We start from the raw sequence: 57671 nt of genomic DNA, 5'->3' as shown, positions 1-57671 counted from the left end.
GGTTTGGTAACGCCTGTAAATGCAGTGGATTCCTCGGCTATGGTCTGTATTCCTTTAAAACTGGCATAAACTTCTTGGTTCATTTCCCGTAAAAAGGACATGGCCTCCAAATTTTCGTTGTTGCCATACATGTTCGGCTCCCATTCGCCATCTTCCCGTGAATAATCCAGATAAAGCATAGATGCAACGGCATCTACCCGTAAGCCATCCACATGGTATTGATCTAGCCAAAAAATAGCATTGCTGATCAAAAATGCCCGTACTTCATTTCTTCCGTAGTTAAAAATGAGACTTTTCCAATCAGGATGGTAACCTCTTCTTCTATCGGGATGTTCATATAAATTCGATCCATCAAAAAACCCAAGTCCATGGGCATCTTCGGGAAAGTGGGAAGGCACCCAATCCAAAATGACCCCGATACCACGCTGGTGCAAGGCATCCACCAGAACTTTAAAGTCTTCCGGTTTTCCAAAGCGTGAGGTAGGAGCAAAATATCCCGTAATTTGATATCCCCAAGAGGGATCGTAAGGATATTCCATAACCGGCATAAACTCTACATGTGTAAAGCCCATCTCCTCGACATAGTCCGCCAACTGTTCCGCCAGCTCGAGGTAACTTAAGGACTCCCAGCCATTTTTTTTCTTCCAAGAACCTAAATGGACCTCGTACACCGAATAAGGCCTATCCAGACCATTTTTCTCCTCTCGGGTATCCATCCAAGTATCGTCTTTCCATTTATGATCATCCTCCCAAACCAAAGAGGCGGTTTGTGGGGGCTGCTCACAAAAACGAGCAAATGGGTCTGCTTTTTCGGTCCAGACATCGTTGTTGTTGGAGTGTATCTTATACTTGTATTTGGTTCCTTTGTCCACTCCGGGAATAAATCCTTCCCAAATTCCGCTGCTGTCCCAACGAACGTTCAATTCATGTTCACCGGCGGTCCAATAATTAAAATCACCAATAACACTGACCGACTTTGCACTTGGGGCCCAAACGGCAAAGTAGGTTCCCTTAACACCGTCTACCTCGGTAAGGTGCGACCCCAATTTGTTGTAAAGGCGAAAGTGCTTACCCCCTTTAAAAAGATTGATATCGAACTCCGTAAAAAAACTGTGTGGAACTACCTTGGACATATTTGTTGGTTTAGTCATATACAATAATAAGCATCTTTGAGCAAGAATACGATTATAACAACAGGTTTGGTGTTTTAAACAACATTTTTTTAAAAAATGGAACGCTTTTTGATTTTATTGCATCAACAGATGAAATGAACACAAATCAAAATCCAAAAATCATGAATAAATTTAGTACAATTTTAGGAGCAGTTATCGTTTTTGTATTCGCGGCATGCGAAGGGCCCCAAGGACCTCCGGGGTTTGATGGACTCGATGGACTGGACGGACTGGATGGTGCAGATGGCATTCAAGGCCAGGTTGTTGAAGTCGAAGGCGTAAACTTTGGCTACGATGCCGAGGCCAATCTTTTTAGTACCCTGATTACATTTTCCGATGTCACCGACTTCGAAGTATTTGAATCGGACGCTGTTTTGGTATACAGGCACGACGGTATAATTGACCTCAATGATGGGACCACTGCAGATGCTTGGACACAAATACCCCAAAATTATTTTTTGAACGAAGGTACCATCCAATATGTTTTTGCCCACACCTTTGTGGATGTGGAACTGTTTATTGACGGTAACTTCGACCTTTCTACATTGAGCACCGATTTCACCGATAATCAGCTGTTCAGGATTGTATTTGTGCCAAGTGAATATGCCGAATCTCCCGACTTTGATGCTTCAAACATTGAAAGTGTAATGTCCCATCTTAATATTGATGAAGAGCACATTACAACTTTGGATATCAACTAAATCTATTGAAATAGCGTATTTTAAGTCCCATTGGTCATCAATGGGACTTTTTTTATTACATTATAGTGAAAGGATTTCAATAGAAATACGTCCAAACAGATAAAAGACAAAAGAATGGGAAAAAGATTGTTATTGCTTGCCTTGGTAATATTTGCCGGATGCAAGGGAACTTCGCAAGAAGAGAAAAAAGAAACTGCAAAGGAAACTTTTAAAGTAAACAAAACAGATGCCGAGTGGAAAGCGGAACTGACCGATATGGAGTATTATGTACTTCGAAAAGCCGCAACTGAAAATGCATTTTCCAGCGATTTGTTGGATAATAAGGAAAAAGGAACCTACGTGTGCGCAGGTTGTGGAACCCCTCTTTTTAAAAGTGAGCACAAATTTAAATCCGGAACAGGATGGCCCAGTTTTGACAGGGAAATCGAAGGAAATGTTGCTTTTGACACAGACTACAAAATAGGCGTGGCACGAACCGAGGAACATTGTGCCGTTTGCGGAGGTCATTTAGGACATGTTTTTAATGATGGACCGAGCAATACCACGGGGAAAAGACATTGTATTAATGGCGCCGCCCTTGATTTTATCCCTGGCAACAAATAAATTACCATAAAACTTACATGGACAAAAAATACAGCGTAAACAAATCCGAAGAAGAGTGGAAAAAAGAACTTTCCACTGAAGAATACTATGTTTTACGACAAAAAGGGACCGAACGACCCTACACAGGCAAATTCGACCTTCATTTTGAAGATGGGGACTACCATTGCAAGGCTTGTAATGCAAAATTGTTCGAAAGTGAGCACAAATTTGAAAGTGGTTGTGGTTGGCCTTCGTTCGATCAAGCAGTTGAGGGAGCCATTGAATATATACGCGATACCAGCCATGGTATGATTCGTACCGAGACAGTCTGTGCAAATTGTGGTAGTCATTTAGGGCATGTTTTTAACGATGGCCCCAAAGAGACTACGGGACAACGTTATTGCATTAATTCTGTGAGCATTGATTTTGACCCTGAAACATAACCCTTACCCCATATTTTTTTATTGCTAGTACCCGTTTTTACCTATTTCACAAACTAATCCACATTTGAATTTTTTCAACTTGGGAAATGGAGATTGATTTACGTACTTTTGCACCTGCCAATCAATGGCGGATTTTCAATTTAACAACTAAAATCAAAATCTAATGAGCAAGTTCGATATAATTGTTTTGGGAAGTGGTCCAGGTGGATATGTTACTGCCATAAGGGCATCACAATTAGGTTTCAAAACAGCCATTATAGAAAAAGAAAGTTTGGGAGGTGTATGTCTTAACTGGGGATGTATCCCAACAAAGGCCCTTCTTAAATCTGCTCAAGTTTTCGAATATTTGAAGCATGCTGAGGATTACGGTTTGAGTGCCAAAGACGTGGACCATGATTTTGATGCTGTTGTTAAAAGAAGCCGTGGTGTTGCAGAGGGGATGAGCAAAGGTGTTCAATTCTTGATGAAGAAGAACAAAATCGAGGTCATCAATGGATATGGAAAGGTAAAACCAGGCAAAAAAGTTGAAGTAAAAGCGGAAAACGGAGAAACCACCGAGTATTCGGCCGATAATATCATCATCGCAACTGGAGCGCGTAGCCGAGAGCTGCCCAGCCTTCCTCAAGATGGAGAAAAGGTGATTGGGTACCGCGAGGCCATGTCCTTGAAAAAACAACCCAAGAAAATGATCGTGGTAGGTAGTGGCGCCATTGGAATGGAGTTTGCTTATTTCTACCATTCCATGGGAACCGAGGTAACAGTTGTTGAGTACATGCCCAATATAGTTCCTGTGGAGGACGAGGATATTTCAAAACAATTGGAGCGTAGCTTTAAAAAGTCTGGCGTAAAAATCAAGACTTCTGCCGAGGTCACCAAAGTTGACACTTCGGGTGATGGGGTAAAAGCTACGGTAAAGACCAAAAAAGGCGAAGAGGTATTGGAAGCCGATATCGTACTATCCGCCGTGGGCATCAAAACCAACATTGAAAATATTGGTTTGGAAGATGTTGGAATCGCAACGGACAGGGACAAAATATTGGTGAACGATTACTATCAGACCAACATTCCAGGGTACTTTGCCATTGGTGACGTAACCCCCGGACAGGCATTGGCGCACGTAGCTTCTGCCGAGGGAATACTTTGTGTCGAAAAATTGGCAGGCATGCATGTTGAGGCACTAGACTACGGCAACATTCCAGGATGTACGTACTGTATCCCCGAGGTAGCCTCTGTTGGTTTGACCGAAAAGCAAGCTAAAGAACAAGGGTACGACCTTAAAATTGGTAAGTTTCCTTTCTCCGCGAGTGGTAAGGCAAAAGCTGCTGGAACTCCCGATGGTTTTGTAAAAGTAATTTTTGATGCCAAGTACGGTGAGTGGTTAGGCTGCCATATGATCGGTGTTGGTGTGACCGATATGATCGCCGAAGCTGTTGTTGCCAGAAAGTTGGAGACCACAGGTCACGAAGTACTAAAAGCGGTACACCCTCACCCAACCATGAGCGAAGCGGTTATGGAAGCCGTTGCCGATGCTTATGATGAAGTAATCCACCTATAAGGTATGTTGAAACTTTTTAGGGCCACTGCTATTTTAGAAGGTATTTCCTATCTACTCCTTTTCGGGATGACCATGCCGTTAAAGCATTGGGCAGATATTCCCGAACCTAACCAGACCGTGGGTATGGCACATGGAATATTGTTTATTCTGTATGTAGTGGTGGCCGTAATTTTTTGTTGGGAAAGAAAATGGAAGCTCAAAAGATTTATTGTTCTTTTTATAGCATCACTTCTTCCCTTTGGAACGTTCTACGCCGATAAAAAATACTTGAGGAATTTAGCCTAAAAAACTCTGGATGGCGAGATCATAGCTTTGGAGGCCAAACCCTAGGATAACTCCTTTGGCCCCGGGAGATATGTAAGAAACATGTCGGTAATCCTCTCTTTGGTGCGTATTGGAAATGTGCACTTCAATAACCGGGGTTTCCACAGCTTTTACGGCATCACCAATACCAACAGAAGTATGGGTATAGGCCGCTGCATTTAGAATGATGCCATCATAATCAAAACCTACTTCTTGTATTTTTCCAATAAGTTCACCCTCGATATTGGATTGATAATATTCCAGTTCCGTGTCGGGAAACTTTTTTTGAAGTTGTTCAAAATAGTGTTCAAAAGTGGTACTCCCGTATACTTCGGGCTCACGCTTTCCCAAAAGGTTCAAATTGGGTCCGTTAATGATCATTAGTTTCATACAATCAAAAATACAATAAAAAGAAAAGGGCGGGAAAACCCGCCCTCATTTCATATTTTATACATATCAATTATTGATAGCGAACTGCAGACCAAAGCCAAAAGCGGCGACTTGGTTGTCCCCAACATCGCTGAGTACCACAGAAGGTCTCCAATCAAAATTAAGCACCAGTGGAACTCCGTCTATCTTAAAGTCGAGTCCCAAATGCGGACGCAGCGCAAAAATGTTGTCTGTATTTTTAATAAAAATAATACTCGGCCCCACCCCAGCGTACCATCGTAATCCCGGCGCTCTAAAAAAACCTTTGTGAAAAGAATATAGAAAAGTGGCAATTGTTGCATTATCTTCAAATCCTAAATCGGCTTGACCAACATGGTTGTCGGAAAAGAAGTATTTTCCCGTAGCACCAAAAAAGGTCGCTTCATCATAAAGGTCAATGCCCAACCCCAGGGCTGCCCTATAATTGGTTTGTGCTTTAACAGCCAAATTGCCTAGCATAATAAATGCAAAAACTAAAAGTAATTTTTTCATTTTCTTAAAAAGTGTAATTAATGGTTAATATTCATGATTTTAACTGTAAGATTTGGGGTTAAAACAGTTACTTCTTCTTTTTTAAAATAAAAATAAGATTCCCAAAGCTGCCATTGAGAAATCGTAATCATCACTTACTTTCACATACGAAATATTTATTTCAGTGTTAGTACTAACATTGGCTCCAACCATAGGTCTAACATAAAAACCTCCAGAATTTCCATCATTTATTCCAACAGCGTAACCTATATCCGCTCCCAATTTAAAATCGTAGGTCGGATAAAGTCGGAATGCTCCAGCTACGGGGACATATTGGATGTTGGGAAAATCGCCTTGCACTTCCACAGGACCAAAATCCACTGTGTCGTTATTTATGAAGGCATTCATAAATCCAGTTGCGATACCTGCATCTATGAGTTCCGAAACCCCCCAATGATATCCTAAGTCGAGACCTAATTCAAAATTTGAAAAATCTGAAATATCACCAAATGGTACACCAAAATGAACTCCCGCCTTAAAATTTGTTCGGTCCACTCGTTGGGCCATTGACGAAAAACTAACGGCAACCATCGCTATGATCACCAACACAAATGTCTTTTTTTTCATTGTTAAAATTTTATTAACAACAGAACGACCGCATCGTAAAAAAAGTACCCAAAGTCTTGAATTTCCGACCAAAGACACGAATCCATCTCATTTAAAGACATCTATGGTTTCGGAAAATTATACAAACCATTAATTTCCATACCATCTCGTTTGATAAAAGGCTGTTCTGAGTTGACCAATGCACACTTATGGTGAATTTTAAAAATGTTATCTCACTATATTTGAACATATGAACTGGCAACAAGCAATAAAAGATTATCAAGATTATTTGAAAATAGAGCGTGGGCTTTCCCAAAATTCTATTTTAAATTATTCCATGGATATCCAAAAACTTGTGAGTTATCTCGATGAGCAATCCCTTGATGAAAAGCCCATTGAAATCGATCGGGAAACGGTTCAACAGTTCATATATGACATAGCCAAAATCGTTAACCCAAGGACACAGGCACGTATTATTTCCGGTTTAAAGGGATTTTTCAATTATTTGGTGTTTGAGGATTATAGGGAGAACAACCCCATGGACCTGATAGAAACCCCAAAAATTGGAAGAAAGCTCCCGGATACACTTTCTGAAAAAGAAATCAACCGATTAATCGCTGCGATTGACCTATCCAAACCCGAAGGCGAACGTAACAGAGCGATTTTGGAAACCTTGTACGGTTGTGGCCTTCGTGTATCCGAACTCATTAATCTAAAACTATCGGACCTATATTTTGACGAGGATTTTATAAAAGTGACCGGTAAAGGAAACAAACAGCGCTTTGTTCCCATCAGTAACGTCAACCAGAAATACATTACTATTTATTGGAAAGAGGTACGGGTACATTTGCCCATAAAAAAGGAGCACGAGGATTTTGTTTTTCTGAATCGCAGGGGCAAACAATTGACACGTGCCATGATTTTTACCATTGTTAAAGGTTTGGCCGAAGCAATTGGGCTGGACAAAAATATTAGTCCGCATACCTTTCGGCATTCCTTTGCCACTCATCTTCTGGAGAATGGTGCCGACCTTAGGGCCATACAACAAATGTTGGGGCACGAAAGTATTACCACTACCGAGGTGTATATGCACGTGGACCGCAAGCATTTAACCCAGGTGCTTCAAGAATTTCACCCTAGAAAACAACAAGAACGCTAATCTTGCATCAAAGTGTCCCGCTCTACCCTATTTTGCTTTTTGAACGGACGAATAATTAATCGGGCCTCGCGATCAAATCTAATATAGTTATAAACCCAATTGATAAATACTACGACCCTGTCCCTAAAACCAATAAGGAAATATAAATGCACAAACATCCACACAAACCAAGCAAACACCCCTTGGAACTTAAACTTTGGCAAATCCACAACGGCTTTGTTCCTTCCCACGGTGGCCATGCTACCCTTATCTTTATAAACAAAAGGCTTCATGGACTTTCCTTCCATCAAGCGCACCAGATTATCCCCTAAATTTTTACCTTGTTGAATGGCTGGCTGTGCCATCATAGGGTGGCCGTGTGGGAACTCCTCAGTTTCCATTTGGGCCACATCACCTATGGCAAAAACATCTTCCAGTCCGGCTACTTGATGAAACTCATTTACTCTTAACCTTTTTCCCCTACAAAGAAACTCCTCCGAGTCCAACCCCTTTATTTCTACCGCTTTTACCCCTGCGGCCCATACCAAGGTCTCTGCTTGGAACATGGTATTCGTATTGGTCGACACCTTTTTACCATCATAATCGGTTACTCGGATGTTTTTCCAAACGTTCACACCGAGTTCCTCCAAGAAACTTTCTGCTTTCTCTGATGCCTTTTCGCTCATTGCAGGTAATATTCTGTCCCCGCTCTGCACCAAATTTATCTGTGCTCTACGTGTATCCAGATCTGGATAGTCCTTGGGAAGTATTCCTTTTTTCATTTCCGCCAATGCTCCTGCAAGTTCAACCCCCGTTGGTCCCCCGCCAACAATCACAAAATTCATTAAGGCATCTCGCTCATGTAGATCGTCCGTTAAAAGTGCTTGTTCAAAGTTTTCCAGAATCAAGCTTCGTAAATTCAAGGATTGCGGAATGGTTTTCATGGCCATACCTTTGGTCGCAATCCCTTTGTTGCCAAAAAAATTGGTCTCGGAACCAGCAGCAATTACCAGATAATCGTAAAAAATCTCACCTATATTGGTTTTGATTCTTTTGGTATCGGTCTTGACTTCCTGTACCTGTGCAAGTCTAAAATAGAAATTGGGGTATCCCTGCAGTACTTTTCTAATAGGGTATGCTATAGAATCGGGTTCGAGTCCCCCAGTGGATACTTGATAAAGCAATGGCTGAAAGTTGTGGTAGTTGTGCTTATCCAACAAAACCACTTGAGCTTCCTTTTTACCTAATTTCTTTGCTAACGCAATACCTCCAAAACCACCGCCCACGATAACGATTCTTGGATAACTGGACTGGGGAATATTCATTTTAGACATATCAACAAATTTAAGTATTCCCATGTAGTAAGGGCCAACTCAGGCTTGGTTTTTTTGTATCTTTAGCGCCTAACTCAAAAAAACTTCAACCAATGAAAAAATTTCTCCCGTTAGGTGTACTTTTCCTTTTGTGCACCATGGGTGTTCATGCCCAAAAAAAGAAAAATGATGTCATCAAGGATTTAGATTCCAAATCTGAAAAATACAGTGAAATTGCCCACGAAATCTGGGATCTTGCTGAAATGGGCTATTTGGAAGAACAAAGCTCTGCGCTATTGCAAGAAACCCTATCAGATGCCGGTTTCAGCATTGACAAGGGTATTGCTGGTATCCCAACGGCTTTTAAAGCAGAATACGGTTCCGGTTACCCGGTAATTGCAATTTTGGGGGAATACGATGCCCTACCAGGCCTGTCTCAAGAAGCTGTTCCAGAGAAAAAATCAGCTGGAGGAGCTGCTGGCCATGCCTGTGGCCACCATTTGTTCGGGACCGCATCCACAGCAGCGGCAATTTCTGTAAAAAACTGGATGGAAACCAATAACATTAAAGGAACCATTCGTTTTTATGGATGTCCAGCAGAAGAAGGTGGTTCAGGAAAAGTCTACATGGTTCGAGAAGGGGTCTTTGACGATGTGGATGTTGCGCTACACTGGCACCCTGGTTCCGCAAATGCTGCCAGCGCGGGTGCCGCACTCGCCAATAAATCTGCTAAATTCCGATTTTACGGAGTTTCTGCCCACGCTGCAGGAGCACCGGAAAAAGGACGTTCCGCGCTTGACGGTGTAGAGGCCATGAACGTTATGGTAAATATGATGCGGGAACATGTCCCAGAAGACGCAAGAATTCACTACGTGATTACCAATGGTGGCAAAGCTCCCAATGTAGTACCCGACTTTGCAGAGGTCTACTATTATGCCCGACACAATACACGTGACGTAGTTGTAGATATGTTCGACCGCATGGTAAAGGCCGCCGAAGGCGCTGCCATGGGTACCGGAACTACCATGGAATACGAAATGATAGGGGGAACACACGAATTACTGCCCAACCTCACCGTTCAAAAAATCATGTACGACAATTTGGTTAAAGTTGGAGGTGTTACCTACAATGATGAGGAAAAGGCTTTTGCCGAAAAAATATCCGAAACCTTGGGCAAAGGTGCTCCGGATATCGCTACTGCTGAAACCATTCAACCATACAAAGAGACTGCCCAAGCTTATGGATCTACCGATGTGGGCGATGTGAGCTATACGGTTCCAACCGCTGGTTTGGGAACTGCAACCTGGGTTCCTGGAACACCTGCACACAGCTGGCAAGCCGTAGCTGCCGGTGGAATGACTATTGGTTCCAAGGGAATGATGGTCGCGGCCAAAACCCTTGCTCTTACCGCAATGGATATTTTTGAAAGCCCCAAAACGGTAGAGGCAGCGAAAAAGGAATTGGAAGAAAGAAGAGGCAAAGACTTCAAGTATGTTCCCATGTTGGGCAACAGACCACCTGCCTTGGACTATCGCAATTAGTTTTTTACCTAACACTGTAACAAAAGTTGTTTTATATACACTGATATATAAAGCAAATTACCAACCGTTTAGTGAACAAAGAACTGGAACATCGTTTTGTGACGGAACTTGAGGACAATCAAAACATTGTCCATAAGGTGTGTAGTCTATATACCAATGACAAGGACTCCCATAACGATCTGTTCCAAGAAATCACTATACAGTTGTGGAAAGCTTACCCAAAGTTTCGGGGAGATGCCAAGTTTAGTACATGGATGTACCGTGTTGCTTTGAATACGGCCATAACGCTGTACAGAAAATCTAAGAAAAGGGTGAAAACCCAGGATTTTGATTCGGTCCTCTATAAAATCAAGGCCACAGATTATGATGATACCGAGGAGCGCCAATTAAAATTAATGTACGATGCCATAAAACAACTTGGTGATATTGAAAAAGCCTTGGTCTTTCTATACCTGGAAGACAAGGATTATTCCGAAATAGCCGAAACTTTGGGTATTTCCGAAGTAAATGCGAGAGTGAAGATGAGCAGGGTAAAAACTAAATTAAGAACCATATTAAATCCGTGATTATGTTGGATGAACTGGAGCTCTTGAAAAAAGATTGGCAGAAGCGGGAAGCAGACCTTCCCAAGCTGTCCTATGAGCAAATCTATCCGATGACCAAGAAAAAGTCATCGTCCATAGTAAAATGGATTTTTTATATCAGTATTATAGAATTTGTTTTCTGGGCAGGTATCAATGTTATTTTTAGTGGCCCCGAAACCATGGAGGAGCTTAAGGCCATGCACATCCATAAAGTGATCATGGTTCTCAATGTCATCAATTACGCCATTATCCTTTACTTTATTTACAAGTTTTACACCAACTACAAAAAAATATCCTTCACAGATTCCTCCAGGAATTTGATGAAAACCATTTTAAAGGTAAAACGTACCGTTACACAGTACGTATGGTTCAATCTCATCATCTTCACCACCTACCTGATCATTAACATGTACGGGGTATTGCTCTACGGCCCTGAAGGTCAGAAAATCGTAGAAGCTGCTTCTCAAGATGGGAACAGTATGGCTTTTTGGGCCATGGTAATCGGGATATCCATAGTTTTCACAGCGGTGATCTTATTTTTGATCTGGCTGTTCTACAAACTACTTTATGGTATCCTTCTGAAAAGACTTAGAAAAAACTACAACGAGCTCAAAAGGTTAGAAGTTTAATCATCTAATTTGCCCTTGTAACTGTACCGCCTTTTCTGATTCTCCTCTTCGTAGGCAAGAAGTTCTTTCTGAGGAATTACTTTTAAGAAAGATGGATGTTGCTCGATGGCGTACTCCAATTTTTCCAATATGGCCTCAATGGATTCATTGCCATAATCGATTTCCAAAGGCTCCTTTATTTGCATGGATTGAAGAATTCCTTTCTTTTTCACCCTTAATCCCTTCTTATCAAAAGAACGGCGGAACCCATCAATAACAACAGGCACTACCACCGGCTTATACTTTTTTATAATGTGTGCCGTCCCCTTTCGTAACGGTTTCCAAGGTGTAGTGGTTCCCTGTGGAAACGTTATTACCCAACCGTCGTCCAGTGCCTTTCCAATATTGGAGATATCACTGAATTTAACTTGTCGGTTCACATTTTTACCATCGGCCCTCCACGTCCTTTCGATACTAATGGACCCGGCATAAGCCAAAATTTTGGTCAACAGGCTCTTCTTCATGGTCTCCTTCGCCGCCACATAATAAATGTTCAATTTAGGATTCCACAGATAGCCCAAATTTTTAATACTATCCTCTCTTCCGCTTAAACTGGCATTAAAAACATGGAACATCGCAACCACATCGGCAAAGTAAGTTTGATGATTACTAACAAAAAGTACATTGTTTTCGGGAAGATCACGGATAATTTGCGAACCTTCGATCTCTAAAGTATTAAATCCTTTATACCGTTGGTGCGTCATCATACCAGCTATACGAATCAGCCATCGTTTTAAAAATAAAATATGACCAAAAGGATTTTTCTTAAAAAGGCCCATATATAGTGTTGGTTGTTAACTGCAAATTTACAAAATAGCCATTAAAGCACTTGCCGTAAAAGCTCCTTGATCTCGCTCAACATCATGGCTGTGGCACCCCAAACAGTGTAACCATTTAATTTAAAGGCGGGTACATTAATGTTTTTCGCATAAGAAGTACTCAAAATTTCTTCAATATGGTTGGAATCATCCAAAAAATCCCTCAGATACACCTCTACCAAACTTTCAACCTCGCCGTCTTCCTTTATAAAAGGTTTCGGATTTGGATAAATTCCAATGTATGGGCGAACTAAAAAATTGCTCGGGGGTATATAAACCTCACTCAATTCTTTGATTACCTCTACCGCTTTGGGCGGCACACCGACTTCTTCATGGGTTTCCCTTAAAGCTGTTTCCATCAAGTCCCTGTCCTCATTTTCCACTTTACCCCCGGGAAATCCAATTTGGTTGGAGTGGACACCTTGATACACTTTTCTTAGGATCAAAAGTAATCGGGTTTCCTGCTCAACATCCGGATAAAAAAGTGCCATTACCCCTGCCCTTCTTGGATTTGCATCTTGTACCCTATTGTTCTTCAACCATTGAATACGAAGTTGCGGAGACATTTTATGATGGGAATCCTCTCCAGGTAGTGGGAGATTTTTTAATTTTAAAGCTAGTTCACAAAATTCATTAAAATTCATGCTGTTGAGACAATCGGCTTTAACTACAAGTATATTATTTCTTTTATTCGTTTCCTGTGGAGAATCCCCTAAAAAGGATAAAGACAAAGTTCAGGAAAATATTGCAAACACCGACACCATACCGGAAATCGAAGTGGATTCAACCGCCATAGCAGAAGAGGAGGAAGAGGAAGAACCTTTTCAACTTACGGAAGAAAATGCCATCGACTTCTTTTTTGATTATTCCAAAAAACTTAAAAAGGACAAGGTTAAAATTACCACGACGATGGGAAGTTTTACCGTTCAGTTATATGATGATGTTCCATATCACAAGGCAAATTTCATTTATTTGGCGCGACAAAAATATTTTGACAGCACCCAATTTCACCGTGTCGTTAAAGATTTTATAATTCAAGGTGGAAACTCCGACGACCGAAAAACCGCACGAAAAAGGGGTAAAATAGGACGATACCTGCTCCCCCCAGATGCTAAAAAAGGACATAAACACCACAGGGGAACCATTTCCATGCCCAGTAGTGAAAGGGACAATCCGCACAAGTTGGCCTCTCCTTACGAGTTTTTCATCGTAGTAACGAATCCTGGCTCATATCACCTTGATGGCTCCTATACTCCTTTTGGTCGAGTTGTGGAAGGGATGGACGTTGTGGATGCCATAAACAATGTTCCCGTGGGCGACGGCGATTGGCCTTGGCAAAATATTTACATCCTTAAGACTGAAGTTTTATAAACTTAGTTCTTGGACTTTTATCCCTTTTGAAAAATTAAAAAAGCCATCATTCTTAAAGGACATTAAGCCTTTTTAAAGAGATTTTTCCCGATGATGAACCGGTAAGGAAAGCTCTCCTTTTTATTTTCAGACGGCACCTCTTGCCCTGTTGGAGCAGTTTTGCTTTCATAAATAGAAATTAGAACGGCTATGATTATGAGGTTTTTCATGATATATTGCCCAACTAAAGTCAATGATAGTGGTTCTTCTCCAAAAACATCGTTAGGGAAAAACAAAAGTGGTGTAAATGTACATACCATATGTATTAGTGCAAGAATCACTGCTTGCCTGCGGAAAAGCCCTAGAACGAATAAAAATCCCAATCCTACTTCCCAAATGGCAAGTAGGATAATGGAAACCTCATCGGGAATAAGCCCAAAAGTGAGATGATGAATGGTATTTTTTGCCAAATCTTCGGCCGGACTTAGGTTAGGGACAAATTTCAGTGCTCCAAACCAAAAATAAACTACGCCCATGGAAATGGACAACATTCGCTCTTTTATAGACTTTCCCATTTTATAACTATTTAATTATTGAATTCGTTCATGAGTTCTGGATCAACTTTTACCTTACTTCTTGCAAATCGATAGGATACCCCAACATTGATCAAATAGTCGGCGAATGCCGCATCTCCCATTCTTGGCTCCCCCGTCATCTGTTGTGTTTCCAAATCGGTAACACTTTGCGGACGTTCCCTTCTTACCGCAAACGGCACGTTCAGGTTCAACGAAAAGTTATCTTTCATAAAAGCGATTCCCGGGTCAATGGAAAGCACATTTCCAGGTCGTCTAAAACCTTGGTTCCCCCCTATCAAATCTTTAACGGGAACTCCCTCGTAGCGTGCGCCCAAAGAAGCGGAAATGGTATTGCTCAAACTATGGCTAAATCCAGCCCTGACCGAGAACTGATCAGGAACGGCCATAATAGCCTCATTTTGTAGAATCGGGCTTAAGGTCTCCCTAAAGGTGCGCGTACCGTTGGTCTCTCTCGGATTGATCAAATAAAATCCACCACCATAGGCAAAGAAGCGTTCAGCGATTTTTTGGTAAAACTGGAAATCCAAAGTAATTCCAAAACCACCATCGCCAGGTTGGATGCTTTGATCTACAGGTCTAACTTGTGGCCCACCTTCCGGTCCAACATTGTAAAAAATGTCAGAGGCATTGTAACTGCCCGTTGGCAACTTAAGTCCCAACCCCACAGCTAAGTTTCCGTTTTGGTGTTTTTCCAAATCAAACAACCAATACCCGACACCCACACGAATATCGGCCAAGCCTCTTGAAAATGTGGTGTTTCGTTCATCCCTACCGTGCTCGTATAAAGAGGAGCGCGTATTGATGACAGTTGGGATAGTGATACTGGCATACCATCTATCCGAAATTCCATAGGTCAGGAAAAAATCCCAGGAATGGGAATGGTTGATTACTTCCGACCCATTGGATACCCTGTCCGGTTCTTCTTCCGTTCCCCTAAAATGGCGAAAGGATTTAAAGTATCTGTAATTACTTCCTATTTGAATGTCCCCCGGACCTAATAAATTGTTTTCCAAAGTATTCCCCACACAAGAGGAAAAGTGTCTGATAGCGACACATCCCTGCGCAGTGGCTTGATGGATTCCTAAAAATAGGATAAGCCCAAAAAATGGAATCATTGATGATCGTGATGTTTTCATACCTGAAATTCGATTGGTTTTGCAAGGAGACCGGTTACCTGTTTATGCTCCTTGCTTGGTTAACACATATTGCTCGAGGGCCAAAATAGAGTTATACCTAAAGGGTCAAGGTTAATGAAAAAGTAAAAATGATTAACGAAGGGTTAATTCCACTAAACAACGATTAACCACTATTGAAGAAAAGTTAGCGAAGTAGTTATTGAACTTGCTTTTTATAAATGTTGGGCAAACTTATTTTAAAACGAACTGCCAATAACCTTAAGAGTATTACCACTAATATACCTGCTATGTAGGCGTATTCGTCCTTTACAGGGAACTGTATCATCAAAAAATAGCTCAGTGCCCCTAAAATACATGCTGTTGCATAAATTTCCTTTCGGAAAATGACAGGAATCTCATTACACAGGATATCCCGTATTACACCGCCAAAGCAAGCTGTCATGGTACCCAAAAAGATGCACATAACGGGCAAGAGCTCAGCTTCCAGACCTTTTTCCACACCCACCATGGTATAAAGTCCGATGCCTATGGTATCGAACAAGAACAACGACTTGCGAAGGTATTTGAGTTTGTTCACAAAAATAATGGCAAAAACCACTGAAATAAATATGGTAATCACATAGGTAAGGTCCTGCATCCAGCCGACGGGTGTGTTCCCGATCAACAAATCACGTAAAGTACCTCCACCAATTGCTGTCACAAAAGCAATGATAAATACCCCGAAAAGATCCAAACGCTTTTCCATAGCGACCAAAACCCCCGAAATGGCAAAGGCTATGGTGCCCAAAATGTCTATGGTCAAATACAGCATAACTACATTTTTTGGGTGTAGTAATTATAGTCCTTGATAATGACGTCCACAAAATCAATAGGCTGAAGTGAAGTCTGCACACCCAACACCTCTTTGATACGTTTGTCCAAAGAAACAATAATATTATGATTGGCATTGCGCTTGGCCTTGTCGTACAGTTCTTTTATGGTCTGCATTTCCTTATCCTTAAAAACGGTCACCTGTGGAAAGGTTGGCTGATAATCGTCCGGTAATTCGCGAAGCAATGTATCGCTCAAAGATACTCGTTTTTTTTCGCTGATTACCGTAGTACCTGCAGCAATGTCGCCCAATCGCTGGCCCTTACCACGAATCAAAATAGTGAGTACGGCGCCACCTCCCGATGTAAGGCTGACATCTATGATCCGTAAGGCCCATCGAACAAAATAATTGCCGAAATTTGGTTTGGAACCATCAAGTTTGACCACTCTAAGGTTCATGGCTCCCTTTCCGATTGTCCTGCCATTCATCAACGTTTCAAACAGCAAATAATAAAAAAAAGCGGGGAGGGACAATATCAAATAAAAAGCCCACTGGTCGTCAATATCAACCTCAAGGGAAGCCAAAAAAACGAAAATCAAAATGGTGTAGACCACAATAATGAAGGTATCGATTATGTAAGCCAGCATACGTTCACCTAAATGAGAGGTGTTTTGGTTGATGGTGATATTTTGGGCCGTTTCTATTTGAAATTGTTCCATATTTTAGTTTCTTTACTTACAAACCACCGGATTAAATGCGTGAGGCCGCTTTTGTTAGGCAAAATAAGGATAAATGGGCCGCTTTTGAAAATGCCCTGCTCAATAAAGGGCGACTTCATCCTGATGAGCTTTCGGATCTTTACATTGAGATTACCGATCACCTCGGTTACGCCAAGACCTTTTACCCAGGAAGCAATACCCAAATTTACCTGAATACCCTTGCCTCACAAGCGCATCAAAAAATATATAAGACCAAACGGGAATCCAGAAATCGTATTGTCCATTTTTGGAAAACGGAATTCCCCACCATGTTCAAACAACATCACCGAGAATTGTTCATTTCTTTTTTGGTTTTTGCCTTTTTTGCGGCCGTAGGTGCATTTTCTTCCACCAACGAAGGTGATTTTGTTCGGTCCATATTGGGCAATGGTTATGTAAACATGACCTTGGAGAACATAGAAAAGGGCGACCCCATGGCAGTCTACAAAGAACAAGGCGCTTTCAATATGTTCTTGGGCATTACCATAAACAATGTTAAAGTAGCTATTTATGCTTTTGCATTCGGTATTTTTTTGGGAGTCGGAACACTCTATATTATGCTGCAAAACGGTATCATGCTGGGAAGTTTTCAATACTTTTTTTACGAAAAGGGACTGCTTTGGGAATCGGCACGCACTATTTGGATCCATGGAACTATCGAAATATCCGTTATCATCATAGCTGGTTGTGCAGGTCTGGTTTTAGCCAACGGAATCCTTTTTCCGGGCACTTATACCCGATTGGAATCTTTTAAACGGGGTATTAAAAACGGACTTAAAATTATGGTGAGCACGGTACCTTTCTTTATCATCGCAGGGTTTTTGGAAGGTTTTGTGACCAGACATACCGAAATGCCCGATTGGCTTGCAATTTTCATCATACTGGCCTCGTTGTCATTGATCATATACTACTACATTATTTATCCAAACCAAATCCATCGAAAAACCGTTCATGCAAACAACCAATAAATATATAGAGTTTAAAAAGCAGCGCGAATTGGGAGAAATACTTTCCGATTCCTTCGGCTTTATCCGCAATGAATTCAAACCCTTTTTCGGAACCATTTTAAAAATTGTAGGGCCTTACATTTTGGCAATGTTGATTTCCATGGGGTTTTACATGTACACTATAGGCGATGTTTTTAACCTGACAGCCATTGGGGGAAATCAATTTTCCGCATTCTCGCCAGTTATCATGGTCATATCGGTATTGGCTCTGATGTTAAGCTCAATCGCGGCTTATGTATTGGCACAGGGCACGGTACTTTACTATATCAAATCGTATATTGACCATAAAGGAACCACTGATTTTGATGAAATTCGACAAGGTGTGTACGGTTCTTTCTGGTCGTTGATCGGTTTAGGTATTTTGGTAGGTCTATCGGTATTTATCGGGGCCATGTTCTGTCTTTTACCTGGTATTTATTTGGCCGTACCCTTATCCATTTCATTTGCCATTTTGGTTTTTCTGAAAAAGGACACCATGGATTCCTACCAGTACAGCTTTTCCTTGATCAAGGAAAACTGGTGGATTACCTTCGCCACACTCTTTATCATATACATTATTGTGATGGTCGCCACGTATGCCTTTAGTTTACCGGGAGCCATATACACTTGGATAAAAATGGGCGTATTTTCGGGCGAGATGGATGCCGAAAACATGAGTTTGTTCAACGACCCCATATATCTTTTCCTGAACATTCTGAGTAGCTTAGTACAATTTTTGATGAACATTATTCTACTAGTGGCCACTGCCCTTATCTTTTTTAACCTCAACGAAAAGAAAAATTTTACGGGTACTTTTGAGCGTATTGAAAGCCTCGGAAAATCCTCAGAGGAATAGATGCATAGATTGCTGATCTTATCATACCTGTTTTTTTCCTGGTCAATTCTTTTGGCCCAGAACGACTCGATTGTCAGGTATGACACATCGGATATCGACCCCATCGAATTCAGTGAGGAAGACTTTGAAACCTTTAAGCAGGATAGCACCTTCAATTATGAGGAGGTAGAACCTGAAAACACGTGGTGGTCCGATATTACCAATTGGTTCTACAATATTCTGCGGAGCTTTTTTGAATGGATCTTTGGTGTTGGAAATGCCGAAGGCTATTTGGCCGTGTTTTTGCAAATTCTCCCCTATCTGCTCTTGGCCTTGTTCCTTTATTTAGTGATTCGCTTCTTCGTAAAATCCAATATGCAGGGAATGGGGAAAAACAGGAAAAACCCTAACGTGGTGTCTCTATCCGAAGATGAACACATCATCAAAAATGAGGATATCCAGCAATTGATCAAAAATGCACTGGCAGATCAAAATTACAGGCTTGCCATCCGGTATTATTACCTCTACATCCTTCAATTGTTATCGGAACGGGAGATGATAGATTGGCAGCAACAGAAAACCAATGACGATTATTTGGAGGAGCTTTCCGAAACTGTATTGAAAAATGAGTTTGGAAAGGCCACCTTGCTCTACGATTATGTTTGGTACGGAGAATTTGAACTGGACCAATCACGTTATGAGAAAGCTGAAATTGTATTCACCTCCTTAAAAAATTCAATTGCCGATGTCTAGAAAGGGTTGGATATATTTAATAATCGGCGTTTTGACCCTTGCGGCCATATTTGCCATGGAATACAACAAGCCCAAAAAAGTGAATTGGTTCCCCTCCTATGTGTCGCACCATAAAATACCTTATGGGACCTACGTGCTCAACAACTTGATGGAAAAATACTTTCCAGACCACGTGCAACAAGTCCAAAAACCACCCTTTGAATTATTGACCCGCACAGACTCCATTAGGGGCACTTACTTTTTTGTGAATGAAACGGTCTCTTTTGGAGAGGCCGAACTAAATGCGTTATTGGATTGGGTCGACCAAGGAAATACGCTTTTTGTAGCCTCGGACCGTTTTGAACAAAAATTATTGGACACCCTTCATTTGGAACAGACCAACGTGTATAACGATGGACAATTGGAGCCTCTTTTTTATTTGGAACTTTCCAATCCAAAATTGACGAGTTCCACCTACAAATTCACCAAAGATTACTACACCATTGGTTTTGATCAGTTGGATACCTTACAGACTACCGTTTTGGCCCAGGTATATACTCGGTCGGACAGTACGGATAACATCAAAAAACATGTCAATACCATCAAACAACCCTTTGGAAACGGGGAGATCCTGTTGACCAGTTTCCCGAAGGCCTTTACCAATTACTTTATCCTAAAGGATACTAATCAAGAGTATACCGCAGGGCTGTTATCTTATTTGGATACCGATAAACAGATTTACATGGACAACTTCCATAAATCAGGGAAATCCTTTTATACCTCTCCCATGTATCTCTTTTTAAACACCAAAGAATTTAAATGGGCCTACTATCTTGTGCTGATCGGGGCGCTTGTCTACATCATTTTTGAAGGAAAAAGAAAACAACGGGCCATTCCAGTGGTACAGCCCTTAAAGAACCAAACATTGGCCTTTACCCGGACCATAGCGGACATGTATTTCGAAAAAGGGGAACTACACTTGATCACCAAACATAAAATTGATTACTTTTTGGAATATCTAAGGTCTAAACTACATATCTCTACCCAAGATTTGCAGGACGAAATGTTTTTGAGAAATCTGTCCATGCGGAGCAATACCGATTTAAAAGACGTGAAAATATTGATGGGTACCATCTCCAAACTAAGAGAGAAGCAATACGTGACCGAAACCGAATTGAAGAATCTGAATCAAAAAATACAAGCATTTAAAGCAAACGTTGATGGAAAATAACGACAATAACGACTTGAATTTTGACAATAGAGTCCCCTTGGAAGAATTAAGGGATACTGTGGAACAAATAAAAAAGGAGCTATCCAGCATAATCGTGGGCCAAAAGGATTTTATCGAACTTTTGATTATTTCCATATTGGCCGATGGACACGCCCTGATCGAAGGAGTACCCGGAATAGCCAAAACGGTAACGGCCAAGTTGTTTGCAAAAACGCTCAAAACCGAATTCAACCGTATCCAGTTCACACCTGATCTGATGCCGAGCGATATTTTGGGGACCTCCGTTTTCAATACCAAAACCAATGAATTTGAATTCAAAAAAGGTCCTATCTTTTCCAACATCATTCTAATTGACGAAATCAACCGGGCCCCGGCCAAAACACAGGCAGCCCTTTTTGAGACCATGGAAGAACGCCAGGCCACTGTGGATGGAAATACCTACCAAATGGGACAGCCTTTTATGGTATTGGCCACACAAAACCCCATCGAACAGGAAGGAACATACGCGCTGCCCGAGGCACAACTGGACCGTTTCCTGTTCAAGATCAAAGTGGATTATCCCTCCGTAGAGGAAGAGGTCGTAATTCTACAAAACCATCACGAACGCAAGGGCGAAAAGCCGCAGGACCAGATCAAGGCGGTGCTGACTCCCAAAAAGCTATTGGAATTCAAAAAGAACATTCACGAAGTGGTCGTGGAGCAAAAAATTTTGGATTATATCGCCAACATTATAACACAGACCCGAAACCACCCACATTTATACCTAGGTGCCTCACCTAGGGCTTCCATTGCTACATTAACAGCTGCCAAGGCCTTTGCTGCCATATCGGGGCGCGATTTTGTGATACCCGAAGATGTAAAAAAAGCTTTGATACCCGTACTCAACCACAGGGTAATATTGACACCTGAACGGGAAATGGAAGGCATGACCACCGAAAATGTGGTCACTATGATCATAGAGTCTGTTGAAATTCCAAGGTAAACATGGCATTGCTCAGGTCGTTGTACATACATAATGTTTTCTTTCGGTATATCGCCGTACTGGCTGCATGCTTTGTGATTTCCTATTGGTTACCGATACTTTATCCCATTGCATGGATATTGGTATTTCTGTTGCTTTCGCTGTTCTTTTTGGACCTGTATTTAATGTATGCGACCAAAAATGCCATAAAAGCACATCGCAACCTTCCTCAAAAATTATCCAATAGCGACGAAAATATTCTATCAGTCCACCTGAGTTCCAAATATCCTTTTAAAACAGGGATTTCGGTAATCGATGAATTGCCCGTACAGTTCCAAAAAAGGGATTTTGAACATAAAACACAGCTACAAAAAGGTGAGCCCCATTTTTTTGAATACTCAGTCCGTCCTGTGGAACGTGGGGAATATGTTTTTGGTAACTTGAATGTATTTGCCTCCTCTCCCTTACACATTGTCAAAAGAAAATATGTGTTCCAAAAAGACCAAATGGTGCCTGTGTATCCATCCATCATACAAATGCAACAATATGACTTTTTGGCCACGAGCAATCGCTTGACCGAGTTCGGACTCAAAAAAATAAGGAGGATCGGACATACGCAAGAGTTTGAACAGATCAAGGAATATATAAAAGGTGATGATGTAAGAACCATTAATTGGAAAGCCACTGCCAAAAAGAACCAGCTGATGGTGAACCAGTACCAAGATGAGAGGTCACAGCCCATTTATTCCATTATTGACACCGGGAGGGTGATGAAAATGCCTTTCAATGGATTGAGCCTGTTGGACTACGCCATTAATTCGACCTTGGCCTTTTCCAATGTCGCCCTAAAAAGAAATGATAAGACAGGATTGCTCACTTTCTCCAAAAAGATTGAAACTTTTATACCAGCCGTCCAGAAAATCACACACCTCAACACCATCATGGAGAGCCTGTACAATATCTCCACAGATTATTCCGATTCTGATTTCGGCCTGCTGTATGCCCATGTCAAACGTAAAGTGAACCAACGTAGTCTTTTATTGCTCTATACCAATTTTGAACACATATCGGGACTCAAAAGGCAGTTGCCCTATATTTTGGCCATGGCCAAAAAGCACGTATTGGTCATTATTTTCTTTGAAAACACGGAATTGGACTCTTTAGTAGCTGAAGATGTTGAAGATTTACAAGCCATTTACCACAAGACCATTGCCGAGAAATTTTCATTGGAAAAACGATTGATGCAGAAAGAACTTCAAAAATATGGCATCCAGACCATTTTGACCAAGCCGGAAGAACTGACCGTAAATACCATTAATAAATATTTGGAAATAAAAGCGAGAGGAATTATTTAGTTGTAAGCTCTTGGTTGGAAAGTCCCAAAGTATTCAATGATGGTGGTCTATCTTCCAGCAAAACAAATTTCGATTTTGGCTGTAGAAATAGTTTCTTCCTTTTTAAATCAAGATTGGAGTAACGGCCCCGCAAACGTCCTTGTTCATCCTTTTTAGAAAAAAGTTCTATGGCAATCCCCACCGTAACACCTCCTAAAATAGTTGCCACTAAATCTTCATTGTCCCATCCATTATCCGTTTGTCCAGCATCAATTGCTTCTTTGGCCACACCAGCAATGGCACTTGCGGTAACTGCACCAACAAATGCCCAAACCCGATTACCTTTGGTAACTTGTTTGGCAATTCCTGCCCCTGCAAGACCCGTAAGACTGCCCCCTACAAAATGGAGTGCTTTATCGTGCTCTATTTGCCCATGACTCTGGGATGCAAGTACAAAAAAAAGTAAAATAGAAATCAGTGTTCTCATCGATCGACTAAATATATCAAAAGTTTATTAATACTCTTGATTTCCGATTAATAACACTTTATTTCTGCTTTTGCTCGATAAAATTCAGCCATTAATCCTTCAACAATTTCCGCTGCTGGAGTTATGCTATGGATCAATCCTGAAACTTGACCTATTTCCAGTTCACCTTCTTCCATATCGCCTTCGAACATCCCTTTTTTTGCCCTCGCCCTGCCCAATAGCTTCTTTAATTCCTCTTTGCTGGCACCTTTGGCATAAGCCTCTTGTACATCCCGGAAAAATTTATTTTTGAGCAAGCGCACAGGTGCAAGTTCCTTCAAAGTCAATTGGGTGTCGCCTTCTTTGGCATCTACTACATATTTTTTAAAAAGCTCGTGCGACGATGCTTCTGGTGAGGCCACAAACCTACTCCCTACCTGAACGGCATCAGCTCCCAAGACCATAGCGGCCAACATAGCTCTTCCGGTAGCAATACCTCCAGCGGCAATTAGGGGAATATGTATTTTTTCCTTTACAGAAGGAATAAGTACCATGGTCGTGGTTTCATCCCGTCCGTTGTGCCCGCCCGCCTCAAAACCTTCGGCCACCACGGCATCGACTCCTGCTTCCTGAGCCTTGAGAGCAAACTTTACACTACTGACCACATGCACAACGGTTATTCCCTTCTCTTGAAGAAACTTGGTCCAGGTCTTGGGGTTACCAGCCGAAGTGAACACAATCTTCACTTTTTGCTTTACGATAATATCCATCAATTTTTCAATGTCAGGGTACAGCATGGGTACATTCACCCCAAAAGGTTTGTCCGTAGCATTTTTACATTTGATAATATGTTCCTCCAATATTTCGGGATACATACTTCCTGCACCCAACAAGCCCAATCCACCAGCGTTTGAAACCGCAGAGGCTAAACGCCAACCGCTTGCCCAGACCATTCCTGCCTGAATGATGGGATATTCAATTCCGAAAAGTTGTGTGATTTTATTTTGCATGGAAATTTGTATTCAATTTTCCACCAAAATAATTAAAATAAAGAATCTATTTAGGAGATTACCCCAGAACCGATTAACTCCTCATTAATATACCATGCAGCAAACTGCCCTTCGGTAATGGCGGATTGTTTCTCTTTAAAGTCCACGAACAATCCATTCTCTACTTTGTAAAGCTTAGCAGATTGCAAAGGTTGACGGTATCGGATGCGGGCCATCACCTCCATGGTCTCATCCACCTTCAAGGCTAAATCCGGGCGTACCCAATGGAGCTCATCTTCTTTTATGAACAATGTATTTCTGAGCAGACCAGGATGTGTTTTGCCTTGTCCCGTGTAAATGATGTTCTTATCTACATCGGTATCAATTACGAACAGAGGTTCTTTGGTTCCGCCTACGTTCAGCCCCTTACGTTGCCCAATGGTGAAATAGTGTGCACCTTGATGCTCCCCTACCACCTTTCCGTCAGATTCGGAATAGACTGGCTTCTCCGCTTGGAAGAATAACTTTTCTCTTTCGTTTTGGAACTCTGGAACTGCAACGGAGAATTGCACTGCATCGCTAGGCACTTCCACAATTACGCCTTTTTTAGGCTTTAATTTTTGTTGTAAAAATTCTGGCAAGTGTACCTTTCCCACAAAACACAATCCTTGGGAATCCTTTTTATCAGCTGTGATCAAGTTGTTTTCTGCGGCTATTTTCCTTACTTCTGGTTTTAACAACTCACCAATTGGGAATAAAGTCTTGGCCAACTGCTCTTGCGACAGTTGACAAAGGAAATAAGACTGGTCTTTATTTGGGTCTTTTCCGGACAACAACTGATAGGTTTCGGTGCCATCTTCATTTTGAATAGTTCCTCTTCTACAATAATGACCTGTGGCCACATAATCGGCTCCCAATTGCAGGGCGATTTTCATGAACACATCAAACTTGATTTCACGATTGCAAAGTACATCTGGATTGGGTGTTCTTCCCCTTTCGTATTCATTGAACATATAATCCACGATACGTTCTTTGTACTCGGTGCTTAAATCCACTGTCTGGAATGGAATCCCCAGTTTTTCGGCAACAATCAAAGCATCATTGCTGTCCTCCAGCCATGGACACTCCTCGGATATGGTCACAGAATCATCATGCCAGTTTTTCATAAACAAGCCAATGACATCGTACCCCTGTTCCTTAAGCAGATAAGCAGCTACGCTTGAATCCACTCCTCCCGAAAGTCCAACAACAACCTTTTTCATTGCAATGATTTAAGAGCACAAAAATACAAATTGACGCTCACTTATTATGATAATAATGTCTTAAACCAACCGTATCCAATTTGTAAACTACAAGGTAGCAGATTATTACTTTTGTTAAAGTTTTCAATGAAAATGTTAAACATTATTGTTTTTATTTTGTTTAACCATAGTTTTAAATAGTTAAACAAATATCTATCATCAAATGAAGACTCTTAAACATTTATCCCGACTGACCTTATTATTACTACTTATCGGATTCACCTCGTGCTCCGATGATGACAATGGAACAACCCCACCTCCCGAAGAAGGTGTGAACATTGTTGAAGCAGCACAGGCCACTGCAGAATTGAGTACTTTGGTCGCTGCCCTTCAAAAGGCTGACGAAAGTGCCAATAACGATTTGGTAACTGCTTTAAGTGGTGACGGACCTTTCACGGTTTTTGCACCAACCAACCAGGCCTTCAACGACCTATTGGCCCAATTGGATGGTTTTGATTCACTGGAAGACTTTAGTTCCCAACAACTACAAGACTTGTTGGCCGTGATTCTGACCTACCATGTAGTAGCCGATGCTGCTCTTTCCACAGATTTGAGCGATGGGATGAGTCTAACCACCCTGCAAGGTTCTTCTTTACAAGTATCTACCCAAGGAGGAGTGTTTATACAAGATGCCACCGATGTTGCTGCAGAGGTAACTACTGCAGACATAGAAGTTTCTAATGGAGTTGTTCATATAATCGATAAAGTTTTATTGCCCCAAGCCATTATAGATGAATTGGCCGATATTATTTTGGTACCTATCACCGATTTGGCCATTGGTAACGAAAACCTTCAAAATTTGGTTGCAGCACTGACCGAAGCTGATGGGGATTTGCCAACCGTATTGCGCGGTGACGGACCATTTACCGTATTGGCACCGACCGATGCAGCATTTGAAGCTTTCCTTGATGGTGCAGCGTTGACAGATATTCCAGTGGACGTTTTGACCAACGTTTTACTCAACCACGTAATCAGTGGCGAGGTTACTTCGGAAGATTTAGTTGGACTTGGTTCTGGTTATACTAGTACTTTGGCCACTGGAGCTGGCGACCAAAACGTAAGTCTGTTCTTCGATACTTCTGATGGTGTGACTTTTAACGGAGGTTCTACTGTAGTAACTCCAGATGTAAAAGCTCTTAACGGTGTTGTACATGTAGTTGATGCCGTAATCGATATTCCTAATATCGTGGACCATGCCATTGCTAACCCAGGACTTACTTCTTTGGTAGGTGCTTTGACCGATGGTGGAAACACAACTTTCACCGACTTGCTATCCAATGAAGAGGAAACGTTTACCGTATTTGCGCCAGGCAACGATGCTTTTAGTGCTTTTACCAATCCAAATTCCAATGATTTAAATGCAATTCTGTCCAACCATGTTGTAGTGGGTGCAGCTGCCTTCTCTTCAGATTTGACAAATTCCTATGTGAATACTGCTGCGGAGTTTGATGTAGACGAAAACTTGAGCCTATATATCAATACGGATGACGGTGTTACCTTAAATGGAACCAGTAATGTTGTAATGGCCGATATTGTGGCAAGCAACGGGGTAATCCATACTGTAGATGCTGTAATCGATTTGCCTACGGTAGTAACATTTGCTGCTGCCGATCCTAACTTCTCCACTTTGGTTCAAGCCTTGACCGAATTGACCCCAAGTACCGATTTTGTAAGTGTACTGTCCGCCCAAGACGGAGCCGGAAGCGATCCATTTACAGTATTTGCACCAACGAATGCCGCATTCGATGCGCTTGCCAGTATTCCAGCCGAAGCTGACTTGGTTCCAATATTGCAACACCATGTTGTAGCCGGTGCCAATGTTCGCTCTGGTGACTTGAGCGATGGTGCGACCGCAACAACTTTGGAAGGTGACATGATTACCATTAACCTACCAGGTACAGGTGATAACATTGCCGACATTACCGATGGAGCAGGAAATCCTGGCATTGGAATAGACGCTGTGGATGTACAAGCCGTAAACGGTGTGATTCACGTAGTGGATACTGTACTTATTCCAGACACTTCAAACTAAGCTAACCAGTTTTTGATTACATTGATAGTGCTTAGTAGCCCCCTCAATTTGAATTGAGGGGGCTTTTTATCGTCTGGGGTTTACCGTTCGTCGATGACACATCAACTAGTGAATATTTTCCCACAAAAAAAAGGTGTTTTACAACTTTTAATTTTTTGAACGTCGGTAATCCCGCATCTTTGGAGTCCCAAATCTTTCCAAACTATACCTATAAATGGAAACTCCCCCAAGAAATCTTGAGGGAGTTTTTTTATGTTGATCAAAAAGCAATCTGCTTCTGGATTATCTTTTTCCAGATTTCTTTTGCTCCTCGGCCTGTTCCATCATCTCGCGCATCTTACGCTGGAACTTGTTCTCTTTTTTAGGCTTTTTCTTGTTCTCCTGAATCTGGGCATGGATTTTATCCTCATCCAAAATGTAGTTCTTGATGGCCAACATAATAAAGATGGTAATCAAGTTGGAGATAAAGTAGTACAAACTCAACCCACTCGCATAGTTGTTAAAGAAGAACAACATCATAATTGGCGATAGGTACATAATAAATTTCATGTTCGGCATACCTGGCTGTTGCTGCATCTGCATACTCTGACCCGTTGTCATCTGCATATAGAAGAAGATGGCTATGGATGCCAAAATCGGGAACAACGATACGTGGTCTCCATAAAATGGTATGGTAAACGGCAACTCAAAAATGGTGTCGTAAGAGGATAGGTCCTCCGCCCATAAAAATGATTTCTGACGCAGTGCAAAGGATGTTGGGAAGAACATAAATAGTGCGTAGAAAATCGGCAATTGCAACAATGCGGGCACACAACCACTCATGGGGCTCACCCCTGCCTTATTGTAAACCTTCATGGTTTCCTGCTGTTTTTTCATGGCATTGTCCTTGTATTTTTCGCTGATTTCCGAAATTTCAGGTTTTAACACCTTCATTTTGGCCTGCGACAAATAAGATTTGTACGTTACTGGCGAAAGTGCCAATCGTACCATAATAGTCATGATGATAATGGCGATTCCATAAGGCAAGAACGAACTCAAGAAGGTGTAGAACGGAGTAAAGACATAGCGGTTGATCCAACCAAAGATTCCCCATCCAAAAGGAATGGACTCGACCAGACCCAAATCTTCATAATCATCCAACACTTTAACATCGGTAGGTCCGTAGTACCAATACATATTTTGGGCCAATTCGCCTCCCTTCAACTCCAGTGGAGCCCTAGTGGTATATTCTTTTGTAAAACGCAGTTCCTTGCTTTCTTCCTCGACCAAGTTTGTTGAGGTTACATCAGCTGTTTTAAAATGGTCGTCGGTAGCTAAAATTGAACTAAAAAAGTGTTGCCTGTACGACAACCACTTTACATCCACTTCGGTTTCCTCATCAAAATCGCTACTCTCGGAAAGCTTGCTGATATTCCCCTCGTCATGGTTGTAGGTTAAACGGGTATATCGATTCTCATATCTCACACTCTGATCGTGTCGAATACCTTTTAAATCCCATTCCAAAGTAACTGGATTGCTACTGTTGAAAACACCGCTCAACCCTTGGGACCGGACGGTGAAGTCCACCAAATATTCATTTGGCTTCATTTCGTAACGATACTCCAAGTACTGATCATTGGCCACTTTGGCCTTCATGGAAAGCACCTTATTATCACCACTTTGGCTCAGTGAAGGCTCAAAATACAGGTCGGCCGTACTTAAAACTCTATTGTCCGAAGTAGTGAAGTTCAAGGCAAAATTGGCGTTGCCATCTTTCACCAAATAGATGGGTACAGAATCGTGAGTGACAAAATTCTTCATTTTTGCCTCAACAATTTGTCCTCCTTTATTGGAGACCTCAAGTTTCAGCACCTCATTTTCCAGAATGGTATTACCGTCCGATGTTTGTGTAAAACCAAATGCCCCAACGGTGCTTTTATATTGGGCAACCGCCGTAGAATCGGACAAGTCGATGGTTTTTGTTTCCTTAACAGGAGCGGTTTTGGCTTCTTCCTCAGCTTTGGCTTCTTCTTCCTCGACCTGCGCTTGCTGTGCTTGTTCAGCTTTTTGTGCCTCTAACTCTTCTGGCGTAGGCTGATTTTGGTAAAACATATAAATGAGTATCCCAAAAATCAGTACAAATCCAATAATGGATTTAATATCCAGCTTCTTTTCTTCCATGAATATTATTTAGTAGAAATATTTTATTGGTATTTCAAGTGGCAAATATATGCCCAAAACCCCATTTTATGCCAAACTGGCATTGTTTTGTTTCTGTTTATGGGTCAATACCGCTTTTACAAACCCAACAAATAAGGGGTGAGGGCTGGCAACGGTACTTTTATACTCCGGGTGATATTGCACACCAACGAACCATGGATGCGAGGGTATTTCCACAACTTCCACCAGGCCTGTTTCCGGGTTTAAACCGGAAGCCAACAAACCTGCTTTCTCCATTTGCTCCTTATACTTATTGTTGAATTCATAACGGTGGCGGTGGCGCTCCTCAATATCGGAAGAACCGTATACTTTTTCCACCAGACTATCTTCTTTTAGGTGGCAATCCCAACTACCCAACCTCATGGTACCACCTTTATTGGTGATGGATTTTTGTTCTTCCATTAAACTGATGACAGGATCTGGTGTTTCGCTGTCCATTTCGGTAGAATTGGCTTTTTCCAGACCAAGAACGGTTCTTGCAAATTCGATTACGGCCATTTGCATACCCAAACAAATACCTAAGAAAGGAATATTGTTCTCACGGGCATATTTTACGGCTGTCACCTTTCCTTCAATCCCACGTTCACCAAAACCGGGGGCTACCAGAATACCGTCCAGGCCCTTCAGTTTTTTATCTATATTCTTTGCTGACAAATGTTCGGAATGAATCGATTTCACCTCAACATCCACCTCATTGGCAGCGCCTGCATGAATAAAGGCCTCCTGAATGGATTTATAGGAATCGGGAAGTTCAACGTACTTTCCAATCAAGCCAATTACAACTTTATCCTTTGGGTTTTTGTGCCTTTGCAGAAACTCTTTCCATTGATCTAGGTTAGGCTCGGTATCATTGGGTAAGGCCAATTTTTCCAAGGTAACCGTATCCAAACCTTCTTCTTGCATTAATAAGGGAACATCGTAAATGGTCGATGCATCTATAGATTGGATTACCGCTTCTTTCTTCACATTACAGAAAAGCGCTAATTTTTCCTTGATATCCTCCGAAATTTGATGCTCGGTACGGCATACCAAGATATCGGCCTTTATCCCACTCTCCATTAAGGTTTTGACAGAGTGTTGTGTAGGCTTGGTCTTTAATTCTCCGGCTGCAGATAAAAATGGGACCAAAGTAAGGTGCACCACAATTCCATTGTGCTCACCAAGTTCCCAAAGCAATTGCCTTACAGCTTCAATGTAGGGCAATGATTCGATATCTCCCACTGTACCACCAATCTCGGTAATAACAATATCATAGTCCCCATTATTGCCCAAAATTTGGATACGTTCCTTTATCTCGTTGGTAATATGGGGGACTACCTGCACGGTTTTGCCCAAAAATTCACCTCTACGTTCCTTTTCGATTACACTTTGGTATATTCTACCTGTGGTAACATTGTTGGCCTGTGAGGTGCGAACATTCAAAAAACGTTCGTAGTGGCCAAGGTCCAAGTCGGTCTCCGCACCATCATCGGTTACATAGCATTCGCCATGCTCGTATGGATTCAGTGTTCCCGGGTCAACATTTATGTATGGATCTAACTTTTGGATGGTGGTTCGGTATCCCCTGGCCTGCAGTAGTTTGGCCAAGGATGCGGCTATAATTCCTTTACCCAATGAAGAAGTAACGCCTCCCGTAACGAAAATGTACTTGGTCTCTGACATATTGATCATTCTATTACGGGGCGTAAAGTTACTAATTGCCGGACAAAAATCAGGAAGATTCTTTAGGAAAATCTTTTTGCAGTTTTCTAATGATGGGTTCCAGGTTATTATCCTTAATGGTAAGCATGGTATTTAAATAGTCTCCCAATTTCCCTTTGGGAAAACCTTTTTGCCGAAACCAGACCAGATATGGCAGTGGCAGATCCACCAGATATCGTCCTTTAAACTTACCAAAAGGCATTTTGTAATGGGCCAGTTCCAAAAGCTGTTTTGTATCGGGACGTATTTCCATATGTAGGTCTAAAATACTATCTTTCCATTAACAAATCCTCAAAATGAAACGTAGAAATTTTATAGCCACTGCTGCCGTAGGGTCTGCAGGACTGGCTTCGGCTTCTGCCATGGCCCCCAACAACTATGGACAATCCAAAGAATTTAATTTAAAGCACAATATCAATCATAGTGTGTGCGAATGGTGTTTTAATGATATCCCCCTGGAAGATTTTTTAAAGACCCTTAACGAATTAGGGGTCAAGGCGATTGATTTGGTCGGACCAAAGGATTGGCCCACTTTAAAAAAATACGATATTCATTGCTCCATGTGCAATGGTGCCGAGATCAGCCTTACCGAAGGATGGAACAATCCAAAGTATCACGAGCAACTCATTAAAAACTATACCGAAATGATTCCCAAGGTTGCCGAGGCAGGATATACCAACCTGATCTGTTTTAGCGGCAATAGAGATGGGATGAACGATTATGTTGGCCTTCAAAATTGTGTGGACGGTCTTTCACAGATCATACCCTTGGCAGAAGAGCATGGCGTTGTCATTCAAATGGAACTTTTTAACCAAGTAAACCATCCAGATTATATGTGCGATAATTCCCTTTGGGGAGTAGAGCTCTGCAAACACTTGGGAAGTGATAATTTTAAGTTGCTGTTCGATATCTACCACATGCAAATCCAAGAAGGGGACATCATCCGAAGCATACAGAATTATCACCCTTATTTTGGCCACTATCATACTGCAGGCGTACCAGGAAGACATGAAATTGATGAAACTCAGGAATTGTACTATCCTGCCATAATAAAAGCTATACACAACACTGGGTTTAAAGGATATGTGGCGCAAGAGTTTATTGCTACCTGGGACGATAAAATCGAGGCATTAAAAGATGGGTTCATGAGATGTGATATTTGATCAGCCCCCTTAACAACATAACCAAACTAAACAAACATGAAACGAAGAGAGTTTATTCAAAACACGGCTTTGGCTTCCAGTGCAACTATGCTTTTGGGCCTTGGAGCCTGTTCACCCACAAAAAAAGGTCTGGAGAATATCGGAATCCAACTGTTCTCACTCCCAAAAATGTTGGAAAATGATTTGTCCGGTACTTTGAACATGTTGTCCCAAATGGGATATAAAGAGATTGAGATTTACGGTCCCTACCCATTTAGTTCCGTTGCCGCACACGAGCGTTGGAAGGCCGTAACACCAAGTCTGGGTTTTACCGGCAGTGGTTTTTATGGGCATTCGGCAAAAGAGTTTCAAGGATTGTTACAAGACAATGGTTTAAAAGCTACTTCGGGACACATCGATTTGGTCTCACTGCAGACAAAAATGCCAGAGGTGGGCGAAGCAGTTCGAACGCTGGGGTTGGATTGTATGGGTATTTCTGCCATACCAGGGGAACTACGAACCTCATTAGATGACTATAAACGTATGGCGGATACCTTTAATGCCATCGGAGAAAATGCCAAAAATGAAGGGTTCAGATTTATTTATCATAATCACGGTTACGGTTTGCACGAAATGGATGGACAGATTCCTTTGAACATTATTTTGGACAACACGGACCCTGAGCTTGTATTTTTTGAAATGGATATTTACTGGACCATGGCCGGAGGTGCAGACCCGGTCGAATATCTTCAAAAATATAAGGACCGTTATATTGCAATGCACTTAAAGGACATGAAGGAAATTACAACCTTTAAGGGAGATGGTGGAACAGCCGACCAGTGGATAGAACTTTTTCCGTTGATGACCTCCGTTGGAAAAGGTGCCATGGATATTCCTGCCATTGTTGATGCAGCCCAAAAATCTGGCGTAAAACACTTTTTTGTGGAACAAGATGTTGTAGAAAACCCAAGGGTTGCCCTTAAAGAGAGTATTGATTATCTAAAATCCGTTTAATGAAAACCTTATGATACTTCAAATAATACGATTAAAAAGTAATCTGGATGAAGTTACGTTGCTGGAAAAGGCACGAGAAAGAGAACCTCAGTTCAAGGCTATTCCAGGCCTTTTACAGAAATACTACGTCAAATTGAATGGGCCCAATGAATATGGAGGGGTATATGTATGGGATTCCAAAGAGTCAGCACAAGCCTTTAGGGAGTCCGAACTGGCTAAAGGCATCCCTAAGGCCTATGAAATTGTGGAAGCACCCAACATTGAAGTGATGGATATTCTCTTTCAATTGAGGGACTAGAGCCAAACCTTGCTTTCTTGGTACCACTATCAATCAAACAATGATGTTTATTTTGGAATGACCAATATTTTAAACCAGCTTGATTTTTGACCATCCAATGCTATGATCAAATTATTTAGAAAGATTAGACAACGATTGCTATCGGAAAACAAACTCAGCAAATATTTGCTTTATGCATTAGGTGAAATCATCTTGGTGGTCATAGGGATTCTTATTGCCCTACAGATCAATACTTGGAACGAGGAACGAAAAAATACCAACCTGGAGCAAGATTATCTTTTATCCATCTCGGCAGATCTGGAAAATTTAACTTTTAATACGCAACGTATTTATGTTGACCAATTTGACGCAAAAATTGAAAACTTAAACTTTGCCAAACAATATATAGAGGCACCCTTTGCCATTACAGATACTTTAAATTTTATAAATACCATAGCAAAAGGAGCGGCATCGTTTAGTGGTTTTTATCTGGTCGATGATGAGGCATATCGAGAACTCGTAAGCACTGGCAATTTGCGTTTGATAAGTAATGATAGCTTACGAAAAGATTTATCAGAGTTCTATACCGATATGAAAGTACAAGGTGAATTATCCAAAAGGTATAATACGGATTATGGTAATTACATTAATGCAATTCGGCCATTCGACAATGAGAATCCAAGCTATGTTAACGATTATGATACCAATGAATTTTTGGAGGAATTGAAAACCAAAAAGTTTCGCCAACTGATCGACCACGAACTTACCTATGCTTACAGAACGCAACGTATGGCTAAAAATGTTGTTGAAAATGCGTTAAGAATGAAAGAGAGGGTTGACGAAGAAATTAAATAATTATTTGAAGGGTTGACATCAAATACAATATTACCCTTCTCCGTTTAATGCATCGGCAATTTTACGGTTCCATTCCTTTTGTTTTTCCCTATTTCGAGAAAAGTTGGTTTCCCAGTCGTATTGCTCCTGATATTGTTGCAACTCTTTTAAAATATCCCGATAAATCTTACGGACCTCTGCCTTAACATCATCGGAAAAGGAAGTACGCCTCAGTTTTTCGCGCATTTTTCTGGCAAAAAGCTCTGTGATATCAAAATGAAGCTGCTCGTGCGCCAGGGTGTTTTCATCACATAATTGTGGTTTGTACCAAGATTCATTAGGATAAAAATAGGCGCCGACCTCAAAATCCAGTTTTACTTCATGGTGCAGAAGGTTTGCAGAATAGGAATAACTGATACCACTGGCAGTAGTTGCTGCCGACTCATCGGCAGGAGGCACCTTACCCTTATAATCAGCCCAGGTAAGCCGCATGTTCTTGCTCCATGCAACTCCCTCCTCGATTTCTTGTGAAAAGCCTAAAAAACCAAGCAGAAGAATACCTATTATGCCAATTAATTTACCCAATTAAATTCAATTACTCTTTCAATATCGGGATGTAGACTGTAGTGTACGGGACAGGTTTGGGCGGTATGCACCAAAATCTTCCGGTGTTTTTCGGAAACCGATGCAGGCAGCTCCAATTTCACCTCAATCTTGGAAATTCTTCTTGGGTTTGCCGCCATGTGCTTGGTCACTTCGGCTGTGGAACCTGTTAAATCCACCTCTAAGTCGCGTGCTTTTATGCCCATCATGGTCATCATGCAATTGGCCAATCCGGTTGCCACGGTATCGGTTGGTGAAAAAGCCTCGCCTTTACCATTGTTATCAATTGGGGCGTCGGTGATGTATTCGTTCCCAGAGCGTATGTGAACGCAAGTGGTACGAAGGTTTCCGTTATAGGTTACTTTTGATGTCATCTTTTGGCTCTACTTCTTTAATTTCAAGATTATCATACTCCATGATAAAGCACGCCCTATTGAAATAACCAGAGGTCCAATCATTATAGTAGTCAAATCCATTTCCAGCATATTCGGTCAGACCAATATACTTGGACGTTTCGAATAGATTGTTCTTGTACGCTAGCTTTAGCAATACATCCATAGTTACATCGAATCCTCTTACGGCGTACCTATCGGGAAGCACCCCATTATATTTTTGGCTATACGCCCTAGTGAAAGAATCGTTTACGGATTCTCTATAAAAAGATGGATATGTAAACTTAAGGTTGGAAAGATGGGTCTTGGAGACCGCATCATCCTCAAAAGCAGCATTAAAACTTGTGGTAAACATCCGCACATTGATTTCCACCGTTTCTTCATCGCTGATTGCCGCTGTGTTTGCAGAGTTCAGGATAGAAGTAACACTGGCCACCATATTGGGTTGGTCTGTTTCCAAAAACACCCAGTTCTCTTTTTCTTCAGAAAGTTGAACCAAAAACTCGTCCAGGTGAAGTGATTTATTATCGATCACCTTTGCAATTTGGGCTGCCGGGAATTTGCTCAAGATGGAGTCGTGTGCCACTTGGTGAGTGGAATCTGCAATGATAATGATATTTTCATCCTTATAAATCTTCTCCATGTAGGACAACATCTTCTCGCGGAGCACCACATCCCTAGGCACAGAGAAAAACACATTACTGTGGCTCAATTTACTGTCCGAAGATATCGGAGCGATGACAGGAATATCTTTTGCAGAAGCCTGAACTGCTACCTCGTCCAAAGGTCCCGCAGCCAATGGGCCGATAATGGCACTAACGCCATTTAGGTTTTCCCTGAAGAGAATTTCCTTTACTTTGGCCTGGTCCAATTGGGTATCATAGGTTTTCACATCTACCGAAACCCCCATTTTTTTTATGGAGTCCAATGCTACCAAGGCACCGGTATAAAAACCAAGGCTCAAGGCCAAATCCCTTCTGTTTTTGATCAGCTCTTCGGCTTTTTCGGCGTCGGCCACATTGACCTTGTCCAATCTAAAGGGCAACATAAATACCAACTTTGGTCTATTCTCAAAGTTTATGCTGTCCACCAAGTTGATTTTATCCAGTACCAGGGCATTCTTGACCTCTAGGTCTTTCGCCTTTTCTTTGGGTAATTTTAGCACCATTCCGGCTTTTAGCCCGTTTTCCAAAGTAGGATTTAAACGGAACAGTTCGTCCCTTGTAATTTTAAGGTTTTGGGTAATTCTAAAAATATTTTGTTTTGGCTTTACCTCGTAAAAAATAAAGTTTTCCGTGTTTACCTCCCCTTCATCATCTTTCTTTTTGGGAAGTCTTACCACCATACCTTCTTTAAGGCCTCCTTCCTTTACGATCTCAGGATTCAATCGAACAATCGAGTCCGTTGGGATGCCGTACTCCCTTCCCAAACTGTAAAGGGTCATTTTTGGTGGCACTGTGTAGGAGGTAAATATTTCTGTTTTCTGTTCTTTTAGACTATCCCCTTTTGGTCTTGGCAATTTCAGTTCCTCACCTGCTGCCAAGTAATTGTTGTTCTTGTCCAAATCTGGGTTCAACACCAAAAGACTGTCCACACTAATGCCGTACTTATGGGCAATGCTCCAACGGGTCTCTTTAGGTTGCACGGTGTAGACCTCAAAATCCAGGTCTTTATCCTCATCGGGGTCAACTTCTGGGAACACAGGAATTTGAAGCACCATTCTACGCTCGAGTGGTTCAGAATATAATCTGGTATTATACCTTTTTAGTTGATCTTCGGTAATGTTGTATTTCTGTGTAAGACCAAAGATAGTTTCCCTCCTTTTTACCCTATGACGCATAAAACGGATTGGTTTTACCTCTTCTTCCTCCTGCTCTTCTTTTTTGGTCTCTTCTTTATCCTTTATAGGTTGCCCATTCAAAGGAATGATCAAGATGGTGTTCTCCTTTACATCAGAGGCACTCTTGATTTCTTTGTTGGCCTGCAATATACTGTAGGGCGTTACCCTGTATTTCTGAGAAATACTCTTCAGGGTTTCTCCTTCCTTTACAGCGTGCGTTGCATAATTTTGTGCAGAAACCGGTGCCATTGCCAACAAAAGGACAATGGTAAAAACCAGTTGTAAAATATGTTTTCTCATTCCCATTCTATAGTTGCCGGTGGTTTTGAGCTAATGTCATACACCACTCTATTAACGCCTTTAACCTTGTTTATTATATCATTAGAGGTCTTTTGTAGGAATTCGTAGGGTAAATTCACCCAATCGGCCGTCATACCATCGGTACTTTCAACCGCTCTCAGCGCCACACATTTTTCGTAGGTACGCTCATCGCCCATAACTCCTACACTATCTACGGGCAAAAGCATGGCTCCGGCCTGCCAAACCTTGTCATAAAGCCCCCATTTTTTCAATCCATCAATAAAAATGGCATCCACTTCCTGTAAAATTGCCACTTTTTCTGCCGTAATATCACCCAAGATACGAATTCCAAGACCAGGTCCCGGGAATGGATGTCTTCCCAAAATCTCAGCTGGCATGTCCATGCTCGCCCCCACTCTTCGCACCTCATCTTTGAACAACATTTTCAGGGGTTCCACTACTTTCAACTTCATATAATCGGGTAAGCCCCCAACGTTATGGTGACTTTTTATCACTGCTGATGGTCCTCCACTGGCCGAAACGGATTCGATCCTATCCGGGTAAATCGTGCCCTGGGCCAACCATTTTGCGTTTTCCACTTTGTGTGACTCATCATCAAAAACCTCGATGAAGACCCTCCCGATAATCTTTCTTTTTCCTTCGGGGTCGGATTCTCCCTTCAAGGCATCCAAAAAACGTGCCGAAGCATCAACACCTTTCACATTAAGCCCCATGTGCTTGTACTGGTCCAAAACACTTTCGAACTCATTTTTACGCAAAAGTCCGTTGTTTACGAATATACAATACAGGTGATCTCCAATTGCTTTGTGCAACAACATGGCGGCCACACTGGAATCCACTCCACCGGACAGTCCCAGAATCACCTTCTCGTCACCAATCTCTTTCTGTAATTCCTCAACGGTGGTTTCCACAAAAGCATCAGGCGTCCAATCCTGTTCCAATCCTGCAATATTTACCAAAAAGTTTTCCAACAGCTTTTTGCCATCCGTGGTGTGGTATACTTCTGGGTGAAATTGAATCCCGTAGGTTGTTTCGCCCTCGATTTTGTATGCGGCATTTTCCACATCGTGTGTGCTGGCCAAACAAACCGCTCCCTCGGGAAGTTCCTTGATCGTATCACTATGGCTCATCCAAACTTGGCTGCCTTCCCCAATTCCGCTCAGGAAATCCTCATTTTGCTTCACATAGGACAAATTGGCCCTACCATATTCACGGGTTGCCGATGGTGCCACGTTGCCTCCATGAAAATGGGACAAGTATTGCGCCCCGTAGCAGATACCCAACAAAGGTTTCTTGCCTTTTATCTCCGATAAATCGGGATGGGGGGCCTGCTCAGATCGCACCGAAGAAGGCGAACCGGAAAGGATAACCGCCTTGTAATCCGATAAATCCTCGGGCAATTTGTTGTATGGCTTGATTTCTGAGTAAATGTTGAGTTCCCTTACGCGTCTTGCGATCAGTTGTGTGTACTGGGAACCAAAGTCTAGGATGAGTACGTTGTTATGCATGGGCAAAAATAGCAATTTGCTTTAGTTGCAAAAATATCTTTTAAAGGATATTTATGACAAGTTTTTCCATGAAGTAATTCCAACGGGTTATTAACAAGTGAATCAATCTTAATTGATAATACATTTTCCTTTTAAAAATCTAACCCTTAAATAGTTTTTTTCTTAACTATTTTCCTTTTTTCTTTGCCCTCTAAACAACTACAACCATGATCAAGGGTTTCATTTTTGATTTGGACGGGGTCATTACCGATACTGCTGAACTTCACTATGCTGCATGGAAAAAACTGTCGGACGATATGGGCTGGCAGTTTGATCGTGAACTCAATGAAAAGCTCAGGGGAATTTCCAGAATGGACTCGATTAAGGTAATCATGGACCACAATGGGGTGTCTTTGGATGAAGACACTGTAGTTGAACTGGCTACCAAAAAGAACGATATCTACGTGGAAAGCTTGGACGATATGACACCTGAAGATTATTTACCCGGTGCCAGAGAGCTCCTAACACATTTACGGTCAGAAGGTTTTAGTGTTGCTTTGGGAAGTGCCAGCAAAAATGCCAACAAGGTATTGAAACAACTCAACGCCATACATTTTTTTGACGTTGTTGGAGATGGCAATAGCGTTTCCAGGAGCAAGCCAGCTCCCGATATTTTTCTATATGCTGCTGAAAAATTGGGATTACCCCCTGAAAACTGTATCGTTTTTGAAGATGCCGAAAAAGGAATTGATGCCGCCAAAGCTGGAAAATTCCACAGTGTGGGCATTGGTCCGGAAGAACGGGTAGGTCATGCAGATATTCGATTCGATACCATGAAGGAGGCTACTTTGTTTGAAGTAAAAACACATTTCAAGGATTTGTTCTAAGCTTTGGTTTATACTAAAAAACAAAAAGCCCCGGGAACCACTCCGGGGCTTTTCAATAAAATCAAAACCAACCTAAACATATGAGTTAACCAACTCAAAATATTTACTTTTTCATAGCAATTTTCAACTATAGAACAACCAAGTAAATAAATACCCTACCTTGGTTTTAAATAATTTTGAAAAATTTTTTGGTTTTTCAGGGTGCTCAGAACCTGGCCACACCCATTATTTATGTTTAAGAATGGTAAAATCCTGTGAGAACGGGTCTAAGGTTTCCAGCAATAGGGGAGTCAGGTCCTCGCCCATTTCCAAATAGATTTCCGAAAAATTCAACTGCCTTTCTTGAAGCGATTGGTTGGGGAACAATTCATTTTGAAGTTCGGTCAACCGTACCACATGATCCTTTAGTTTACGTTTCTGCGCCCGCAGCAAACGTTTTTCCAGCTTATCCAATCCTTTCTTTTGCTTAACCTCCTGCGCTTTAACCGCACCCAAGAAACTCTTGTCCGTCTTTTCAGCGAGTTCGTACATATGCTGAAATTGCTCTTCCAACAACTTTTTCTGGGGCGACAAATCAATGTCGATATTGGAGATGTCCCGTATTTTTTTGTTGATGAGCGAATGTTGCTTCATGAACAAATGGGAAACCTTGAGCCCCATTTTCCCCACTTTTTCGGACTGCTTTTCGGTAATCAGCAAAGCTGAGTTACGCAACATCAGCATAGGGAAGGTAACTCCCACCTCATCAAAATAAGATTTAAGCTCCAACCAATAAGCCAGCTCTCCTCCCCCACCTATATAACACAGATTGGGTAAGATCACTTCTTGGTACAACGGACGTGCGACCACATTGGGTGAAAAACGTTCGGGATAAGATTCCAACTCTTGCAGAAGTTCTTCTTTGGAAAAATCGACATGTGTATTGATCACGTGGTATTTTCCCTTTTTCAAAATAATTCGTTCCCGTAAATCATCCTTCAAATAAAAATAATTGATTTCCCTCGGATTGACCTGAATCGTATAATCTGAGGAAACCTCCCCCAACCTTTGAATACTATCGGATATTTTTTGGTACGGAGTATGATCAACAATATCTGTTTTGGCATAGGGAACCAACAATTTTTTAAGTTCCTTATCATCACCGTCCACGATTACCAAACCTTCTTCCCCAAATAGGGCATTCGCCAGATAGCGGGTTGCCTCGGTTAAATTGGAATGCTCCAGATAGGCTTTTTTAAAAAGTTCCTTTAATCTGTCAGCGAGTCCCAAATTACCCAGTTCCGAAACAAATATCCCATAAACCTCGTCCAGCCCTTCGGTAGATAACCTACCTACTGCACCCGATGCCTTTTTATTCCAGTGAATTTTTTTTCCATGCAGATTAAAGTAGTTGATCTCGTCAAAATCATGGTCTTCCGTGGCCATCCAATAAACCGGCACAACATGATGATTTGGATGTTCCCTGTTGAGTTTTTTGGCCAGGTTGATCGTGGAAACAATTTTATACAGAAAATATAATGGTCCTGTAAACAAGTTCAATTGATGCCCCGTGACCACAGTGAAGGAGGTGTCCTTTTCAAGGGAATCGATATTTTTTTGTGTTGCCTTGGAAACCTCAAATCCTTTGTATTGATTCTTTAACGAATTCACCAATACAGCCCTGTGCTCCTTTGGATAATTAGCTGTCTTCTCTTTAATTTGATCACCAAAGTTTTCTGGCAAGGGATACCTATTAAAAAAGGGGGATAAACCTTTTTTTTGATCAAGATAGTCACAAATTAGTTGGGAAAAATAACCGGTTTCCTTAAAGGGTATACATTCTACTTCCATTCAAAATTGTAATGAGGTGTCCAAAGATAAGCCTCTTCTTTTTTTCTGTTCCTAAAAATACGTTAATTGAATTTTATGCAATTTTAGAGGGCGAGCCTCGATAAAATTAGGTTTCTGCCTCAATTTATTAGTAGATTTGGTAGAACTAATTAACCCAAGCATGACCAAATTTTTATTTTCCCTCGTTTTTTTAATGTCCATTTCTTTATCTGCCCAACAATTAAAGTCCCCATCGGAGTTTTTGGGGTATGAGCTTGGATCACAGTTTACACGCCACCACGAAGTAGTGGATTACTACGAATATTTGGCTGAAGCTGCCTCGGATAGGGTACAACTAACGGTTTATGGTCAGACCAACGAACGTAGGCCTTTGATTTTGGCGTACGTTTCCTCTGCAGAAAACCTTGCCAATTTGGAAACCATCAGGCAAGAGCATTTAAAGGATACCGAAGGAACGGGAAATTCCTCAAAAGCCATTGTTTGGTTGAGCTATAACGTACATGGCAACGAAAGTGTTAGTACCGAAGCCTCGATGAAGACCATTTATGAACTTTTGACCAAAAAGAGTTCTTATCTGGAGAACACTGTTGTGATCATGGATCCCTGCATTAACCCTGATGGTCGTGATCGATACAGTAACTGGTACAACCAATACAAGAATACACCATATCAAGTGGATCCTAACAGCAAGGAACATCACGAAGGCTGGTGGAGCGGGCGCAGCAACCACTATATGTTCGACTTAAACCGTGATTGGGCTTGGCTTACACAGGTCGAGAGCCAACAACGTTTAAAAATGTTCAACCAATGGTTGCCGCACATCCATGTGGATTTTCATGAACAAGGCGTAAACAATCCTTACTATTTTGCTCCTGCCGCAGAACCCTATCACGAGGTGATAACAGACTTCCAACGCGATTTTCAAGTAACACTGGGTAGAAACCATGCCAAATATTTTGATGCCAACGGCTGGTTTTACTTTACCAAAGAAGTTTTTGACCTATTATACCCAAGTTATGGTGACACCTACCCCATTTACAATGGTTCCATTGGAATGACGTATGAACAAGGAGGTAGTGGAAGGGCTGGACTAGGAGTTATCACGGCCATTGGTGACACCTTGACCTTAAAGGATAGAATTGCGCATCACTTTACAACGGGACTTTCTACCGTGGAAGTATCCTCCCAAAATGCCGAAAAATTAAACGAGGAATTCAGAAAGTTCCATCAGAACAAAGAATTCAAGTACCAAAGCTATGTACTCAAAGGCGATAAGGACAAACTGGATGCCCTTAAATCCCTTCTGGACAAACACAATATTGAATATGGGGATTTGGCCAGTGGTTCTTACCGGGGACACAACTATGGAACAGGAAGCAGTGGCAGCCTATCCATCAATAAAAATGGTATGGTGGTTTCTACAGACCAACCCAAAGGAACTTTGGTAAAGGTCTTGTTCGAGCCAAGCGCAAAGCTTTCGGATTCTCTGACGTACGACATTACTGCGTGGTCGCTGCCCTATGCCTATGGATTGGACGCTGTTGCCTCCACATCCTCGGTTTCCGTTCAAAATGTTCAGGAAACAATGCCTTCATCAAACATTAGCAACGGAAGCTATGCTTATATAACCGATTGGAACAGCATGGACGATGCACGCTTTTTGGCTGCATTGCTCAAAGAAGGAATTCGAGTTCGAAAAGCAGACCACCCCTTTACCATTGAGGGCAAATCCTTTGAACGCGGTACATTGATCATTACCAAAGGTGACAACGAAAACAAGGAAGGCTTTATATCCACCCTTCAAACTATAGCAACCAAATTCCAAAAAGATATTACTCCGACCACTACCGGTTTTGTGGATTCCGGAAAAGATTTCGGCTCTTCATCCATTCAAATGATAACCAAACCCAAAATTGCAGTGCTATCGGGAGGACCAACTTCCACCCTTAGGTTTGGGGAGATTTGGCACTTTTTTGAGCAGCAATTGCAGTATCCCCTCACCGTAATCGGCGATGACTATGCCAATAGGGTCAACCTTAACGAGTACAATATTCTTGTTCTGCCAGGGGGCCGATATGGCAATCATTTCAATGAGGGTGAACTTTCCAAACTTAAAGACTGGGTTAGGCAAGGCGGGAAAATTATTGCCATGGGAGGCTCTATAGATGCACTTGATGGTGAAAAAGGTTTTGGTATCGAGAAAAAGAAAATGGAGAAGGATTCCGGCGACAACAAACCACAGCCCTATAAGGATTGGGAAAGAGAACGCATCAAAGGCGCCATTACAGGTGCTATCTTCAAAACCAAGGTGGATAATTCCAACCCCTTGGCCTATGGTTACGGCCCGGATTATTTCTCTCTAAAATTGGGAAGCAGCGCATTCAACTATCTCGACAGTGGAAATGCCGTATACTTGGAGCAGAACTCCAAACCATTTTCCGGTTTCGCCGGTACCGAAGCGCAAAAAAGGATTTCAGAAACATTAGTGTTTGGAGTGGAAAACTACGGTCGCGGCCAAGTAATTTATATGGTGGACAACCCTTTGTTCCGAGGGTTTTGGGAAAATGGAAAATTGTTCTTCGCCAATGCACTTTTTATGGTAGATTAAAAAAACAGCTGGTTATGAGTTGATTGTTCGGTTTTTAACAAGAACTGCCTTGATGCATATCTTCAAAATTTCGTATTTTTAGTAAAAAGAAAAATTGCAGATATGTCATCACAAACCTCATTATCAATTTTAAATAAAAAATCTTCAGCACTGTTGTTGTTTGGATTATGCACCTTGGCAATGCTAATTCCAATAAACGCATCAGCGTTCCAGCAAAATGATACAGCAGTCGATTTCAATCAATACAGTGGCGAAGTAACCGAAGAATCGAGCAACAAACCTTTGGTTTTTGCTACGCTTACCGTTGAGGGCACTAACATAAGCACCATCACCAATACTGAAGGTAACTTTCTTTTAAAGGTACCAAGGGAGCATATCAACAAGAATGTGGTGGTATCCTTTTTGGGATACAAAACAAAAATGATTCCTATTGCCAGTCTTGAACCGGAAAAGAACGAGATTTCGCTGGAGGTGTCGGTAACCCAACTTTCAGAAATAAATATAAACGCACCTAAAGATGCTTTGGCCTTGGTGAAGGAAACCTTAAAGAACAGGGATGAAAATTATTTTGAAGACCCAACACTTATGACCGCATTTTACCGGGAAACCATAAAAAGGAGAAGACGAAATGTCTCCTTGGCAGAGGCGGTGGTAAATATTTACAAAACACCTTATAGTTCGTTTCGAGAGGATGCCGTTGAACTCTACAAAGCACGTAAAAGTACAGATTACAGTAAATTGGATACGGTTGCCCTAAAACTTCAGGGTGGACCTTACAATACATTATATGTGGACATGATGAAATATCCTGAATATATATTTTCCGAAGAGGCACTATCCAATTACAAATTCACATTCGACCGCTCCACTAGGACCAATGATAGATTGATCTATGTGATTAAGTTCAACCAATATCCAGGAATTTATGAACCTTTGTACCAAGGGGAATTGTATATAGATGTCGAGAACAAAGTATTGACCAGTGCCATCTTTTCCTTGAACATTACAGATAGAAAAAAAGCGGCCCAACTATTTGTTCGTAAAAAACCCGCAAGAGTTGATGTATGGCCTACCGAGGTATCCTATCGCGTTGATTATCGTGAAAAGGACGGCAAATGGCATTATGGTTATAGCAGCGTTTTTATGGAGTTTAAAGTGGATTGGGATGATAAATGGTTCAACTCACAGTATAGCATGACCGCTGAAATGGCCATCACAGACTGGGAGAAAAACATAAATGGTGATAGACCTAGGTACAGGGAAAGAATCAAAAAGTCAATAATTTTAAGTGATGAGGCTTCAGGTTTTTCCGATCCCAATTTTTGGGGCGAATACAATATTATAGAACCTGAAAAATCCATAGAATCAGCTATTAGGAAAATTCAAAGGCAGTTAAGAAGAGACGAAAGAAACAGTGATTAGATAACGTTTTTCTTCTAAATTTTGTGCATTTTTACCTTTGCTTTGCATAATCCAAGTTAAATGTCCAAAAGAAGAAGCTTTTTAAAATCTGCCGCTGCCCTTGGTGCCACAACCCTCTTGCATCAAACAAGTTGGGGAAATCAATCACCATCTAAACCCCAAAAAAAAATAAAGCCCAATAAGCTGAATCCAGGCGACACAATCGGTTTGGTTGCCCCTGGGTTTGCCGTAGCGGAGGAAGCACTCTTTCTAGCTGTTGATACCTTACAGAAAATGGGATTCAAAACCCATTACACAAATCGTATAAAAGGTAATTTTGGCTATTTCAGCAATACCGATGAAGAACGGGCAAAGGATTTGAATGAAATGTTCTCCAACCCCGATATAGATGCCATTTTGTGTGCCAGGGGCGGATACGGGTGTACCCGAATTTTGGACATGTTGGATTATGAGGCAATAGCAAACAATCCAAAAGCTTTGATTGGTTTTAGCGATATTACGGCATTGATCAATACCATTTATAAAAAAACCGGTCTTGTCGGATTTCATGGTCCGGTTGGCAAAACCTTGGATAATGAGTACAGCCAAGAATACTTTAAAAAAGTATTGATGGAACCCCATGAGTCCCTGCCCATCAACAATGCGATACTAAAAGACCCAAAACAATACCGCAACAGCGAATACTATCGCTATACCATTACCCCCGGTGTGGGGCAGGGAGAACTTGTTGGAGGTAGCTTGACCCTGGTCGCTGCTTTGATAGGCACTCCTTACGAAATTGACTTTACGGACAAACTAGTTCTATTGGAAGATGTCGAGGAAGCTCCCTATCGCATAGACCGCATGCTTACCCAACTGGCCGATGTGGAAAGTTTTACCAAGGCCAAGGGAATTATTTTTGGAGTTTGTAAAGGCTGCGACCGAAAACGAACCACCGAAAATTTTACATTAAGGGAAGTGATCATGGATAGGATCGCACCTTTGAACATACCTGCAGTTTATGGTATGAGCTTTGGGCATATTCCCCAAAACTCAACTCTTCCCATTGGTATTGAAGCGAGCTTCAATGCCCATAAAAAACAGCTTAGGTTAGTAGAGGCTGCAGTTTGTTAGCGCCTCAACATACTGATTATTTACAGTATAGAAGAAAGGTAATGTTGTACATTATCAAAAACAGACTATATTAGTAGCATAATTTTCTTCAACCTCACTTGGAAAACAAATCAACCTCACCCAAATCTGATTTGTAATTTCTTAACCTATAAATAATGAAACATGTACTCCCTAGGTTCACAAGACCTATTAAAAGTGAGAGCGACCCTATTATGGACGTTTCTTACTGGAACAAAGCAATGGCAGCTTACGATGCCAAAAACCATAGAACGGCATTGATCGAAACCATCAATTACATCAATCCCAATGTACTTAAAGGCCTTTCTACGGATAATGAGATTCAAATTATTCAAGGGCAGGGTTCCGCAGAGATCCGTATTTCTATTACAAAGGAAATCTTTTCCATTAAGGCACCTTTTGTAAAAATCACTGAAAAAACAAACAAAGTCGCCCTGTTAAGAAGAGTGGCAGAAATCAATTTCAATCCGTTGACATTGGCACAGATTCACCTCAGGGGCAATGTTCTATGGTTTGAATATGAAACCACAATAGAACTTTGTCAGCCCCACAAAGTATATGATCTATTAAGGGAAATAAGCGTTTATGCCGATAATTACGATGATGAATTCATAGAGAAATACAACGCCGAGTTCTATAAGGAATCAAGGATCACTGCATTGTCCGAAGAGGAAAAAGAGATCGTTTGGCAACAAATCAGTGATATTTTGGAGGACTACAACAATTACAGCCAACTCTTCAAAGAAAAAAGATGGGATGACTTTCAATGGGACATTATCGTGATTTCTTTGTTGAAAATTGTCAACATTCCCTGTGTCCATGGAACATTAAGAACCAAACTGGAAGAATATGTGGGCTATCTATTCAATGGCCAAATCGATTTTAACCATCGAATTGACAAAGGGACAAACTTTATGCAAACGCTTCAGGCAAAATCCAAAGAAGAGTTGATGCAGGATATTTATCATGCTGAAGCCTTGATATCGCTCAAATGGCGTAGTTCCAATGAATTCTTACAGGACTATGCCAAGAATATGGAGAACTATGTCAACTCCTATATACAAAAGGACAACAATTTGATGCTCTGTTACTATTTACAATATTCCTTCTTAAAAATGATATACAATTATAATTTGGAGGAGCATCACCAAAACTCCATTTACGATGTCCTGGAAAACGTTTCAGGTAAAGAATTGCATGAGGCCAGGCCCATATTGCTCAACACCTACAATGCCTTTTTAAACGGCACAGCAGGCACCGCCAATGGTAAAAAAGAAGCAAAGAGCTTCTTTACAAGATTATTCAGCTAACCAGAAACAAATTAAAGTGGAAAACATAAGAAAATCAGTATTTAAAATTGTAACAGCTTCTGGAACAGGGAGCGGTTTTACAGTAAGCGGCCATGACCACATCATCACCAATTACCATGTGATCGAAGGAGAAAAAACAGTTGCCGTTGAAGACCATAAAAAAGATAGGTATGTCGCCAAGGTAGTTATGGTAAATCCAGAAGTGGACCTTGCCTTTTTGAGCATTGATGGATTTAAAAACTTACAGACGGATATTTCTTTGCAAGAAGAAATTACGATTGCGAACACCCAACGAATCTTTATAAACGGTTATCCTTTTGGCATGCCCTATACCATTACAGAAGGAATTGTTTCCGCCACAAACCAGCCCATGGGCGGTAGAAATTACATACAGACGGACGCCGCGGTAAACCCAGGGAATTCCGGAGGTCCCATGCTTAATGAAGCAGGCGTATTGCTAGGGGTGACCACATCAAAATTTAACAATGCGGACAATGTGGGGTTTGGGATCAAACATTTGGATTTGATAAAGGAAATCAATGATTTCGCGCTACTTCAAAACAAATCAATCTATAATGTAAAATGTAATTCGTGCGATAGTTACATCGATCAGAAATCAGAATTTTGTGCCAATTGTGGGAACCATATGGATGTTTCTATTTGGGAAGAATTTGAAAAAAGCCATTTTGCCCAATTTGTAGAAAGTGCGCTGGAAGATTTGGGAATCAATCCAGTCCTGGGCCGTGCAGGTAGGGATTTTTGGGAATTCCATCAAGGAAGTGCCCTTATCAGGATTTTTGTCTTTAAAAAAGATTATTTGGTAGCCACATCACCGATAAACCACCTTCCAAAGCAAAATATACAAGAACTGTTGAACCATTTATTAGAAGGCAATACAGCACCTTATTATTTGGGCATACATGACAACCAAATCTATCTATCGTACAGGGTGCACCTATCCGATATATTTACAGATCATGCAGAAAAAATTAAAGAAAATCTGAAAAACCTAGCTATAAAAGCAGATGATTTGGATAACTACTTTGTAGACAATTTTGGTTGTGAAATGTCGATAGAATCCAAAGGAAATTTTTAATTGAAAACCGGGGCAGTTGCCCCGGTCTTTATTTAAGCTTTTACTTCAAAATCTTTCAAAGTTCTTACAATTATGGACACACAATCCATCAGTTGTTCGCGGTTCATTACCAAAGGTGGTGCAAATCGTATGATATTGCCGTGAGTAGGCTTGGCCAACAAACCGTTTTCCTTAAGCGCTATACATATATCCCATGCAGTGGAACTTTCCTCCGTATCGTTTATCACGATCGCATTCAATAGCCCCTTGCCCCTCACCTTCACGACCAAATCGCAAGTAGGGATAAACTTGTTCAGTTCTTCACGGAACAGTTCGCCCAATTCCTCGGCATTCTGGGCCAGGTTTTCTTCTTTGATCACCTCCAAAGCCGCTGTACTTACCGCAGCAGCGACAGGATTTCCTCCAAAAGTACTCCCGTGGCTACCAGGGGTGATCACCTCCATAATATCGTCGTTGGCCAAAACGCCCGATACAGGATATACCCCTCCCGATAGGGCCTTGCCCAGTATCAAGATATCGGGTTTCACATCCGGTGTACCGCTACAGTTTTTATCCTCACAACTACAATTGCCACAAGTGGCGAGTAACCTTCCCGTTCTGGCAATACCCGTCTGTACCTCGTCAGCGATAAAAAGCACATTGTATTTTTCACAAAGGGCCTTCGCCCCTTTCAAATAACCTTCGGATGGCACATAAACACCTGCTTCACCCTGAATCGGTTCCACCAAGAAACCGGCAACGTGTGGATTGCTCTTAAGGGCATTCTCCAACGCTGTCAAATTATCATATTCGATTTTTACAAATCCCTCGGTGTATGGGCCATAGTTTTCCCTTGCCACTTCGTCATTGGAAAAGGAAATAATAGTGGTTGTCCTGCCGTGAAAGTTGTTCTCGCATACAATCACTTTGGCTTGGTTCTCTGGAATGCCTTTCTTCTGGTAAGCCCATCTTCTACATACTTTCAGGGCGGTCTCTACAGCTTCAGCCCCTGTGTTCATGGGCAACAACTTGTCAAAACCAAAGGTTTCAGTGGCATATTTTTCATACTTCCCCAACATATCATTGTAAAAAGCGCGTGAAGTCAAGGTCAGTGTTTTTGCCTGCTCTACCATGGCCCCAACAATTTTTGGGTGACAATGTCCTTGGTTCACGGCAGAATACGCAGAGAGAAAATCATAGTATTTTTTTCCTTCCACATCCCACACATAAACACCTTCACCTTTGCTCAAAACCACAGGAAGTGGGTGGTAGTTATGTGCTCCGTACTTGTTTTCCAAATCTATCGCTTGCTGCGATGTTAAATGCTCTAAAACAGCCATTTCATTAAATGATTAAAATTGATAAAATAACCATTCCTACTGTACCTTTATTCTTTCGAAGTCTCGAAAAAGCAGCGTGGGAGAGAAATCATCCCTTGGAGTGCCCGCAAATTACAAATTAATTGATGAAAACGTAATTTTTCCAAAGACGATTCCCCCAGTATTCAATTAAAGTTTACATGCAATTTAAGAGCCTGCGTTCTGTGAAATACCAAAAAGAACTTACTTTTGCGGCATGCGTAAAAACAGAAGGAGAAAAACGTTTGAAAACGTAGAAGTGGTCGATGCCGGAGCAAAAGGAAAATCCGTAGGGAAAGCCCCGGACGGACGAGTAATTTTTTTGACCAATGCAGTGCCCGGTGATGTGGTGGACGTGATGACCACCAAAAAACGAAAAGCCTATTTTGAAGGGGTTGCTACCAAATTCCACACCCTTTCCGATAAAAGAACGGAACCTGTTTGCCAGCACTTTGGCACTTGCGGTGGATGCAAATGGCAACATATGGGCTACGAACACCAACTTTATTTTAAACAAAAAGAGGTGGAGAACAACCTCAAACGCATAGGCAATTTGGAATTGCCCGAGACCACTCCGATAATAGGGTCCGAAGAACAATATTTCTATAGGAACAAAATGGAGTTCTCTTTTTCGGATAGTCGGTGGTTAACGCAGGAAGAAATAAATTCGGACGAGGAGATTGAGGACAGAAATGCCCTGGGTTTCCATATTCCGGGCATGTGGGACAAAATTCTGGATATTAAAAAATGTCATCTGCAGCAGGACCCGTCCAACGCCATACGATTGGAGGTTAAAAACTTTGCCAACGAAAATGGATTGTCCTTTTTTAACCCAAGAAAGCAAGAAGGGCTGTTAAGAACTTTGATGATTCGTACATCCTCCACTGGAGAAATAATGGTACTTATCCAATTCTTTGAAGATGATGAAGAAACTAGGGCACTTCTGCTGAACCATGTAAAGGAAAAATTCCCAGAGATCACTTCCTTGTTATATGTCATCAATTCCAAAGGAAACGATACCATTTACGACCAAGAAGTAATCTGTTTTGCAGGTCGCGACCATATTTTCGAGGAAATGGAAGGGCTACAGTTCAAAATCAATGCAAAATCTTTTTATCAGACCAATTCGGCCCAAGCCTACGAGCTTTATAAAGTAGCTAGGGATTTTGCAGGACTAACAGGTGATGAACTGGTTTACGATCTTTACACAGGAACAGGAACCATTGCGCAATTTGTGGCCAAAAACGCCAAAAAAGTGGTCGGGGTGGAATCTGTTCCCGAAGCCATTGAAGACGCCAAAGCAAATGCCTTGCACAACCATATCTCCAATGTGGATTTTTATGTCGGCGACATGAAAAATGTGTTCAATGATGATTTTATTTCGGAACACGGTCAACCCGATGTAATCATTACCGACCCTCCACGCGATGGGATGCACAAACAGGTTGTTGAGCAATTGTTGCAGGTAGCGGCACCAAAAATTGTGTACGTAAGCTGCAATAGTGCAACCCAAGCACGCGATTTAGCACTAATGAAAGAACAGTATGCCGTGACAAAGGTGCAACCTGTAGATATGTTTCCTCAAACGCACCACGTTGAAAATGTTGTACTTTTGGAAAAACGGGTGTAGTTTTTCGAATTAAAACCCTTAGGCAACCATAATGAAAAAGATAATCCCCATCCTACTTATTGCATTTATACTTTTTTATGTGTCATCCTGCGAAAAGGATGATATTTGTGTTGATGGCGATACCCCGCTATTGGTCATCGGTTTTTATGATATTGAGGATACAACGGCCTTCAAAAGAGTTCCATCCGTACGCATAAAGAGTATCGATATAGATAGTGTTTTAACCAATGAATCATTTGGTGATAGATCAAACTCCCCAGATTCACTTCAAGTACCTTTAAGAAGCAATGCCATAGCCACAACGTATCAAATCATTTCCAGTTCCCAGGATGATGCCGATACTGGGGAGGAAACTGGTAACATAGACACCTTGACCATTTCTTATGATCTGGGCGAAGCTTTTGTTTCACGAGCGTGCGGATTTGTGGCCAATTACAACAATATATCCGTTTCCGTCTCCGAAAGTGCTGAAAACTGGATCCAAGATATTACAGTTGTCGAACCCAACGTAGAAAATACCAATAACATCCATGTCAAAATATTTCATTAGCATTCTTATAACTATGCTTCCCTTTGTTGTTCAGGCACAAAGCGAACCTATCGATCTACAACAAAAGGATACGATAGAGTACAAAGATGAATATGGTCTACGTGTTGGTGCGGATATTAGTAAACTAGTGCTCTCTTTTATTGATGAGGATTATACCGGACTCGAATTAGTGGGTGACTATAGGCTTACCCACAAATTATATCTGGCTGCAGAAATTGGGAATGAGACCAAAAGACAGGATGAGACCTTAAACAATACCCTTTTGTATGATTATGAAACCTCTGGCAGCTACATTAAAGCTGGAGTTGATTTAAATACATACGACAATTGGTTCGGTATGAACAACGCAATCACGATTGGCGGACGATATGCCGTAGCCAGTTTCAACCACACTTTGTACGATTACAGCCTTTATGAAACAGGTCGGTTTTTTAATTCGGATTTTTTGCCCGGTTCGAACCCCAATAGGGAGTTTAGCGGACTTTCCGCTTCATGGCTTGAATTTGTTGTAGGCGCCAAAGTGGAATTGTTTGCTAATATTTTTGTGGGCATGAGTGCAAGATTGGGCTTTTTGATCACCAATTCAGAAGATGAACAATTCCCCAACCTATGGATTCCTGGATTCAATAAGGTTACCGACGGTAGTAATTTTGGTGTTAATTATAACTATTCCATTTCTTACTTTATCCCACTGTACAAAAAATCAAAAAAGATGAAAGAAGAAAACGGACAATAATATGAAGACTGCTCCCATCGATTACATCGAGTTTAGGACCACGGATATTGAGAAAACGAAAGCGTTCTACTCCAATGCCTTTGGCTGGTCGTTTACCGATTACGGTCCAAACTACACATCATTTTCCAAAATAGGTGTTGCCGGGGGGTTTGAATTGACCAAAGGTCCCATCGTCAATGGCGTACTTGTTGTACTCTATTACGAAGACCTGGAAGAAATCCAGGAAAAAGTAATAACTGCTGGAGGTATTATTAGCAAAGAAATTTTTGAATTCCCAGGTGGAAAAAGATTCCATTTTAAGGATCCATCCGGCAACGAGCTGGCCATTTGGTCAGAAAAATAAAAGGAGCCTCAAAGGACTCCTTTTGTAAATTTGGTTGAGTTAGTTAGTCGTGTTTTAAACACATCTTCAAATCTAAACATTTCTTTTAGCTTCATCCAACTCTATTTTAAGACAAACCTTTGTTTTTTTGTTGCATACACAACTAATTGCGGTCTAGTTTTTTAGCTTTTTTAGTACCTTCATAAATATCGTACTTCACCAACCTTGCCTCCAACTTTCCATTAAAGGTCTTTATTTTTTTGGAAGGCTTTAAACCAACATGTTTTAACGCCTCCAAATTAGACGTAATCAACCACGCCTCAGTGCCTGGATAAACTTGTTTAAGGGTATCCCCAATTTTTCCATAGAAAATCTCCATATCAATGGGCAATCGCTCCCCGTATGGTGGGTTGAACACCATGTGAAGCTTTCCCTCAACAGGCTTGTCCGCCCTAAAAAAGTCTTTACGTTCCACGGTTATATAATCCGACAAGTTCGCATGGTCCACGTTTTCTTGGGTTTTTCGTACAGCCGAAGGAGCCTTGTCATACCCAATAATTTTATGATGGAATTCCCTGACCTTTTTTAAACTTGCATCAACAATTTTATCGTGCAGCTCAGCGTCGTAGTCGTTCCAATGCATAAATGCATACGACTCCCTGTTAATGTTTACCGGAATGTTGCAGGCAATCATGGCCGCTTCGATCAAAAAGGTTCCGCTACCGCACATGGGATCAAAAAAATCCGTTTGACCATCCCAACCGCTTTTAAGTAAGAGACCGGCGGCCAACACTTCATTTATCGGTGCAATATTGGTCAAAATACGGTAGCCTCTCTGATGAAGCGAATTCCCAGAACTGTCCAATGATACCGTACAAGTGTTTTTATAAATATGGATATTGATTCGGATGTCTGGATCTTGGGTCTTTACGTTGGGACGATCACGAACCACTGCCCTAAACTTGTCCACAATGGCATCTTTTGCTTTTAAGGAAACAAACATGGAGTTATCAAAAACCTCTGTATTGGCTATACTGTCAATGGCAAAAGTTTTTTCCACATCAAACATATCGGGCCAATCCAAATCATAAATATGCCTGTACAAGTCTTTTTCATTAAAAACCCTAAATGTTTTAATGGGCTTAAACACCTTCAATGCCGTCCTAAGACAAAGATTGGCCTTATACATAAACCCCGTATCCCCTTCAAAAGTCACATTCCGTACTCCTTCTTCCACATGCCCAGCACCCAAATTACGTAGTTCCTTCGCCAAAATCGGTTCAAATCCGTAAAGGGTTTTCGCCATCATTTTAAAATTTCCTGCCATACTATCTTAAAAACTTTCCGCAAAAATAGGCTATTTTTGCTCCTTTAATCCCTACTATGGATTTTCCTGCCGCTATCATCTATATAATCCCCATCGTGGCCGTTTGGGCCGGGTTTGCGTTTGTTTGGTTTACCAGACCAAAGAACACTGACAACATTAAACTTTTACTGGCTTTTAGTGGTGCATTTCTGTTATCACTTACGTTTTTTGAGCTATTGCCCGATGTATATAATGGCCATGACCCAAAAATAATCGCCCTTTATATTTTAGGTGGGATATTGCTACAGGTATTCTTGGAATTTTTCTCCAAAGGAGCGGAGCATGGGCACATGCATGTACATTTAAAGGAAAACAAATTTCCAACATTGTTGTTTCTAAGCCTTTCCATACATGCATTGGTTGAAGGAGTTCCGATACATGACAACGATTCCATTCTTTATGGCATCATCATCCACAAGATTCCGATAGCCATCATTTTGAGCATCTTTTTGATCAATTCAAAAATGAAATTCCCCACCGTCTTATTGTTCGTCGGTGCCTTTTCCTTGATGACTCCTTTGGGAAGCTATATTTCAACATCACCTTTAGTAGCCAATTACGGACATCTACTTACTGCGTTGGCCATTGGGGTATTCTTTCATATATCCACCATTATTTTGTTCGAAAGTGCACAAGGGCATGCCTTCAACCTTCGAAAACTGGTGGTGATCATATTGGGAATCGGTATTGCCTATTTGGTGTAAAATAGTTTAAAAAGATTATCCGTGACATCTCCGATAATCGTACCTTAAATCAAGGTTTGAATCAAGGCCCAATGACTTATCGCACCACCTAACACAAAAAAATGCCATATCAAATGATTGTATGGTATTTTTTTTACCGCATAGAAAAGTATTCCAATGGTGTAAAAAGCACCTCCTAAAGCTAGATATAAAAGTCCCATGGATGACATATGATCCAAAAGGTAAGACAAATCAATTACAATAAGCCACCCCATTACCCCATAAAGTACTAGCGAGAACGCCTCAAACCTACCGGTGAAGAATATTTTAAGGATAGTGCCAAAAAGTGCGGTTCCCCAAACTAAATAAAACAACAGCCAGCCTTTGGATGGTAACAGCACTGATAAACAAACTGGGGTATACGTTCCAGCAATCAAATAATAAATACTAATGTGATCCAGGATTCTGAGTTTCTTCTTGATTTTAGGATTTTCTACTGCATGATAAATGGTAGAAGCTAAAAACAATACTATCAAAGAGATTACATAGGCGATGATACTTCCTTTCATATAAGGATTGCCTTCTACATCATTTTGAAAAAGAAATATTCCTCCTATTGCTGCCAGTACTATTCCCAATGCATGGGAATAGGCATTGAGTTTTTCTTCAATTAGAATAGGGTCGGATTTGGTGCTCAATTGAATTGGTTAAGGTAACATTCTCGTGGTGCAAAGATAACCTATAAAAACAAAAAAGCCCGATACGCAATGTATCGGGCTTTGAGGAAGGCGGCGACCTACTCTCCCACCTGGTGTGGCAGTACCATCGGCGCAAACGGGCTTAACTTCCCTGTTCGGAATGGAAAGGGGTGGGCCCCGTCGCCATGGCCACCTAGATCTTCAATATTTTATTGTCGGTCACTGAGCGTGGCCGAAGTATGACATATGTTGGGACGGATGCGTGCATCCGTAAAGAAGAATCAACGAAGCGAATGGTGTTCATAAGGAACCACCGAGTGGGCGGTGCGCAAGCTTACGGGCAATTAGTACCGCTCGGCTGCATGCATCGCTGCACTTCCACCTACGGCCTATCAACGTGGTCATCTCCCACG

At 41.4% G+C, this 57671-nt stretch carries 57 protein-coding genes and 2 rRNA genes (1 of these 59 running past the window's edge); 32 read left to right on the top strand and 27 right to left on the bottom strand.

All coding sequences use genetic code 11. The annotated features are described in order from the left end of the window. Positions 1–1133, bottom strand: the 5' portion of a protein-coding gene (glgB, locus tag J0654_RS00295; protein ID WP_207025630.1) for a 1,4-alpha-glucan branching protein GlgB. The gene continues 763 nt to the left of window position 1, outside the view; the window shows 1133 of its 1896 coding nt (coding positions 1–1133); it begins with the start codon at positions 1131–1133; its stop codon lies off the left edge, out of view. Positions 1134–1294: 161 nt separating this feature from the next. Here glgB and J0654_RS00290 point away from each other — a divergent pair, with 161 nt between their 5' ends. From J0654_RS00290 to J0654_RS00270, 5 genes are all read left to right on the top strand, one after another. After that, the gene (locus J0654_RS00290; RefSeq protein ID WP_207025629.1) at positions 1295–1873 is read left to right on the top strand and encodes a collagen-like protein; all 579 of its coding nucleotides are present in this window, start codon (positions 1295–1297) and stop codon (positions 1871–1873) included. A gap of 114 nt (positions 1874–1987) precedes the next feature. Beyond that, positions 1988–2476, top strand: a complete 489-nt coding sequence (gene msrB / locus J0654_RS00285; RefSeq protein WP_207025628.1) for a peptide-methionine (R)-S-oxide reductase MsrB — start codon at positions 1988–1990, stop codon at positions 2474–2476. A 17-nt stretch (positions 2477–2493) separates the two neighbouring features. Continuing rightward, a complete protein-coding gene (gene msrB / locus J0654_RS00280) occupies positions 2494–2898 on the top strand; it encodes a peptide-methionine (R)-S-oxide reductase MsrB (RefSeq protein ID WP_207025624.1) in 405 nt (134 codons plus the stop codon). A 163-nt stretch (positions 2899–3061) separates the two neighbouring features. Then, positions 3062–4453 (top strand): dihydrolipoyl dehydrogenase, encoded by a 1392-nt coding sequence (gene lpdA, locus J0654_RS00275; RefSeq protein WP_207025622.1) that lies wholly within the window; start codon positions 3062–3064, stop codon positions 4451–4453. Between the two features lie 3 nt (positions 4454–4456). After that, positions 4457–4738, top strand: a complete 282-nt coding sequence (locus J0654_RS00270) for a DUF3817 domain-containing protein (protein ID WP_207025620.1) — start codon at positions 4457–4459, stop codon at positions 4736–4738. Here the strand turns inward: J0654_RS00270 and aroQ are convergent. The 3 genes from aroQ to J0654_RS00255 all read right to left on the bottom strand — a co-directional run bounded on the left by aroQ (position 4730) and on the right by J0654_RS00255 (position 6283). Beyond that, complete coding sequence (gene aroQ, locus J0654_RS00265; RefSeq protein WP_207025616.1) at positions 4730–5146, bottom strand: type II 3-dehydroquinate dehydratase; 417 nt, start codon at positions 5144–5146, stop codon at positions 4730–4732. The two genes, J0654_RS00270 and aroQ, sit on opposite strands and share 9 nt — an antisense overlap. 66 nt (positions 5147–5212) lie before the next feature. Continuing rightward, positions 5213–5677 (bottom strand): hypothetical protein, encoded by a 465-nt coding sequence (locus J0654_RS00260; protein WP_207025614.1) that lies wholly within the window; start codon positions 5675–5677, stop codon positions 5213–5215. Positions 5678–5758: 81 nt separating this feature from the next. Beyond that, the gene (locus tag J0654_RS00255; protein WP_207025613.1) at positions 5759–6283 is read right to left on the bottom strand and encodes a hypothetical protein; all 525 of its coding nucleotides are present in this window, start codon (positions 6281–6283) and stop codon (positions 5759–5761) included. Between the two features lie 229 nt (positions 6284–6512). Here J0654_RS00255 and xerD point away from each other — a divergent pair, with 229 nt between their 5' ends. Further along, positions 6513–7421, top strand: a complete 909-nt coding sequence (gene xerD, locus J0654_RS00250) for a site-specific tyrosine recombinase XerD (RefSeq protein WP_207025607.1) — start codon at positions 6513–6515, stop codon at positions 7419–7421. Here xerD and J0654_RS00245 read toward each other — a convergent pair. Further along, entirely contained in the window at positions 7418–8725 is a 1308-nt protein-coding gene (locus J0654_RS00245; RefSeq protein ID WP_207027852.1) for an NAD(P)/FAD-dependent oxidoreductase, read from the bottom strand. The two genes, xerD and J0654_RS00245, sit on opposite strands and share 4 nt — an antisense overlap. 101 nt (positions 8726–8826) lie before the next feature. Here J0654_RS00245 and J0654_RS00240 point away from each other — a divergent pair, with 101 nt between their 5' ends. The 3 genes from J0654_RS00240 to J0654_RS00230 all read left to right on the top strand — a co-directional run bounded on the left by J0654_RS00240 (position 8827) and on the right by J0654_RS00230 (position 11467). Further along, the gene (locus tag J0654_RS00240) at positions 8827–10254 is read left to right on the top strand and encodes an amidohydrolase (protein ID WP_207025605.1); all 1428 of its coding nucleotides are present in this window, start codon (positions 8827–8829) and stop codon (positions 10252–10254) included. A 71-nt stretch (positions 10255–10325) separates the two neighbouring features. Further along, entirely contained in the window at positions 10326–10820 is a 495-nt protein-coding gene (locus J0654_RS00235) for an RNA polymerase sigma factor (protein WP_207025604.1), read from the top strand. A gap of 2 nt (positions 10821–10822) precedes the next feature. Continuing rightward, complete coding sequence (locus J0654_RS00230; RefSeq protein WP_207025603.1) at positions 10823–11467, top strand: hypothetical protein; 645 nt, start codon at positions 10823–10825, stop codon at positions 11465–11467. On the opposite strand, the gene J0654_RS00225 is transcribed toward J0654_RS00230, so the two are convergent. Continuing rightward, a complete protein-coding gene (locus tag J0654_RS00225) occupies positions 11464–12285 on the bottom strand; it encodes a lysophospholipid acyltransferase family protein (protein ID WP_207025602.1) in 822 nt (273 codons plus the stop codon). The two genes, J0654_RS00230 and J0654_RS00225, sit on opposite strands and share 4 nt — an antisense overlap. A gap of 41 nt (positions 12286–12326) precedes the next feature. Next, complete coding sequence (locus J0654_RS00220) at positions 12327–12968, bottom strand: NUDIX hydrolase (RefSeq protein WP_207025601.1); 642 nt, start codon at positions 12966–12968, stop codon at positions 12327–12329. Between J0654_RS00220 and J0654_RS00215 the strand changes: the two genes are divergently transcribed. Continuing rightward, the gene (locus J0654_RS00215; RefSeq protein WP_207025600.1) at positions 12967–13695 is read left to right on the top strand and encodes a peptidylprolyl isomerase; all 729 of its coding nucleotides are present in this window, start codon (positions 12967–12969) and stop codon (positions 13693–13695) included. The two genes, J0654_RS00220 and J0654_RS00215, sit on opposite strands and share 2 nt — an antisense overlap. A gap of 62 nt (positions 13696–13757) precedes the next feature. Here J0654_RS00215 and J0654_RS00210 read toward each other — a convergent pair whose 3' ends face one another. From J0654_RS00210 to J0654_RS00195, 4 genes are all read right to left on the bottom strand, one after another. Then, a complete protein-coding gene (locus tag J0654_RS00210) occupies positions 13758–14249 on the bottom strand; it encodes a DoxX family protein (RefSeq protein WP_207025599.1) in 492 nt (163 codons plus the stop codon). A gap of 11 nt (positions 14250–14260) precedes the next feature. After that, positions 14261–15406 carry a hypothetical protein gene (locus tag J0654_RS00205; protein ID WP_207025598.1) on the bottom strand — a complete coding sequence of 382 codons (1146 nt, stop codon included), beginning with the start codon at positions 15404–15406 and terminating at the stop codon, positions 14261–14263. A 196-nt stretch (positions 15407–15602) separates the two neighbouring features. Beyond that, complete coding sequence (locus tag J0654_RS00200; protein WP_207025597.1) at positions 15603–16217, bottom strand: trimeric intracellular cation channel family protein; 615 nt, start codon at positions 16215–16217, stop codon at positions 15603–15605. 2 nt (positions 16218–16219) lie between these two features. Next, on the bottom strand, positions 16220–16936 hold the full coding sequence (locus tag J0654_RS00195) for an RDD family protein (RefSeq protein ID WP_207025596.1): 717 nt from the start codon (positions 16934–16936) through the stop codon (positions 16220–16222). A 35-nt stretch (positions 16937–16971) separates the two neighbouring features. Between J0654_RS00195 and J0654_RS00190 the strand changes: the two genes are divergently transcribed. Genes J0654_RS00190 through J0654_RS00165 form a run of 6 tightly spaced genes read left to right on the top strand, consistent with a single transcriptional unit; the run spans position 16972 to position 23075 of the window. Then, positions 16972–17943 carry a stage II sporulation protein M gene (locus J0654_RS00190; RefSeq protein WP_207025594.1) on the top strand — a complete coding sequence of 324 codons (972 nt, stop codon included), beginning with the start codon at positions 16972–16974 and terminating at the stop codon, positions 17941–17943. Further along, positions 17927–18817 carry a hypothetical protein gene (locus J0654_RS00185; protein ID WP_207025593.1) on the top strand — a complete coding sequence of 297 codons (891 nt, stop codon included), beginning with the start codon at positions 17927–17929 and terminating at the stop codon, positions 18815–18817. Before J0654_RS00190 ends, J0654_RS00185 begins: the two co-directional genes overlap by 17 nt. Continuing rightward, positions 18818–19549, top strand: coding sequence for a DUF4129 domain-containing protein (locus J0654_RS00180; RefSeq protein WP_207025592.1), 732 nt, complete (start codon positions 18818–18820; stop codon positions 19547–19549). Then, the gene (locus J0654_RS00175) at positions 19542–20759 is read left to right on the top strand and encodes a DUF4350 domain-containing protein (RefSeq protein ID WP_207025591.1); all 1218 of its coding nucleotides are present in this window, start codon (positions 19542–19544) and stop codon (positions 20757–20759) included. The genes J0654_RS00180 and J0654_RS00175 overlap by 8 nt, the downstream gene beginning before the upstream one ends. Then, positions 20749–21741 carry an AAA family ATPase gene (locus J0654_RS00170; protein WP_207025590.1) on the top strand — a complete coding sequence of 331 codons (993 nt, stop codon included), beginning with the start codon at positions 20749–20751 and terminating at the stop codon, positions 21739–21741. Before J0654_RS00175 ends, J0654_RS00170 begins: the two co-directional genes overlap by 11 nt. 2 nt (positions 21742–21743) lie before the next feature. Beyond that, positions 21744–23075, top strand: a complete 1332-nt coding sequence (locus J0654_RS00165; RefSeq protein ID WP_207025589.1) for a DUF58 domain-containing protein — start codon at positions 21744–21746, stop codon at positions 23073–23075. On the opposite strand, the gene J0654_RS00160 is transcribed toward J0654_RS00165, so the two are convergent. From J0654_RS00160 to mnmA, 3 genes are read right to left on the bottom strand one after another with little or no spacing between them, the layout of a single operon-like run. Beyond that, positions 23068–23541 (bottom strand): YfiM family lipoprotein, encoded by a 474-nt coding sequence (locus J0654_RS00160; protein ID WP_207025587.1) that lies wholly within the window; start codon positions 23539–23541, stop codon positions 23068–23070. The two genes, J0654_RS00165 and J0654_RS00160, sit on opposite strands and share 8 nt — an antisense overlap. A gap of 47 nt (positions 23542–23588) precedes the next feature. After that, positions 23589–24530, bottom strand: coding sequence for an NAD(P)H-dependent flavin oxidoreductase (locus tag J0654_RS00155; RefSeq protein WP_207025585.1), 942 nt, complete (start codon positions 24528–24530; stop codon positions 23589–23591). Between the two features lie 50 nt (positions 24531–24580). Next, positions 24581–25771 (bottom strand): tRNA 2-thiouridine(34) synthase MnmA, encoded by a 1191-nt coding sequence (mnmA, locus tag J0654_RS00150; RefSeq protein ID WP_207025580.1) that lies wholly within the window; start codon positions 25769–25771, stop codon positions 24581–24583. A gap of 202 nt (positions 25772–25973) precedes the next feature. On the opposite strand from mnmA, the gene J0654_RS00145 reads away from it, so the two are divergent. Beyond that, positions 25974–27842 carry a fasciclin domain-containing protein gene (locus tag J0654_RS00145; RefSeq protein WP_207025579.1) on the top strand — a complete coding sequence of 623 codons (1869 nt, stop codon included), beginning with the start codon at positions 25974–25976 and terminating at the stop codon, positions 27840–27842. A 282-nt stretch (positions 27843–28124) separates the two neighbouring features. Here the strand turns inward: J0654_RS00145 and yidC are convergent, their stop codons facing one another. From yidC to J0654_RS00130, 3 genes are all read right to left on the bottom strand, one after another. Continuing rightward, entirely contained in the window at positions 28125–30002 is a 1878-nt protein-coding gene (gene yidC / locus J0654_RS00140) for a membrane protein insertase YidC (RefSeq protein WP_207025577.1), read from the bottom strand. 66 nt (positions 30003–30068) lie between these two features. Continuing rightward, positions 30069–31703, bottom strand: coding sequence for a CTP synthase (locus J0654_RS00135; RefSeq protein ID WP_207025575.1), 1635 nt, complete (start codon positions 31701–31703; stop codon positions 30069–30071). 49 nt (positions 31704–31752) lie between these two features. Next, complete coding sequence (locus tag J0654_RS00130) at positions 31753–31995, bottom strand: DUF3820 family protein (RefSeq protein ID WP_207025573.1); 243 nt, start codon at positions 31993–31995, stop codon at positions 31753–31755. Between the two features lie 43 nt (positions 31996–32038). On the opposite strand from J0654_RS00130, the gene J0654_RS00125 reads away from it, so the two are divergent. The 4 genes from J0654_RS00125 to J0654_RS00110 all read left to right on the top strand — a co-directional run bounded on the left by J0654_RS00125 (position 32039) and on the right by J0654_RS00110 (position 35030). Then, positions 32039–32905 carry a hydroxypyruvate isomerase family protein gene (locus tag J0654_RS00125; protein WP_207025571.1) on the top strand — a complete coding sequence of 289 codons (867 nt, stop codon included), beginning with the start codon at positions 32039–32041 and terminating at the stop codon, positions 32903–32905. A gap of 36 nt (positions 32906–32941) precedes the next feature. Then, entirely contained in the window at positions 32942–33898 is a 957-nt protein-coding gene (locus J0654_RS00120; protein ID WP_207025569.1) for a sugar phosphate isomerase/epimerase family protein, read from the top strand. 10 nt (positions 33899–33908) lie between these two features. Further along, positions 33909–34196 (top strand): antibiotic biosynthesis monooxygenase family protein, encoded by a 288-nt coding sequence (locus J0654_RS00115; protein WP_207025568.1) that lies wholly within the window; start codon positions 33909–33911, stop codon positions 34194–34196. A 102-nt stretch (positions 34197–34298) separates the two neighbouring features. After that, on the top strand, positions 34299–35030 hold the full coding sequence (locus J0654_RS00110; RefSeq protein WP_207025566.1) for a DUF6090 family protein: 732 nt from the start codon (positions 34299–34301) through the stop codon (positions 35028–35030). A gap of 30 nt (positions 35031–35060) precedes the next feature. Here J0654_RS00110 and J0654_RS00105 read toward each other — a convergent pair whose 3' ends face one another. The 4 genes from J0654_RS00105 to guaA are packed head-to-tail and all read right to left on the bottom strand — an operon-like array spanning position 35061 to position 39673. Further along, positions 35061–35594 (bottom strand): DUF922 domain-containing protein, encoded by a 534-nt coding sequence (locus J0654_RS00105; RefSeq protein ID WP_207025564.1) that lies wholly within the window; start codon positions 35592–35594, stop codon positions 35061–35063. Beyond that, positions 35582–35986: an OsmC family protein gene (locus tag J0654_RS00100; protein ID WP_207025563.1), complete on the bottom strand. Its 405-nt coding sequence runs from the start codon at positions 35984–35986 to the stop codon at positions 35582–35584. The genes J0654_RS00105 and J0654_RS00100 overlap by 13 nt, the downstream gene beginning before the upstream one ends. Beyond that, complete coding sequence (locus J0654_RS00095; RefSeq protein WP_207025562.1) at positions 35964–38144, bottom strand: LysM peptidoglycan-binding domain-containing protein; 2181 nt, start codon at positions 38142–38144, stop codon at positions 35964–35966. Before J0654_RS00095 ends, J0654_RS00100 begins: the two co-directional genes overlap by 23 nt. Further along, positions 38141–39673, bottom strand: coding sequence for a glutamine-hydrolyzing GMP synthase (gene guaA / locus J0654_RS00090; RefSeq protein ID WP_207025560.1), 1533 nt, complete (start codon positions 39671–39673; stop codon positions 38141–38143). Before guaA ends, J0654_RS00095 begins: the two co-directional genes overlap by 4 nt. Before the next feature lie 206 nt (positions 39674–39879). Between guaA and pgmB the strand changes: the two genes are divergently transcribed. Beyond that, positions 39880–40539: a beta-phosphoglucomutase gene (gene pgmB / locus J0654_RS00085; protein WP_207025557.1), complete on the top strand. Its 660-nt coding sequence runs from the start codon at positions 39880–39882 to the stop codon at positions 40537–40539. 225 nt (positions 40540–40764) lie between these two features. On the opposite strand, the gene bshC is transcribed toward pgmB, so the two are convergent. After that, the gene (gene bshC, locus J0654_RS00080; RefSeq protein WP_207025555.1) at positions 40765–42369 is read right to left on the bottom strand and encodes a bacillithiol biosynthesis cysteine-adding enzyme BshC; all 1605 of its coding nucleotides are present in this window, start codon (positions 42367–42369) and stop codon (positions 40765–40767) included. 160 nt (positions 42370–42529) lie between these two features. Between bshC and J0654_RS00075 the strand changes: the two genes are divergently transcribed. From J0654_RS00075 to J0654_RS00055, 5 genes are all read left to right on the top strand, one after another. Next, positions 42530–44977 (top strand): M14 family metallopeptidase, encoded by a 2448-nt coding sequence (locus J0654_RS00075; RefSeq protein ID WP_207025552.1) that lies wholly within the window; start codon positions 42530–42532, stop codon positions 44975–44977. Positions 44978–45079: 102 nt separating this feature from the next. Continuing rightward, entirely contained in the window at positions 45080–46399 is a 1320-nt protein-coding gene (locus J0654_RS00070) for a carboxypeptidase-like regulatory domain-containing protein (protein ID WP_207025551.1), read from the top strand. 60 nt (positions 46400–46459) lie between these two features. Next, positions 46460–47512 carry an LD-carboxypeptidase gene (locus J0654_RS00065; RefSeq protein ID WP_207025549.1) on the top strand — a complete coding sequence of 351 codons (1053 nt, stop codon included), beginning with the start codon at positions 46460–46462 and terminating at the stop codon, positions 47510–47512. A 155-nt stretch (positions 47513–47667) separates the two neighbouring features. Then, positions 47668–48840, top strand: coding sequence for a type III secretion system chaperone family protein (locus J0654_RS00060; protein ID WP_207025546.1), 1173 nt, complete (start codon positions 47668–47670; stop codon positions 48838–48840). Between the two features lie 16 nt (positions 48841–48856). After that, entirely contained in the window at positions 48857–49936 is a 1080-nt protein-coding gene (locus J0654_RS00055; protein ID WP_207025545.1) for a trypsin-like peptidase domain-containing protein, read from the top strand. A 32-nt stretch (positions 49937–49968) separates the two neighbouring features. On the opposite strand, the gene rocD is transcribed toward J0654_RS00055, so the two are convergent. Beyond that, positions 49969–51255: an ornithine--oxo-acid transaminase gene (rocD, locus tag J0654_RS00050; protein WP_207025544.1), complete on the bottom strand. Its 1287-nt coding sequence runs from the start codon at positions 51253–51255 to the stop codon at positions 49969–49971. Positions 51256–51490: 235 nt separating this feature from the next. On the opposite strand from rocD, the gene rlmD reads away from it, so the two are divergent. Genes rlmD through J0654_RS00030 form a run of 4 tightly spaced genes read left to right on the top strand, consistent with a single transcriptional unit; the run spans position 51491 to position 54532 of the window. Next, positions 51491–52903, top strand: a complete 1413-nt coding sequence (gene rlmD / locus J0654_RS00045; protein ID WP_207025542.1) for a 23S rRNA (uracil(1939)-C(5))-methyltransferase RlmD — start codon at positions 51491–51493, stop codon at positions 52901–52903. A 31-nt stretch (positions 52904–52934) separates the two neighbouring features. Further along, complete coding sequence (locus tag J0654_RS00040) at positions 52935–53453, top strand: DUF6452 family protein (protein WP_207025539.1); 519 nt, start codon at positions 52935–52937, stop codon at positions 53451–53453. Continuing rightward, entirely contained in the window at positions 53434–54189 is a 756-nt protein-coding gene (locus J0654_RS00035; protein ID WP_207025537.1) for a DUF6048 family protein, read from the top strand. Before J0654_RS00040 ends, J0654_RS00035 begins: the two co-directional genes overlap by 20 nt. A 1-nt stretch (position 54190) precedes the next feature. Continuing rightward, on the top strand, positions 54191–54532 hold the full coding sequence (locus J0654_RS00030) for a VOC family protein (RefSeq protein ID WP_207025536.1): 342 nt from the start codon (positions 54191–54193) through the stop codon (positions 54530–54532). Between the two features lie 142 nt (positions 54533–54674). On the opposite strand, the gene J0654_RS00025 is transcribed toward J0654_RS00030, so the two are convergent. Next, complete coding sequence (locus J0654_RS00025; protein ID WP_207025534.1) at positions 54675–55838, bottom strand: THUMP domain-containing class I SAM-dependent RNA methyltransferase; 1164 nt, start codon at positions 55836–55838, stop codon at positions 54675–54677. A 56-nt stretch (positions 55839–55894) separates the two neighbouring features. On the opposite strand from J0654_RS00025, the gene J0654_RS00020 reads away from it, so the two are divergent. After that, the gene (locus J0654_RS00020; RefSeq protein ID WP_207025533.1) at positions 55895–56581 is read left to right on the top strand and encodes a ZIP family metal transporter; all 687 of its coding nucleotides are present in this window, start codon (positions 55895–55897) and stop codon (positions 56579–56581) included. Positions 56582–56625: 44 nt separating this feature from the next. Here the strand turns inward: J0654_RS00020 and trhA are convergent, their stop codons facing one another. From trhA to J0654_RS00005, 3 genes are all read right to left on the bottom strand, one after another. Beyond that, a complete protein-coding gene (gene trhA / locus J0654_RS00015; RefSeq protein ID WP_207025532.1) occupies positions 56626–57258 on the bottom strand; it encodes a PAQR family membrane homeostasis protein TrhA in 633 nt (210 codons plus the stop codon). Between the two features lie 85 nt (positions 57259–57343). Then, a 5S ribosomal RNA gene (rrf, locus tag J0654_RS00010) occupies positions 57344–57455 on the bottom strand. A gap of 127 nt (positions 57456–57582) precedes the next feature. Further along, a 23S ribosomal RNA gene (locus tag J0654_RS00005) occupies positions 57583–57671 on the bottom strand; the annotation flags it as partial.

The sequence above is a fragment of the Flagellimonas profundi genome, assembly GCF_017313275.1.
Classification (GTDB): domain Bacteria; phylum Bacteroidota; class Bacteroidia; order Flavobacteriales; family Flavobacteriaceae; genus Flagellimonas; species Flagellimonas profundi.
The sequence above is the reverse complement of the archived record's forward strand: the minus strand, read 5'-3'. Positions and strand labels throughout refer to the sequence as shown.

Excerpts from the sequence above, each read along its gene's own strand:
- rlmD (WP_207025542.1), top strand. The coding sequence starts at position 51,491 with ATGCGTAAAAACAGAAGGAGAAAAACGTTTGAAAACGTAGAAGTGGTC.
- J0654_RS00095 (WP_207025562.1), bottom strand. The coding sequence starts at position 38,144 with ATGAGAAAACATATTTTACAACTGGTTTTTACCATTGTCCTTTTGTTG.
- J0654_RS00190 (WP_207025594.1), top strand. The coding sequence starts at position 16,972 with ATGCGTGAGGCCGCTTTTGTTAGGCAAAATAAGGATAAATGGGCCGCT.
- J0654_RS00205 (WP_207025598.1), bottom strand. The coding sequence starts at position 15,406 with ATGAAAACATCACGATCATCAATGATTCCATTTTTTGGGCTTATCCTA.
- J0654_RS00025 (WP_207025534.1), bottom strand. The coding sequence starts at position 55,838 with ATGGCAGGAAATTTTAAAATGATGGCGAAAACCCTTTACGGATTTGAA.
- J0654_RS00240 (WP_207025605.1), top strand. The coding sequence starts at position 8,827 with ATGAAAAAATTTCTCCCGTTAGGTGTACTTTTCCTTTTGTGCACCATG.
- guaA (WP_207025560.1), bottom strand. The coding sequence starts at position 39,673 with ATGCATAACAACGTACTCATCCTAGACTTTGGTTCCCAGTACACACAA.
- J0654_RS00115 (WP_207025568.1), top strand. The coding sequence starts at position 33,909 with ATGATACTTCAAATAATACGATTAAAAAGTAATCTGGATGAAGTTACG.
- mnmA (WP_207025580.1), bottom strand. The coding sequence starts at position 25,771 with ATGAAAAAGGTTGTTGTTGGACTTTCGGGAGGAGTGGATTCAAGCGTA.
- bshC (WP_207025555.1), bottom strand. The coding sequence starts at position 42,369 with ATGGAAGTAGAATGTATACCCTTTAAGGAAACCGGTTATTTTTCCCAA.
- J0654_RS00195 (WP_207025596.1), bottom strand. The coding sequence starts at position 16,936 with ATGGAACAATTTCAAATAGAAACGGCCCAAAATATCACCATCAACCAA.
- yidC (WP_207025577.1), bottom strand. The coding sequence starts at position 30,002 with ATGGAAGAAAAGAAGCTGGATATTAAATCCATTATTGGATTTGTACTG.
- J0654_RS00030 (WP_207025536.1), top strand. The coding sequence starts at position 54,191 with ATGAAGACTGCTCCCATCGATTACATCGAGTTTAGGACCACGGATATT.
- pgmB (WP_207025557.1), top strand. The coding sequence starts at position 39,880 with ATGATCAAGGGTTTCATTTTTGATTTGGACGGGGTCATTACCGATACT.
- J0654_RS00220 (WP_207025601.1), bottom strand. The coding sequence starts at position 12,968 with ATGAATTTTAATGAATTTTGTGAACTAGCTTTAAAATTAAAAAATCTC.
- aroQ (WP_207025616.1), bottom strand. The coding sequence starts at position 5,146 with ATGAAACTAATGATCATTAACGGACCCAATTTGAACCTTTTGGGAAAG.
- rocD (WP_207025544.1), bottom strand. The coding sequence starts at position 51,255 with ATGGCTGTTTTAGAGCATTTAACATCGCAGCAAGCGATAGATTTGGAA.
- J0654_RS00145 (WP_207025579.1), top strand. The coding sequence starts at position 25,974 with ATGAAGACTCTTAAACATTTATCCCGACTGACCTTATTATTACTACTT.
- J0654_RS00035 (WP_207025537.1), top strand. The coding sequence starts at position 53,434 with ATGTCAAAATATTTCATTAGCATTCTTATAACTATGCTTCCCTTTGTT.
- J0654_RS00200 (WP_207025597.1), bottom strand. The coding sequence starts at position 16,217 with ATGCTGTATTTGACCATAGACATTTTGGGCACCATAGCCTTTGCCATT.
- J0654_RS00215 (WP_207025600.1), top strand. The coding sequence starts at position 12,967 with ATGCTGTTGAGACAATCGGCTTTAACTACAAGTATATTATTTCTTTTA.
- J0654_RS00060 (WP_207025546.1), top strand. The coding sequence starts at position 47,668 with ATGAAACATGTACTCCCTAGGTTCACAAGACCTATTAAAAGTGAGAGC.
- J0654_RS00125 (WP_207025571.1), top strand. The coding sequence starts at position 32,039 with ATGAAACGTAGAAATTTTATAGCCACTGCTGCCGTAGGGTCTGCAGGA.
- J0654_RS00230 (WP_207025603.1), top strand. The coding sequence starts at position 10,823 with ATGTTGGATGAACTGGAGCTCTTGAAAAAAGATTGGCAGAAGCGGGAA.
- J0654_RS00290 (WP_207025629.1), top strand. The coding sequence starts at position 1,295 with ATGAATAAATTTAGTACAATTTTAGGAGCAGTTATCGTTTTTGTATTC.
- J0654_RS00160 (WP_207025587.1), bottom strand. The coding sequence starts at position 23,541 with ATGAGAACACTGATTTCTATTTTACTTTTTTTTGTACTTGCATCCCAG.
- J0654_RS00020 (WP_207025533.1), top strand. The coding sequence starts at position 55,895 with ATGGATTTTCCTGCCGCTATCATCTATATAATCCCCATCGTGGCCGTT.
- J0654_RS00245 (WP_207027852.1), bottom strand. The coding sequence starts at position 8,725 with ATGAATATTCCCCAGTCCAGTTATCCAAGAATCGTTATCGTGGGCGGT.
- xerD (WP_207025607.1), top strand. The coding sequence starts at position 6,513 with ATGAACTGGCAACAAGCAATAAAAGATTATCAAGATTATTTGAAAATA.
- J0654_RS00110 (WP_207025566.1), top strand. The coding sequence starts at position 34,299 with ATGATCAAATTATTTAGAAAGATTAGACAACGATTGCTATCGGAAAAC.
- J0654_RS00130 (WP_207025573.1), bottom strand. The coding sequence starts at position 31,995 with ATGGAAATACGTCCCGATACAAAACAGCTTTTGGAACTGGCCCATTAC.
- msrB (WP_207025628.1), top strand. The coding sequence starts at position 1,988 with ATGGGAAAAAGATTGTTATTGCTTGCCTTGGTAATATTTGCCGGATGC.
- J0654_RS00135 (WP_207025575.1), bottom strand. The coding sequence starts at position 31,703 with ATGTCAGAGACCAAGTACATTTTCGTTACGGGAGGCGTTACTTCTTCA.
- J0654_RS00210 (WP_207025599.1), bottom strand. The coding sequence starts at position 14,249 with ATGGGAAAGTCTATAAAAGAGCGAATGTTGTCCATTTCCATGGGCGTA.
- J0654_RS00075 (WP_207025552.1), top strand. The coding sequence starts at position 42,530 with ATGACCAAATTTTTATTTTCCCTCGTTTTTTTAATGTCCATTTCTTTA.
- J0654_RS00065 (WP_207025549.1), top strand. The coding sequence starts at position 46,460 with ATGTCCAAAAGAAGAAGCTTTTTAAAATCTGCCGCTGCCCTTGGTGCC.
- J0654_RS00040 (WP_207025539.1), top strand. The coding sequence starts at position 52,935 with ATGAAAAAGATAATCCCCATCCTACTTATTGCATTTATACTTTTTTAT.
- J0654_RS00170 (WP_207025590.1), top strand. The coding sequence starts at position 20,749 with ATGGAAAATAACGACAATAACGACTTGAATTTTGACAATAGAGTCCCC.
- J0654_RS00120 (WP_207025569.1), top strand. The coding sequence starts at position 32,942 with ATGAAACGAAGAGAGTTTATTCAAAACACGGCTTTGGCTTCCAGTGCA.
- J0654_RS00255 (WP_207025613.1), bottom strand. The coding sequence starts at position 6,283 with ATGAAAAAAAAGACATTTGTGTTGGTGATCATAGCGATGGTTGCCGTT.
- J0654_RS00270 (WP_207025620.1), top strand. The coding sequence starts at position 4,457 with ATGTTGAAACTTTTTAGGGCCACTGCTATTTTAGAAGGTATTTCCTAT.
- J0654_RS00260 (WP_207025614.1), bottom strand. The coding sequence starts at position 5,677 with ATGAAAAAATTACTTTTAGTTTTTGCATTTATTATGCTAGGCAATTTG.
- J0654_RS00175 (WP_207025591.1), top strand. The coding sequence starts at position 19,542 with ATGTCTAGAAAGGGTTGGATATATTTAATAATCGGCGTTTTGACCCTT.
- lpdA (WP_207025622.1), top strand. The coding sequence starts at position 3,062 with ATGAGCAAGTTCGATATAATTGTTTTGGGAAGTGGTCCAGGTGGATAT.
- J0654_RS00165 (WP_207025589.1), top strand. The coding sequence starts at position 21,744 with ATGGCATTGCTCAGGTCGTTGTACATACATAATGTTTTCTTTCGGTAT.
- J0654_RS00185 (WP_207025593.1), top strand. The coding sequence starts at position 17,927 with ATGCAAACAACCAATAAATATATAGAGTTTAAAAAGCAGCGCGAATTG.
- J0654_RS00225 (WP_207025602.1), bottom strand. The coding sequence starts at position 12,285 with ATGGGCCTTTTTAAGAAAAATCCTTTTGGTCATATTTTATTTTTAAAA.
- J0654_RS00155 (WP_207025585.1), bottom strand. The coding sequence starts at position 24,530 with ATGCAAAATAAAATCACACAACTTTTCGGAATTGAATATCCCATCATT.
- J0654_RS00180 (WP_207025592.1), top strand. The coding sequence starts at position 18,818 with ATGCATAGATTGCTGATCTTATCATACCTGTTTTTTTCCTGGTCAATT.
- J0654_RS00100 (WP_207025563.1), bottom strand. The coding sequence starts at position 35,986 with ATGACATCAAAAGTAACCTATAACGGAAACCTTCGTACCACTTGCGTT.
- msrB (WP_207025624.1), top strand. The coding sequence starts at position 2,494 with ATGGACAAAAAATACAGCGTAAACAAATCCGAAGAAGAGTGGAAAAAA.
- J0654_RS00070 (WP_207025551.1), top strand. The coding sequence starts at position 45,080 with ATGTCATCACAAACCTCATTATCAATTTTAAATAAAAAATCTTCAGCA.